The sequence below is a fragment of the Lysinibacillus sp. GbtcB16 genome, from assembly GCF_019091145.1.
Lineage (GTDB): Bacteria > Bacillota > Bacilli > Bacillales_A > Planococcaceae > Lysinibacillus > Lysinibacillus fusiformis.
This window is the reverse complement of record NZ_JAGXJV010000010.1, coordinates 1-57,671: the sequence shown is the minus strand read 5'-3', so window position 1 is coordinate 57,671 and position 57,671 is coordinate 1. Positions and strand designations below refer to the sequence as shown.

General features: G+C 37.4%; 69 protein-coding genes, 1 riboswitch and 1 other annotated feature (1 of these 71 running past the window's edge). Of the genes, 24 read left to right on the top strand and 45 right to left on the bottom strand.

Annotated features, from left to right (window positions below):
* Positions 1-42, bottom strand: a binding site (T-box leader); it reaches 217 nt to the left of the window's first position.
* A 99-nt stretch (positions 43-141) separates the two neighbouring features.
* From KVT27_RS20845 to rsgA, 3 genes are read right to left on the bottom strand one after another with little or no spacing between them, the layout of a single operon-like run.
* Positions 142-795, bottom strand: coding sequence for an HAD-IA family hydrolase (locus tag KVT27_RS20845; protein ID WP_036121295.1), 654 nt, complete (start codon positions 793-795; stop codon positions 142-144).
* A 15-nt stretch (positions 796-810) separates the two neighbouring features.
* Positions 811-1,236, bottom strand: coding sequence for a FosM family fosfomycin resistance protein (gene fosM / locus KVT27_RS20840; protein ID WP_217581872.1), 426 nt, complete (start codon positions 1,234-1,236; stop codon positions 811-813).
* A 19-nt stretch (positions 1,237-1,255) separates the two neighbouring features.
* Positions 1,256-2,326 (bottom strand): ribosome small subunit-dependent GTPase A, encoded by a 1,071-nt coding sequence (gene rsgA, locus KVT27_RS20835; RefSeq protein ID WP_217581871.1) that lies wholly within the window; start codon positions 2,324-2,326, stop codon positions 1,256-1,258.
* A 397-nt stretch (positions 2,327-2,723) separates the two neighbouring features.
* On the opposite strand from rsgA, the gene KVT27_RS20830 reads away from it, so the two are divergent.
* Positions 2,724-3,806: a type III polyketide synthase gene (locus KVT27_RS20830; RefSeq protein ID WP_036121303.1), complete on the top strand. Its 1,083-nt coding sequence runs from the start codon at positions 2,724-2,726 to the stop codon at positions 3,804-3,806.
* A 1-nt stretch (position 3,807) separates the two neighbouring features.
* Positions 3,808-4,350 carry an isoprenylcysteine carboxyl methyltransferase family protein gene (locus KVT27_RS20825; protein ID WP_036121306.1) on the top strand — a complete coding sequence of 181 codons (543 nt, stop codon included), beginning with the start codon at positions 3,808-3,810 and terminating at the stop codon, positions 4,348-4,350.
* Between the two features lie 18 nt (positions 4,351-4,368).
* Here KVT27_RS20825 and KVT27_RS20820 read toward each other — a convergent pair whose 3' ends face one another.
* Entirely contained in the window at positions 4,369-5,562 is a 1,194-nt protein-coding gene (locus tag KVT27_RS20820) for a GTP-binding protein (RefSeq protein ID WP_217581879.1), read from the bottom strand.
* 172 nt (positions 5,563-5,734) lie between these two features.
* Between KVT27_RS20820 and rpmG the strand changes: the two genes are divergently transcribed.
* Positions 5,735-5,884 carry a 50S ribosomal protein L33 gene (gene rpmG / locus KVT27_RS20815; RefSeq protein ID WP_008175287.1) on the top strand — a complete coding sequence of 50 codons (150 nt, stop codon included), beginning with the start codon at positions 5,735-5,737 and terminating at the stop codon, positions 5,882-5,884.
* A 113-nt stretch (positions 5,885-5,997) separates the two neighbouring features.
* Here rpmG and KVT27_RS20810 read toward each other — a convergent pair whose 3' ends face one another.
* The 4 genes from KVT27_RS20810 to KVT27_RS20795 form a co-directional block, all read right to left on the bottom strand.
* A complete protein-coding gene (locus KVT27_RS20810; protein WP_208705002.1) occupies positions 5,998-6,717 on the bottom strand; it encodes a hypothetical protein in 720 nt (239 codons plus the stop codon).
* An 11-nt stretch (positions 6,718-6,728) separates the two neighbouring features.
* Positions 6,729-7,013: a hypothetical protein gene (locus KVT27_RS20805; RefSeq protein ID WP_217581870.1), complete on the bottom strand. Its 285-nt coding sequence runs from the start codon at positions 7,011-7,013 to the stop codon at positions 6,729-6,731.
* Positions 7,000-7,578 carry a hypothetical protein gene (locus KVT27_RS20800; RefSeq protein ID WP_217581869.1) on the bottom strand — a complete coding sequence of 193 codons (579 nt, stop codon included), beginning with the start codon at positions 7,576-7,578 and terminating at the stop codon, positions 7,000-7,002. Before KVT27_RS20800 ends, KVT27_RS20805 begins: the two co-directional genes overlap by 14 nt.
* Before the next feature lie 86 nt (positions 7,579-7,664).
* Positions 7,665-8,315, bottom strand: a complete 651-nt coding sequence (locus KVT27_RS20795; RefSeq protein ID WP_025113655.1) for a BMQ_0737 family morphogenetic spore coat protein — start codon at positions 8,313-8,315, stop codon at positions 7,665-7,667.
* 235 nt (positions 8,316-8,550) lie between these two features.
* Between KVT27_RS20795 and KVT27_RS20790 the strand changes: the two genes are divergently transcribed.
* Positions 8,551-9,699: a hypothetical protein gene (locus KVT27_RS20790; RefSeq protein ID WP_217581868.1), complete on the top strand. Its 1,149-nt coding sequence runs from the start codon at positions 8,551-8,553 to the stop codon at positions 9,697-9,699.
* A gap of 172 nt (positions 9,700-9,871) precedes the next feature.
* Positions 9,872-10,495, top strand: coding sequence for an exosporium glycoprotein BclB-related protein (locus KVT27_RS20785; RefSeq protein WP_036121323.1), 624 nt, complete (start codon positions 9,872-9,874; stop codon positions 10,493-10,495).
* A gap of 89 nt (positions 10,496-10,584) precedes the next feature.
* On the opposite strand, the gene KVT27_RS20780 is transcribed toward KVT27_RS20785, so the two are convergent.
* From KVT27_RS20780 to KVT27_RS20720, 13 genes are all read right to left on the bottom strand, one after another.
* Positions 10,585-11,118 (bottom strand): YfiT family bacillithiol transferase, encoded by a 534-nt coding sequence (locus tag KVT27_RS20780; RefSeq protein WP_217581878.1) that lies wholly within the window; start codon positions 11,116-11,118, stop codon positions 10,585-10,587.
* Between the two features lie 57 nt (positions 11,119-11,175).
* Positions 11,176-11,631, bottom strand: a complete 456-nt coding sequence (locus tag KVT27_RS20775; RefSeq protein WP_309140242.1) for a hypothetical protein — start codon at positions 11,629-11,631, stop codon at positions 11,176-11,178.
* Between the two features lie 101 nt (positions 11,632-11,732).
* Positions 11,733-12,374 (bottom strand): hypothetical protein, encoded by a 642-nt coding sequence (locus KVT27_RS20770; RefSeq protein ID WP_217581867.1) that lies wholly within the window; start codon positions 12,372-12,374, stop codon positions 11,733-11,735.
* A gap of 279 nt (positions 12,375-12,653) precedes the next feature.
* Positions 12,654-12,848: a hypothetical protein gene (locus KVT27_RS26775; protein WP_254636216.1), complete on the bottom strand. Its 195-nt coding sequence runs from the start codon at positions 12,846-12,848 to the stop codon at positions 12,654-12,656.
* A 95-nt stretch (positions 12,849-12,943) separates the two neighbouring features.
* Complete coding sequence (locus KVT27_RS20760) at positions 12,944-14,512, bottom strand: BCCT family transporter (RefSeq protein ID WP_036121325.1); 1,569 nt, start codon at positions 14,510-14,512, stop codon at positions 12,944-12,946.
* A 128-nt stretch (positions 14,513-14,640) separates the two neighbouring features.
* Positions 14,641-15,411 (bottom strand): alpha/beta hydrolase, encoded by a 771-nt coding sequence (locus KVT27_RS20755; protein ID WP_036121327.1) that lies wholly within the window; start codon positions 15,409-15,411, stop codon positions 14,641-14,643.
* Entirely contained in the window at positions 15,408-16,208 is an 801-nt protein-coding gene (locus KVT27_RS20750) for an ABC transporter ATP-binding protein (RefSeq protein WP_036148004.1), read from the bottom strand. Before KVT27_RS20750 ends, KVT27_RS20755 begins: the two co-directional genes overlap by 4 nt.
* An 11-nt stretch (positions 16,209-16,219) precedes the next feature.
* Positions 16,220-17,215: a FecCD family ABC transporter permease gene (locus KVT27_RS20745; RefSeq protein ID WP_008175314.1), complete on the bottom strand. Its 996-nt coding sequence runs from the start codon at positions 17,213-17,215 to the stop codon at positions 16,220-16,222.
* 28 nt (positions 17,216-17,243) lie between these two features.
* Positions 17,244-18,251: a FecCD family ABC transporter permease gene (locus tag KVT27_RS20740; protein ID WP_036121330.1), complete on the bottom strand. Its 1,008-nt coding sequence runs from the start codon at positions 18,249-18,251 to the stop codon at positions 17,244-17,246.
* A 104-nt stretch (positions 18,252-18,355) separates the two neighbouring features.
* On the bottom strand, positions 18,356-19,336 hold the full coding sequence (locus KVT27_RS20735; protein ID WP_036121332.1) for an ABC transporter substrate-binding protein: 981 nt from the start codon (positions 19,334-19,336) through the stop codon (positions 18,356-18,358).
* A 204-nt stretch (positions 19,337-19,540) separates the two neighbouring features.
* A complete protein-coding gene (locus KVT27_RS20730) occupies positions 19,541-20,371 on the bottom strand; it encodes a helix-turn-helix domain-containing protein (RefSeq protein WP_036121334.1) in 831 nt (276 codons plus the stop codon).
* Between the two features lie 10 nt (positions 20,372-20,381).
* A complete protein-coding gene (locus KVT27_RS20725) occupies positions 20,382-20,846 on the bottom strand; it encodes a DinB family protein (RefSeq protein ID WP_217581866.1) in 465 nt (154 codons plus the stop codon).
* Between the two features lie 16 nt (positions 20,847-20,862).
* Positions 20,863-21,432 (bottom strand): nucleotidyltransferase family protein, encoded by a 570-nt coding sequence (locus KVT27_RS20720; RefSeq protein ID WP_217581865.1) that lies wholly within the window; start codon positions 21,430-21,432, stop codon positions 20,863-20,865.
* Between the two features lie 109 nt (positions 21,433-21,541).
* Between KVT27_RS20720 and KVT27_RS20715 the strand changes: the two genes are divergently transcribed.
* On the top strand, positions 21,542-22,336 hold the full coding sequence (locus tag KVT27_RS20715; RefSeq protein ID WP_217581864.1) for a sulfite exporter TauE/SafE family protein: 795 nt from the start codon (positions 21,542-21,544) through the stop codon (positions 22,334-22,336).
* On the opposite strand, the gene KVT27_RS20710 is transcribed toward KVT27_RS20715, so the two are convergent.
* Positions 22,329-22,697: a YybH family protein gene (locus KVT27_RS20710; protein ID WP_036121346.1), complete on the bottom strand. Its 369-nt coding sequence runs from the start codon at positions 22,695-22,697 to the stop codon at positions 22,329-22,331. The genes KVT27_RS20715 and KVT27_RS20710 overlap by 8 nt on opposite strands.
* Before the next feature lie 137 nt (positions 22,698-22,834).
* Between KVT27_RS20710 and KVT27_RS20705 the strand changes: the two genes are divergently transcribed.
* The gene (locus KVT27_RS20705; protein ID WP_217581863.1) at positions 22,835-23,320 is read left to right on the top strand and encodes an SRPBCC family protein; all 486 of its coding nucleotides are present in this window, start codon (positions 22,835-22,837) and stop codon (positions 23,318-23,320) included.
* A gap of 97 nt (positions 23,321-23,417) precedes the next feature.
* On the opposite strand, the gene KVT27_RS20700 is transcribed toward KVT27_RS20705, so the two are convergent.
* The 5 genes from KVT27_RS20700 to KVT27_RS20680 form a co-directional block, all read right to left on the bottom strand.
* Entirely contained in the window at positions 23,418-24,179 is a 762-nt protein-coding gene (locus tag KVT27_RS20700; protein WP_217581862.1) for a hypothetical protein, read from the bottom strand.
* A 72-nt stretch (positions 24,180-24,251) separates the two neighbouring features.
* The gene (gene abc-f / locus KVT27_RS20695) at positions 24,252-25,880 is read right to left on the bottom strand and encodes a ribosomal protection-like ABC-F family protein (protein WP_217581861.1); all 1,629 of its coding nucleotides are present in this window, start codon (positions 25,878-25,880) and stop codon (positions 24,252-24,254) included.
* 363 nt (positions 25,881-26,243) lie between these two features.
* The gene (locus KVT27_RS20690) at positions 26,244-26,606 is read right to left on the bottom strand and encodes a hypothetical protein (protein ID WP_036121356.1); all 363 of its coding nucleotides are present in this window, start codon (positions 26,604-26,606) and stop codon (positions 26,244-26,246) included.
* Between the two features lie 203 nt (positions 26,607-26,809).
* On the bottom strand, positions 26,810-27,322 hold the full coding sequence (locus KVT27_RS20685) for a DNA-deoxyinosine glycosylase (RefSeq protein WP_036121358.1): 513 nt from the start codon (positions 27,320-27,322) through the stop codon (positions 26,810-26,812).
* A gap of 20 nt (positions 27,323-27,342) precedes the next feature.
* A complete protein-coding gene (locus KVT27_RS20680; RefSeq protein ID WP_217581860.1) occupies positions 27,343-28,137 on the bottom strand; it encodes a DUF2268 domain-containing putative Zn-dependent protease in 795 nt (264 codons plus the stop codon).
* Between the two features lie 105 nt (positions 28,138-28,242).
* On the opposite strand from KVT27_RS20680, the gene KVT27_RS20675 reads away from it, so the two are divergent.
* Complete coding sequence (locus KVT27_RS20675; protein WP_036121362.1) at positions 28,243-28,494, top strand: hypothetical protein; 252 nt, start codon at positions 28,243-28,245, stop codon at positions 28,492-28,494.
* 58 nt (positions 28,495-28,552) lie between these two features.
* Here the strand turns inward: KVT27_RS20675 and KVT27_RS20670 are convergent, their stop codons facing one another.
* Positions 28,553-29,290 carry a polysaccharide deacetylase family protein gene (locus KVT27_RS20670; RefSeq protein WP_036121364.1) on the bottom strand — a complete coding sequence of 246 codons (738 nt, stop codon included), beginning with the start codon at positions 29,288-29,290 and terminating at the stop codon, positions 28,553-28,555.
* A 257-nt stretch (positions 29,291-29,547) separates the two neighbouring features.
* Here KVT27_RS20670 and KVT27_RS27140 point away from each other — a divergent pair, with 257 nt between their 5' ends.
* The 4 genes from KVT27_RS27140 (at position 29,548) to KVT27_RS20655 (ending at position 31,569) form a co-directional block, all read left to right on the top strand.
* Positions 29,548-29,670: a hypothetical protein gene (locus tag KVT27_RS27140; protein WP_255350090.1), complete on the top strand. Its 123-nt coding sequence runs from the start codon at positions 29,548-29,550 to the stop codon at positions 29,668-29,670.
* Positions 29,671-29,821: 151 nt separating this feature from the next.
* Positions 29,822-30,124 carry a YunC family protein gene (locus KVT27_RS20665; protein ID WP_008175342.1) on the top strand — a complete coding sequence of 101 codons (303 nt, stop codon included), beginning with the start codon at positions 29,822-29,824 and terminating at the stop codon, positions 30,122-30,124.
* Between the two features lie 124 nt (positions 30,125-30,248).
* The gene (locus KVT27_RS20660) at positions 30,249-30,872 is read left to right on the top strand and encodes a DUF2238 domain-containing protein (protein WP_036121366.1); all 624 of its coding nucleotides are present in this window, start codon (positions 30,249-30,251) and stop codon (positions 30,870-30,872) included.
* A gap of 52 nt (positions 30,873-30,924) precedes the next feature.
* Positions 30,925-31,569: an SIMPL domain-containing protein gene (locus KVT27_RS20655; protein WP_217581859.1), complete on the top strand. Its 645-nt coding sequence runs from the start codon at positions 30,925-30,927 to the stop codon at positions 31,567-31,569.
* A 94-nt stretch (positions 31,570-31,663) separates the two neighbouring features.
* On the opposite strand, the gene KVT27_RS20650 is transcribed toward KVT27_RS20655, so the two are convergent.
* Positions 31,664-32,587 (bottom strand): DMT family transporter, encoded by a 924-nt coding sequence (locus KVT27_RS20650; RefSeq protein WP_217581858.1) that lies wholly within the window; start codon positions 32,585-32,587, stop codon positions 31,664-31,666.
* Positions 32,588-32,705: 118 nt separating this feature from the next.
* Here KVT27_RS20650 and KVT27_RS20645 point away from each other — a divergent pair, with 118 nt between their 5' ends.
* Together KVT27_RS20645 and KVT27_RS20640 are read left to right on the top strand one after the other, a co-directional pair.
* Positions 32,706-34,046: an aminotransferase-like domain-containing protein gene (locus KVT27_RS20645; protein WP_217581857.1), complete on the top strand. Its 1,341-nt coding sequence runs from the start codon at positions 32,706-32,708 to the stop codon at positions 34,044-34,046.
* A 71-nt stretch (positions 34,047-34,117) separates the two neighbouring features.
* Entirely contained in the window at positions 34,118-34,360 is a 243-nt protein-coding gene (locus KVT27_RS20640; RefSeq protein WP_036148022.1) for a hypothetical protein, read from the top strand.
* A 49-nt stretch (positions 34,361-34,409) separates the two neighbouring features.
* Here the strand turns inward: KVT27_RS20640 and KVT27_RS20635 are convergent, their stop codons facing one another.
* From KVT27_RS20635 to KVT27_RS20585, 11 genes are all read right to left on the bottom strand, one after another.
* Positions 34,410-34,568 (bottom strand): DUF1540 domain-containing protein, encoded by a 159-nt coding sequence (locus KVT27_RS20635; RefSeq protein WP_004231699.1) that lies wholly within the window; start codon positions 34,566-34,568, stop codon positions 34,410-34,412.
* Positions 34,569-34,671: 103 nt separating this feature from the next.
* Entirely contained in the window at positions 34,672-35,556 is an 885-nt protein-coding gene (locus tag KVT27_RS20630; RefSeq protein ID WP_217581856.1) for a helix-turn-helix domain-containing protein, read from the bottom strand.
* Positions 35,557-35,624: 68 nt separating this feature from the next.
* A complete protein-coding gene (locus KVT27_RS20625; RefSeq protein WP_217581855.1) occupies positions 35,625-36,884 on the bottom strand; it encodes an erythromycin esterase family protein in 1,260 nt (419 codons plus the stop codon).
* A gap of 18 nt (positions 36,885-36,902) precedes the next feature.
* Positions 36,903-37,640, bottom strand: a complete 738-nt coding sequence (locus KVT27_RS20620) for an ABC transporter permease (RefSeq protein WP_217581854.1) — start codon at positions 37,638-37,640, stop codon at positions 36,903-36,905.
* Entirely contained in the window at positions 37,641-38,351 is a 711-nt protein-coding gene (locus KVT27_RS20615; protein ID WP_036121395.1) for an ABC transporter permease, read from the bottom strand. It abuts the gene before it with no gap.
* On the bottom strand, positions 38,348-39,259 hold the full coding sequence (locus tag KVT27_RS20610) for an ABC transporter ATP-binding protein (protein WP_150906659.1): 912 nt from the start codon (positions 39,257-39,259) through the stop codon (positions 38,348-38,350). The genes KVT27_RS20615 and KVT27_RS20610 overlap by 4 nt, the downstream gene beginning before the upstream one ends.
* Positions 39,260-39,366: 107 nt before the next feature.
* Positions 39,367-40,749, bottom strand: a complete 1,383-nt coding sequence (locus KVT27_RS20605; protein ID WP_217581853.1) for a sensor histidine kinase — start codon at positions 40,747-40,749, stop codon at positions 39,367-39,369.
* Positions 40,746-41,414 (bottom strand): response regulator transcription factor, encoded by a 669-nt coding sequence (locus KVT27_RS20600; RefSeq protein WP_036121404.1) that lies wholly within the window; start codon positions 41,412-41,414, stop codon positions 40,746-40,748. Before KVT27_RS20600 ends, KVT27_RS20605 begins: the two co-directional genes overlap by 4 nt.
* A 250-nt stretch (positions 41,415-41,664) precedes the next feature.
* Complete coding sequence (locus KVT27_RS20595; RefSeq protein WP_338040006.1) at positions 41,665-41,907, bottom strand: ankyrin repeat domain-containing protein; 243 nt, start codon at positions 41,905-41,907, stop codon at positions 41,665-41,667.
* A 14-nt stretch (positions 41,908-41,921) separates the two neighbouring features.
* A complete protein-coding gene (locus KVT27_RS20590; protein WP_036121407.1) occupies positions 41,922-42,137 on the bottom strand; it encodes a hypothetical protein in 216 nt (71 codons plus the stop codon).
* Positions 42,138-42,159: 22 nt separating this feature from the next.
* Positions 42,160-43,356 carry an MFS transporter gene (locus KVT27_RS20585; protein ID WP_217581876.1) on the bottom strand — a complete coding sequence of 399 codons (1,197 nt, stop codon included), beginning with the start codon at positions 43,354-43,356 and terminating at the stop codon, positions 42,160-42,162.
* A gap of 156 nt (positions 43,357-43,512) precedes the next feature.
* Here KVT27_RS20585 and KVT27_RS20580 point away from each other — a divergent pair, with 156 nt between their 5' ends.
* Complete coding sequence (locus KVT27_RS20580; RefSeq protein WP_036121412.1) at positions 43,513-44,391, top strand: LysR family transcriptional regulator; 879 nt, start codon at positions 43,513-43,515, stop codon at positions 44,389-44,391.
* Positions 44,392-44,585: 194 nt separating this feature from the next.
* On the opposite strand, the gene KVT27_RS20575 is transcribed toward KVT27_RS20580, so the two are convergent.
* Positions 44,586-45,026, bottom strand: a complete 441-nt coding sequence (locus tag KVT27_RS20575) for a VOC family protein (protein WP_036121414.1) — start codon at positions 45,024-45,026, stop codon at positions 44,586-44,588.
* Positions 45,027-45,336: 310 nt separating this feature from the next.
* Between KVT27_RS20575 and KVT27_RS20570 the strand changes: the two genes are divergently transcribed.
* A complete protein-coding gene (locus KVT27_RS20570; RefSeq protein WP_036121415.1) occupies positions 45,337-46,182 on the top strand; it encodes an aldo/keto reductase in 846 nt (281 codons plus the stop codon).
* A 53-nt stretch (positions 46,183-46,235) separates the two neighbouring features.
* On the opposite strand, the gene KVT27_RS20565 is transcribed toward KVT27_RS20570, so the two are convergent.
* Positions 46,236-46,619 (bottom strand): winged helix-turn-helix transcriptional regulator, encoded by a 384-nt coding sequence (locus KVT27_RS20565; RefSeq protein ID WP_036121416.1) that lies wholly within the window; start codon positions 46,617-46,619, stop codon positions 46,236-46,238.
* Positions 46,620-46,728: 109 nt separating this feature from the next.
* Between KVT27_RS20565 and KVT27_RS20560 the strand changes: the two genes are divergently transcribed.
* The 5 genes from KVT27_RS20560 to KVT27_RS20540 all read left to right on the top strand — a co-directional run bounded on the left by KVT27_RS20560 (position 46,729) and on the right by KVT27_RS20540 (position 52,256).
* Positions 46,729-47,913 (top strand): MFS transporter, encoded by a 1,185-nt coding sequence (locus KVT27_RS20560; protein WP_217581852.1) that lies wholly within the window; start codon positions 46,729-46,731, stop codon positions 47,911-47,913.
* A 159-nt stretch (positions 47,914-48,072) separates the two neighbouring features.
* Entirely contained in the window at positions 48,073-49,023 is a 951-nt protein-coding gene (locus tag KVT27_RS20555; RefSeq protein ID WP_217581851.1) for an ABC transporter substrate-binding protein, read from the top strand.
* 78 nt (positions 49,024-49,101) lie between these two features.
* Complete coding sequence (locus KVT27_RS20550; RefSeq protein WP_150906653.1) at positions 49,102-50,673, top strand: helix-turn-helix domain-containing protein; 1,572 nt, start codon at positions 49,102-49,104, stop codon at positions 50,671-50,673.
* 150 nt (positions 50,674-50,823) lie between these two features.
* Positions 50,824-51,225 (top strand): YuzC family spore coat inner layer protein, encoded by a 402-nt coding sequence (locus KVT27_RS20545; RefSeq protein ID WP_036121424.1) that lies wholly within the window; start codon positions 50,824-50,826, stop codon positions 51,223-51,225.
* 98 nt (positions 51,226-51,323) lie between these two features.
* Positions 51,324-51,430: riboswitch (SAM riboswitch) on the top strand.
* Between the two features lie 88 nt (positions 51,431-51,518).
* Complete coding sequence (locus KVT27_RS20540; protein ID WP_036148032.1) at positions 51,519-52,256, top strand: cyclase family protein; 738 nt, start codon at positions 51,519-51,521, stop codon at positions 52,254-52,256.
* 28 nt (positions 52,257-52,284) lie between these two features.
* Here KVT27_RS20540 and KVT27_RS20535 read toward each other — a convergent pair whose 3' ends face one another.
* Positions 52,285-52,881 carry a DedA family protein gene (locus tag KVT27_RS20535; RefSeq protein WP_036121427.1) on the bottom strand — a complete coding sequence of 199 codons (597 nt, stop codon included), beginning with the start codon at positions 52,879-52,881 and terminating at the stop codon, positions 52,285-52,287.
* A gap of 23 nt (positions 52,882-52,904) precedes the next feature.
* A complete protein-coding gene (locus KVT27_RS20530) occupies positions 52,905-53,720 on the bottom strand; it encodes a Cof-type HAD-IIB family hydrolase (RefSeq protein WP_217581850.1) in 816 nt (271 codons plus the stop codon).
* A 324-nt stretch (positions 53,721-54,044) separates the two neighbouring features.
* Here KVT27_RS20530 and KVT27_RS20525 point away from each other — a divergent pair, with 324 nt between their 5' ends.
* From KVT27_RS20525 to KVT27_RS20515, 3 genes are all read left to right on the top strand, one after another.
* Entirely contained in the window at positions 54,045-54,728 is a 684-nt protein-coding gene (locus tag KVT27_RS20525) for a DUF2225 domain-containing protein (protein WP_036121430.1), read from the top strand.
* 21 nt (positions 54,729-54,749) lie between these two features.
* Positions 54,750-55,103 (top strand): hypothetical protein, encoded by a 354-nt coding sequence (locus tag KVT27_RS20520; protein WP_036121431.1) that lies wholly within the window; start codon positions 54,750-54,752, stop codon positions 55,101-55,103.
* 144 nt (positions 55,104-55,247) lie between these two features.
* A complete protein-coding gene (locus KVT27_RS20515) occupies positions 55,248-56,657 on the top strand; it encodes an erythromycin esterase family protein (protein WP_217581849.1) in 1,410 nt (469 codons plus the stop codon).
* Between the two features lie 44 nt (positions 56,658-56,701).
* Here the strand turns inward: KVT27_RS20515 and KVT27_RS20510 are convergent, their stop codons facing one another.
* On the bottom strand, positions 56,702-57,595 hold the full coding sequence (locus tag KVT27_RS20510; RefSeq protein ID WP_309140241.1) for a DUF4272 domain-containing protein: 894 nt from the start codon (positions 57,593-57,595) through the stop codon (positions 56,702-56,704).
* Positions 57,596-57,671: the final 76 nt, after the last annotated feature.

The following is a 57,671-nucleotide window of genomic DNA, read 5'->3' as shown; positions in this document are numbered from 1 at the left end:
AAAATGCTATTCCTATTTACTTTTCCTTTTCAATGCTTTATCTATAGGATTGGCACTATTCTACGCTTTATTACGATGAAATGCAATAATTGTCGTTAAATTGCTCCCATTTTTTCAAAAACGCACCTGTTAGGGGATTTATCATGATGAGCCTATTTCTATGTTTAATAACTCCGTTAAATCATCTATCACAATATGTGCCTGTTGCAATTCATGGTCCTGAGCAAAGTCAAATCGAACACCTATTGAAAGTAACTCATTATCGCGGGCAGCTTGAATATCGGATGAACGATCTCCAACTACCGCACCGTCCTGAATTCCATTGTCTTGCATTACTTTTTTTACTAAGTCTGATTTATGCCCGCTTGCAATGGATTGAATGCTGTAAGTCCCCTTTATAAATTGCTCTAATTGATAGGTTTCAACAATTGCCTGTAAATAGTCAACCTGTCCATTACTCGCTATGTATAACGGATAGCTCTTTGACAATGTGGCAAGAGTTTGCTCAGCATGTGGATAAAGCGCACCTTTACGACTACGGATTTGCTCCGTCAGCTTTATATGAAAGAGCACATTGCTCTCCTCACGTATGTCTACGGAATGCATTGGACATAAGGTCTCCCATACAACCGGTAGAGGAACGCCCATAATTTCACGGTATTTTTCAATGGGTGTTTCTCCCTGCCATAAGCCCTTTGTACGCAACACATCAAATGTAGCATCCAGCGCAGGTTCTAAAATAAGATTTGTTTGAAATAAAGTGCCATCCATATCAAAAATAAATGCTTTCGTCATAAAATCACTCCTTGATCAATGGTTAAAAAACTCCATATGTAACTTTTCTTTCATATAATAATCTAAACGATCTTGTAAAGTCCCCGTATGAAATTCAAACTTATGTCCATCAGGATCGGTAAAATAAATTGATTTTTTATCTCTTTCATCTCTTTGTCGGCCGTCTAAAATATGAACCTTCAATTGTACTAATTTATCATACATTTTATCGAACTCATCCTCCGAGATCGTGAAAGCGATATGTGTATAGGAATATTGAATATCATTACGCGGTATATCTTTTTCAGCATTGAGGGCAAGCCACAGCCCATTTACATCAAAATAGGCTGTGCTGTTTCCCTTTACAAGTAACTTAGCATCGAAAACATTTTCATAAAATGCAATAGATTGCTCTAGATTAGACACTGAAAATAGTAGATGATTTATGCTTTGTATGGTCATATGTGTATATGTGCTCCTCTTATTTTTTTCCCTTTTTAACGCCTTTAGAAATTTGCTTCCACTTACGTTGCTCCTCGAGCTTTGCTTGCACATTTGTTTTACGTTCCATATAAGCCAATTCCCTTTGTAGCTTAAAATAGCTGTGTAAACGATTTTGATCAAGTTCACCATCAGCAATAGCTTGCTGTACTGCACAATACGGCTCTTTTTGATGGGTACAATCACGATAACGGCAAGCTTTTGCTAATTCCTCAACATCTTGAAAGCTAGATGATAAACTATCACCTTGATTCCATAATTGTAGCTCACGCATTCCCGGTGTATCGATTAAACAGCCACCAGAAGGTAACATTACTAACTCTCTGTGAGTTGTTGTATGACGTCCCTTAGCATCGTCTTCACGAATGTCTGATACCTTCATCAACATCTCCCCACATAAAGCATTCGTTAATGTAGATTTTCCTGCACCGGAGGAGCCCAATAACGCTCCAGTGACCCCTTCTGTAAATAGGTCCTGAATTTCCGTTAAGCCTTCTCCCGAAATGGCACTCGTTACGAAAATATCTACTCCAAAAGCTACTGACTCAGCTTCTTTCACTAAGCTAGGTGCATCATCACATAAATCTGCCTTTGTTAGAACAATAATAGGCTTTGCACCTGAATCCCAGGCAGCTACTAAATATCGTTCCAAACGGCGAATATTAAAGTCAGCATTCAGGCTCATGACAAGTAACACAATATCCACATTCGATGCGACAATCTGTTCCTGGATTTCCAAACCAGCAACTTTTCTCGAAAAGACTGATTTTCGTTGGAATAATTGATGAATAATGGCTCGTTCTTCACCAGGCATTTTCTCTACCAGCACCCAATCGCCCACTGCAGGATAGTCTTCACGAGCTAAAGAAGTATAGGCATAATGACCAGCGATTGTTGCAAGCCATTCCCCTTCCTGAGCTAACACTCGATAGGAATGCTTATGCTCTAAAGTAACCCTCGCAGGCACACAATTTTTAAACTTAGACTGTTTCTTCATTTCTAACATTTGCTCTTCAAAATATTTTGTAAAACCTAATGTTGTTAAATTCAAATTAATTTCCTCCTAAAGGTACGTTTCCATGAAGCTTCTGTGCAGACTTCCGCCAGAAGCGATTATCTTGATTCAGCAAATTTGAACCACGATAAAAAAACCTTGTATCTGCGCAATTCGGCAGTTACAAGGTTTCACACGCACGTTTAAAGGATATACAAATACCTCGAGCTATGCACGACGTCGCTTTGTATATTTTAGGCGTGTGAAATGAAACAAACCGAATTGCAGTTCGCTAAAAATAGATTTATTCAACATGTCACATCACCTACTTTCCATTTAGTTGTTACCAATATATATAAAATTTGGGTAATTGTCAAATAAAATATTATTAGCATGTATCTCCTTCCTCAACGCATAGAATGTACAAGACCAATAAATGCGAGGAGATGTTGAATTGCCTAAAATCATTTCTATTAGCACACATCAACCACCTTACACATTACAGCAATCAAATGCGGAGGAGCTAACAAAGGAACTTTTCTATGAAAAAATCCCAAAACTAGAGCGCTATTTAAAGGTTTTCGATAATGGTGGAATTGAAACGCGTCATTTTTGTGTTCCACCTGAGTGGCATCGTACAAATCACTCCTTTGAGGAGCGTAATGATCTATATATTGAACTAGCCACACAATACAGCGTGAACGTTATTCAGGCATGCTTACAAAATGAAGCCTTTTTATATTCACCTATTTCTCCTGAAGAAATCGACGCCATCATATTTGTAAGCAGTACGGGGATTTCAACACCTAGCATTGATGCACGTGTGATGAACAAGCTTTCTTTTTCCGATCAATTGAAACGTATTCCGCTATGGGGATTAGGCTGTGCAGGAGGAGCAGCAGGTGTTAGCAGAGCCTATGATTTTTGTAAAGCACACCCTCATGCAAAAGTGCTCGTTGTTTGTGTAGAACTATGTAGCCTCACTTTTCAGCCAAATGATTTTTCTAAAAGTAATTTAATCGGTGCTTCACTTTTTGCTGACGGTGCCGCCTGTATTCTCGTATGTGGTGATGAAATCATGATTGATACAAAAAAAACATCACCAGCAATTCTGGCAACAGGCTCTAAATGGATGCCAGATTCAGAAAATGTAATGGGATGGGACGTTAAAAATAATGGTCTTCATGTCATTTTCCAAAAAAGCATTCCGGCTATTATTACTAGTTGGCTTGGACCATATATTGAACAATTTTTACAGGAACAAGGAATTTATAGTGAACAGCTTACTCATTTCATTGCACATCCTGGAGGAAAAAAAGTATTAAAAGCCTATGAGGACACGCTTTATCTTTCTTCTCAAAAAACCGACATTTCTCGGGAAATATTACGTCAGCATGGTAATATGTCATCGCCAACCGTGTTATATGTGTTAGAACAATTTATGTTACATGAAGGACAAGTGGAGGATACAGGTTTACTCGTCGCTCTTGGCCCTGGTTTTTGTGCAGAAGCTGTATTACTAAACTGGAGGGAGTAGCATGATCTTCTATCTAATTGTAACGCTTGTCATTCTACAAAGATTGACAGAGGTTGTCATTGCTAAACGAAATGAGAAATGGATGATTGCTCAGGGAGCCTATGAGGTTGGTAACTCTCACTACCCTTATATGGTCACTATGCATATTAGTTTCTTCTTGTTTCTAATTGTTGAAGTAGTAACAAATCACAATGGTATATCGCCCTTATTCCCATTATTTTTTATTTTATTTGTAGCCGTTCAGGCATTGCGTATATGGTGTATCCGTTCTTTAGGCCCATTTTGGAATACAAAAATTCTCATTCTACCTCATGCACAAGTCGTGCGTAAAGGTCCCTATGAAATTATGCGCCATCCTAATTATGCTGTCGTTTGTTTAGAAATTCTCCTTCTACCTCTTATGTTTCAGGCATATTTCACGGCGTTTTGTTTTACACTATTAAATATTACAATGCTTTCTGTACGAATTCCGATAGAAGAAAAGGCATTACGAGATGCTACTAATTATAATCGTGTGTTTGAAAAGAAGATTTCGGAATCATAGCCGAAATCTTCTTTCTTTTTATGAATGCCATTCCCAGTTAAACGGATCTTGTAGTCGTTCCCAAGGGTTACGAAACTCTTCATCTGTTAATAAACAGCTGTCCAACTGTTTAATAATACGCTCTCTATCTAAGTCTATACCTATAATAACAAGTTGTGTCATGCGATCTCCAAACTCGCTATCCCAATCTTCCAACACCTCCGGACTTTGTTGGAAAACATCTTCCTGCTGAGCTTTTGGTAATGCCGCTACCCAATAAGAAACAGGTTCAATTTTTGCAGATGAACCAGCCTGTGATAGCAATAATGCGATGTCTTGATGCTTTGCACTCCAAACAATCCCCTTTGCTCGCACAATTGATGGTGGCATTTGGTCACACCACTCGACAAAACGCATTGGATGGAATGGCCTTCTATTTGTATAGGTGAATGAAGATATGCCGTACTCCTCCGTCTCCGGCATATGGTTTTCATGACCAAGCTCTAATTCTTTTAACCAGCCAGCTGATTCTGAGACACGTTCGAAGTCAAAACGACCTGTATTTAAAATTTCAGCAGGATCAATTTCACCATTAACCGTTCGGATTATTTTTGCTTCTGGCTGTAGTGCGCGTAGTATGCGCTCTAACCGTTCTACTTCTTCTATTGAAACTAAGTCACATTTATTTAATACAAGGACATCACAAAATTCTATTTGATCAATAAGAAGGTCTGCAACATCCCGTCCATCTAACTCACCAATTGCTTCCTTACGCTCTAATAAACTCTCTCCTGATTGAAAATCATGCCAAAAGCGATGCGCATCTACGACTGTTACCATCGTATCCAATTGACAAAATCTCGTTAAATCTATGCCCAGTTCTTCATCTAAATAGCTAAATGTTTGTGCAACTGGAATCGGCTCACTAATACCTGTCGATTCAATCAATATATAATCAATATTGCCAAGTTTCGCAAGACGTTCGACCTCCTGTAATAAATCTTCTCGCAATGTACAACAAATACAGCCATTGGATAACTCCACAAATTTCTCTTCTGTTCGTGAGATCCCGCTGCCATTTGCAATAAGCTCAGCATCAATATTAATTTCACTCATATCATTCACAATAACAGCAACACGTAAATCCTTTTCGTTTTGCAATACATGATTCATTATCGTGGTCTTACCAGACCCTAAATATCCACTTAATACAGTCACAGGTATTTTCATTATTTTCACTCCAACTCCTTAAATCGTAATCATTACTATTTACAATTTGTAATTAAAACATATATATTTTGAAAATGCAAAGCTTTTTATCACTTTAAAAAATAAACTTGACAATTTACACCCTAAAATATATCGTTTAAATCGTAATGATTACCATTTAAAAGGAGGCATATTTATGCGCGTACAAATAACACTAGCCTGCACGGAAACTGGTGATAAAAACTATATCACGACGAAAAATAAACGTACTAATCCAGAGAGGTTGGAGCTTAAAAAGTATTCCCCTCGCTTAAAACGGGTTACTTTACATCGTGAAACAAAGTAATTTAGGCAGTAGTTAATTCATTTGAATGTTTCTTGGACCAAGCATCCTTGCCCTAAAAAAACTGTTTCAAAAGAGGAAGGCTTACCTCTTTTGAAACAGTGTTTGTATACCATCTATTTTCTATTTATTTCGAATGCGAGCTCGTTCAATTTTTGATCGAGTTCATCAAGCATTCGTAATCGAAAATCAATCTGCTCGTCTATATTTATAGACTCATTCATTTTTACTCTACTAGCATCAGATTGATTTTTATAGCCTTTTATCTCATTAGTGAGTTTTTCAATTTCTAGATTTTTCGTTTCTAATTCTTTTACTAATTGTTCATAAAGACTGTCCGCCTCTACTTTGTTTCTATATGATTGTTCTATCGTCTCTACGATATGTTCCATTTTTCCACCTGTAACAATGGTAAAGTCTTTTAACCTTTTATCTAACTCCTCCATCATTGACTTATAGTTTGTTTCTTCAATAGATACATCAATGTTGTCCTTTAATAACTTATTTTCTGCTCGCAGCTTTCTTAGTTCCTTTAATAAGGACTCTATCGAAGCAATTTGTTTTTTTCTTTGGAGCTCTCGCTTTTGTATCTCTTCATCATATGCTTCCAATTCCTTATCAAAATCTCTCTTCAACTTTAATAGTTCCATCGAAAGATCCTTTCTGAGCCTTGTTAATTGTATATTCTCCCGTTCAAGACGAAGCACTAATGCATAATAATCACTATCCCTAAGCCTTTTCACTTCATTTTTATATTTGGCTAATTCGGCTCTTAAAAAAATAATCATTTGTTGGAGCTGTAGAGGATCATTGTTTTTGACAATATCGTTGTCCATCCTTGCACCTCCTAGCCTGAAAAACTTTTTAGAATTTCAATAACTTCTTCAAACTGCGCTTTACTGTCTTCTAACACCTCATCCAGTTGTTTTAACCACTTTGTTTGTAATTCTGGATGATCATGTTGTTCAAAATTTTTACTTTTTTCCCCAGAGACAAGATAGGCAATTAATTGTTGTAATGTGTTTTTTTCAAGAAAGGCAAAACTATTATCTTGTACATTACGGCGGTTAAGTTGGTCTTTCAGCAATTGTTGAATTACGCTACTAAGCTCTTGTTTTTCATGATCCACCATTATTTACCTCCTGGGTTGGACTAACGCCATTGAGATTAATTGGGTTTAACACAACCACACCATCCGTTAGCTGATCACAATATGTAAAACCCATAATAGTGCCAGAATACGATAAATTATGGGACCATTTAATTTGAAAATTGGTAAATGAAATCGTTTCATTTGGTTCGATGGTGGACTTCCCTACTGGTCTCAGCCAGTATTCCTCTTTGCTCGATTTGTCGTTAAAACGCTCCCAATTACTTTGCCCCTGCGTCTTTAAAGTCGGTGTGAAATTTTCGTGGACATACCTTCCTGAGAAATAAAACGGAGAATCCTTCGGTAATTTAATGCATAAATATGGATTGGTCACGGGTGTATGCCCAATATTGCGAATATGGTAGGATCCTAAACAGAGACTTTCTTGCTCAGAGTCATAGGATATATTGAACGAGGATGTAAAATAACTGATAAGACTAATTTTATTTTGAACCGCTAGCTCTTCTACCAATTTTTTAATTTCCTGAACATACGTGTTTGTCTGTTCTTTCACCGCTTGTATCTTGTCTTCTATCCGTGTTATCACTAAATGCCCCCTTATTCTTGTTCATAAAAAAAAAGAGAGGATAACCCTCTCTTCATGATATGACTTTCCTCTATTTGTTAGCACTACTAACCAACAGTTGGGAAAATAACTGGGCATTGTTGTGGACGAACCGCAGTTGGACATGTGAATGGCAGATCTGCTCTTGGCTCGCAGAAAGTTGCTAAGAATTCCACAGTAACTGGGAATGTAGATTGAATGCTTTGGCAAACAGCAACAGTAATTGTTAACGCAGAGAATGTGATTGTACCTGCTGCAGTACCTGTTCCAACAGTAAGTGATCCAGTTGTGCAAACAAAGCAATCTAAATCTGTATATAGAATTTCTACATCTGTACCCTTAGGTGCACATAATGTTACTTGCTCACAGCGTGAAACAGGAATTTCAGTGCTTGTGAACATTGTTCCATTTGGTAATGTAACTATGATCGTAAGAATGAAATTCTTTTGAATATTTAAATGTTGTAAACAAACAGTTGATCCATCGATAGAGAATTGGCGATTCTCACGGTTTAGGATCACAATTGGATTTGTAGCTGCTGGAATTACTCGACATGTAACGATAGCACCCGTTAAGTCAGTAGCTGCTGTTACGCCTGGGAATGTAATTGCTCCAGTTGGTGAAATATCAAATGACATTTCCTTTACAATCCAGTCATATACCTTATCAACATTTATACAAATCAGTTCCTGCGCCTGGGATGGCATATGTTCTTGCATCCTTTTGACACCTCCATAAGTTTTTTATCTTTCGTTTGTAGCATATGTTTTTCAGCTATAAGTGCATGGGCTAATAAATAGTTACATTGGATATTTATAAAAATCAGCGGCAATCATTTTTACAGACAGTTCTTTCTTTATAATAAGAACTAAAATGTTGAATGAACCGGTATATTTGTAACAGAACGTCAATATTTTTAATAAACTAATAATGGACTGAAAGGGGTGAACTACAATGGAAGAGTCAAAATTGTATACCACTCAAGAAATTGAAAATTTAAGGCAAAAAATTGAAACCTATAGAGAATCGTTATCTTCATTAAAAATGGGTTCGTCAATTGAAGATTTCCTTTATATGAAGCAGGAGTTTGATGGACTGAAAACACAGATGGCTCATTTAGAGGGGATTACAGAGACATTGGATACTAAACAAAATTCATATATAAAAGGGTATGATGATCAAATCAAGCTTCTATCCATACAAATTGAGTCTCTGAATCAAACCATGGAAGAAATGAATCAAGAAATTTTAGCAGTTTTAAACAAATTAGTAACTGTTGAAGGAAATGATACTACAACCATTTCTCCCACCATTAAAGTACCTTCTCAAACTTCCGCTACTCATTTACCTAGACAACCTAGAATGACACAGACAGCAGACAAAACTACGATAACAGCACAACCATCCTATAGACTGCTACAAAATTTGGCAGGTAAAGCCACAAACCATCAACAAAATGGCAATAATAATAGCACTCCCTCTTCTCATAATGATCGACAGGCAACTAAACATGAAGAGCGGCATTTTAATCAGCAGTATTTCCAATCTATTAATACGCATCCAAGCCATATATACAATGGTTTATTCCGAAACACGACAGTTGAATCCACCTTCCATTTTAAAAATGCCACGGATGCAAAGGAAGTTCCAGTAAGTGTTTATGATCCATCGGCTGTACAACTCACTTTAAGTGAAGAAGACATCGAGAAAGATCATTCACCAACAACTATTGTTAATGAATCGAGTGCTGGAACCGAAAAATCAGATGATCCTATAGAGGTTGTGCAAACGGAAAATGAACGTAACAATCATGAGATTTCTGAAGTAACTAAAGAATCGTTGGAACCGGTTCATTCAGGGATACTTAGCGAGCCTCCTAGCCAAGTCATTTCAGAAGCAGTAGCAGAACCTACTGACACACATCATACTCCTTCATTGGAAACCGAAGAGTATGTTGAAGTGTATAATTCTGAAGCCGTCTATGAGGTTCATTCGTCCCTTGAAGAAGAAAATAATCAACCTGTTTCTGTAAACACACCGATAGAGGAAGAGAATAAGAAGGGAAAAAACTCTTTTTTCGATTTCTTTAAAAGATGGAGTTAAAATTTATCACTCTATAATAAGACATCCACAATGTATTTCCTTACATAGTGGATGTCTTTATATTTCAAATAAAGCTGGCTTTAAGAAGTCATTGAATTTATAAGTGAAATAGATATTTGCCCTTAACCCCTAATCTGAAATGAATAGAATAATGAAGAAAGGGGGTGTAAAAATGTGTTTGAATAATTCAATGTGTGGTTGCTCTGGTAATGGTCATGGTAATGGGCAGTGTACAGCACTTGGGCCATTTATCGGTATTGATGCGGCGTGTATTACTCCACCAGCCGCTACAGGTTCCATTATCCCATTTTCTTCTGGAACAATTCCTGTTGTATTAGTATCTCTTGCTTCTGGGTTAGTTAGTACTGTGAGCCTTGTTGGATTTGGTACATCTGTTCCAGGTGTAGCTCTTGCTGGCGTTAATATTGATTTAACAAGTTCTCTTGCCACAGAAGCTTTTACTGTTCCACGTCCAGGAACAATTACATCTATTGCTGCAACAATTTCAGCAACAGCCGCTTTAACACTAACAGGAACAGCTACTGTTAGAGCACAAATTTACCGTGCAGTTCAAGGAAGCAATGTTTTCAGCCCTACTGCAGCATTTGTTGATTTAGCTCCAGCTTTACCATTAGCAGCATTATTAGCTGGTGCGATTGCAAGCGGTAGTGCAAACGTTTCAGTACCAGTAAGTACTGGTGATCGTTTATTAATGGTGTTCTCCATGACTACTTCAGGAGCTACTGTTCTGGTTACTCTTGCTGGTAACGCAAGTGCAGGAATTACTATTGTATAAGTGAATTATGCTAACAATTACTGTTAAAATTTTTTCAAAAATCAAAAAACTTAAAATTAATTTATAGTAGGCGATTTTAATTAAATCGCCTACTTTTTAATTATAAAATTTAAGGCTAAAGCATTCTGAATATGCGTCAAATGATGTTTGCCATGCCAAGCATATATACCAATTGCCTGTTCCAATGTTGACAGCCCTGAATCAGGATGATTAAATGCTCGTTGTAATTGTTCATCTGTTAAGCTTGTTAATAAGTAAACCCAACGTCCATGTAAGCTTTCGATTAATTGAAGAGAGGTCGCTATTGGCATTTCTGAATCTGGTAGCATTGCCCATTCAGCCTCATTGTATGGCTTAATAGTTGGTTCATCCTCTGTTAAAGCTAGCTTAAAGCGGATATAACTGTTCATATGACTATCAGCAATATGATGGATTAGCTGTGTTACAGTCCAGCCATTTTCACGATAGGATTTTGCCAATTCCTGCTCACTGGCTCCACTTAAGGCTTCTTCAAGCTGCTGTGGTAATAAACGAATATCTTTCAACCATTCTTTTACATGCTGTGATGTCACTTCTGTTGGACATTGAAACTCCCCAATTGGATATCGTAATTCGAAATCGATCAACTTGCTCTCCTCCGTTTCTATCCTCTTACTTTTCCAAAGTGTTTTAGGTCACTCTTATTTCTGAATATCATCAATCAACGTATCAAAGTATTTACCATTTGTATACAAGAAAATGGCCCATTCTCCTGGACTAGGAATTTTTACGCTTAAAGGGCTATGAGCATCCGCTCCATTTGTGGGCCCGCCAAGGCCTATACTCCATCTATCCACTAAAATTGGCTGAATAGTTTTAGTATCTCTATGGTAGCCTACTACTGGTAGCTCTGTATTTCCATATCCATTAATCCCCCAAAGATGCCACATCCATTTTTGTGTGCTTAAACTTGGCATGTTAGCACCAATAACACCCGATTTATTGGCAATCCCTATAATGGCACGAGCACCAAATTCCACTGCTTTATCGTTCCAATTAATAGAGGCAAAATCCTTTTCTTGCAAAAAATCTGGGGCAATCTCTGGCATTGTAATCTTTTCTTCATTTGTATAGCCTACTGCCACTAACAGCAACACACATAAAAGGACAATCTTCTAACAACATCCCCCTTCCCCTATAAAAATCATTCTACCACCCAATTATCACAGATAATTCTGCTAATTTAAATGCTACGTAGCTAAAGATTTCCAATTACAGTGCCTATTGCTTTTAAAGGATGCATAATAGATATAGCTGTTTTTTCTTCAAATTGCTGTGCTGCACTCACCATTGAGAGCTGTGCCACTGAGAGTTTCCTTTGTTCATTCACTTCATGATGCAGAGTGTGTATGATCACAGCATTATAGTCCTTGTTTTTCCCTTGCATAATTAAATCAAATGTATGCTCGATAACTTTCACTGTAATGTCTATTGTTTTGCCTTGCCTGTTAGCATATTGATGGAGCCTGGTCATCGTTCCCTCGACAGTTGCAGGATTTGTAAATAGGATGATTTGAGGCTGTCTCTCATTACATATTAATTCAAAATAAAGTTCATCCATTTTTATGATAGGTATGGATAAGGCACGTAAATCACAATCGTCTAACAAAACGATATAATTTGTACATGTTATTAAAATTGCATCTAGATCACAGCTAGCCATCCATTGAATTTGCTCTACAATCTTGTTTGTTAACTCTGTAACTCCCTTTGACACTTGGTGAATAAGCCCGGGATCTACAAAATGAACCACCTCTATTTCTTTATTTTTTTGGAAAACCTGTTCTATGTACTCTATATTGGAATGATGAGCATGCAAGCAGCCTAGCTTCTTTCTCAAATAAACTCCCCCTCATTTGTAAGTCTTTTTTCCATTGTGACTATAGCCAACGAAACGCCATTACGATTTTCGCCCATTTCTTTTTTTGTTACGACATAGCCTAAAGAGCGATATAATTCTATATTTCGCGGGACATTCAATCGTACTTTACACTAACTATTTGTTTTTCCATTCGATAATGCAAATTGTTCTAGCTTAGCGAGCAATAGCCCTTGCCCTTGTTTTTCAGGAATTACCGATAATCTAAAAAATAAATACCCTGTGTGCTAAGCTTAAATCTTACCATAGCAACTGGCTGCCTCCCCATATAGCCGATAAAGCCTGTTTACCAGCCTGTATACCCAGTTCAATCGATTCTACTGTTTCACTCAATGCACTAGATGGTGGGGTTGCTGTTGCATACTCTTGAAATACCTGAATCATCACCTTATGTATAATGGGCACATCTTTTATTTCTGCTAATACTAGCTCCACAGTGAACCTACGTTAATGATTTTTAATACATTTTAATGTATATAAACACAAAAAGAAACTGTATTACTCATGAAAGAATAATACAGCTTATGACCTCATTTTTTTTCTTTAGCTTTTGCTTCTTTCTCAAGATGCTTTTTGGCTATCTTCAATCGTTGAATGTCTTTTTTCTTCAGCGGAATAATCTCATCCTTCATCATTTTAATATAAGAAATCATTAACAACAGTAATATTACCGTAAATGGTAAAGCGGCAATTAACGACGCCGTTTGTAATGCATCTAGCCCACCCGTATACAATAAAACACCTGAAATAGAGGCCATCAATATACCCCAAACTAACTTCGACAGTACTGTAGGGTTTAAGGATCCCCTTGTCGTCATACTGGCCATAATGAAAGTAGCAGAATCGGCTGACGTAATTAAGAAGATAATTATAAGCAAAATCCCAATAAAAGAGGCTATCGTTGAAAGTGGCAAATGCTCTAACATTTGAAACAACGCCACTGTTACATCGTTATGAACGGTTTGTGCAATTTGAGCTTCTTGATGCAAATCGAACCACAAGGCAGTACCTCCAAAAACAGCAATCCAAAAACAAGCAATAAGAGGAGGAATGATTAATACGCCAACAATAAATTCTCGAATGGTCCTACCTTTTGATACACGAGCAATAAAAGAACCAACAAAGGGTGACCAAGCTATCGCCCACGCCCAATAAAAGATAGTCCAATCCTTTACCCATGTCCCTCCGACATACGGTTGCATCCTTAAACTATATTGAATAAAGTTTGAAATATAATCGCCTATCGCTAGTGTAAAGGTTTCCATTATAAATACTGTCGGACCTGTAATAAAAACAAATAGCAGTAACACAATCGCTAGCATCATATTGACATTACTTAAGATTTTCATTCCCTTTTGAAGGCCTGTAGTGGCAGATAACATATAGCCAATAAACATGATAAGAATAATGACTACCTGTAAGAGAAATGTATTAGGTAAACCAAAGACAAAGCTTAAGCCTCCATTTGTTTGGAGCACGCCCAAGCCAATAGAAGTAGCTACCCCCATCACTGTGGCAATAACCGCTAAAATATCAATCGTGCCCTTCACGACTCGATTTTTCCCCGTTACAGGCTCTAAGGCGGTTGAGATGAGCATATTTCTTTTTTTGTTAAATTGCACATATGCCATAACTAGTCCCAATATGGCATACACAGACCATTGGCTGATTCCCCAATGAAAGAATGAATAGCCCATTGCCAGTCGGGCTGAATCTGTCGTAAGAGGCTTTGTATCACTAAAAGGTGGTGAAAAATAATGACTCATTGGTTCAGCTACTCCCCAAAAGACTAGTCCCACGCCTAGTCCTGCAGAAAAGAGCATAGATATCCATGTGAGAAAGCTAAATTCTGGGCGACCCTCTTCTGCTCCTAATCGAATAGTGCCATATTTACTAATCGCCAAGCCAAATAGAAAAACCACGATTATAAAGACCGCCATTAAGTAAAACCAACCAAAAAAATCCGTCGTCATATGAAAGACGCTGTTCGCTACATTCTTAAACTGTTCCGGTATTATTGCCCCAATAATGACCAAAAGTAAAATGGCTCCACTAGAAATAATAAATACTGGGTTGATTAAATTTTTATTTTTTTGCATATAGCGCCTCCATTAATCCCAGACGTTTTACCAAATTTCCTTTATTATGAGTTTCATTCAAGTATTTTATAAATCAAAACTTCCTGAAAATAAAAAAACGCATTACCCGTAGATAATGCGGCTATTATTTATTCATTTTTAAAAGCAAAACGTATGGCTCTACTCATAACAGTGGGCACAATAGATGCATGATTTTCGTTTAAAGCTTCATAAAAATCAACCTTCATTATTTTTTCAAGCATTGTTGCCATTTGTCGTGCATCATCTACCATAAAGGTTTCCAGTTCACCAGCACTAATAAACAATGTTTCCTTCATAGCCTGATGCTCATTTAAAAATACTGAGGCACATGGGACTAATTCATGCTCATTCCACCAGATGGAGGGACTGATAGCCAGGTAATGTTGAAAGCTTGTTTGATGGTGAAATAATTGCCAAAGTGTAAAATAACCCGCTAATGAATGACCAAATATCGATTGCTGTGCTTTATTTACTGGATAGTTGGCTTCAATCGTTGGCTTTAGTTCTTCTTCTAGGAATCGACTAAAGTTTACTGCCCCACCAAGCTTTTCATGCCCTTTACCTTTAAATCTTGCGGGATAAATATACGTCTCTGCTGGTGCCGTAAAATCATAAAATCGTCGTTCACGCATATCTTCACCATGCCCGATACCAACAACAATGGATGGTAAAATACCCGTTTTTGGCGCATTACGACTTTGCAATCGAACTGCTTCCTTAACAAGAGAAAAATAAGAAGAACCATCCAATACATAGATGACAGGAAAGCCTTCTGTTGGCGCTTCCTCATTGGGTACATAGACGTTAATCTCATACGTATAGTCTGCCCATTTTGAAGTCATTTGCTGTGTTGAGTAATCTATTTCTGTTCGATTCATTTGTTTTCCTCCTTCAATATGTCATAGCCATAACATACAGGTGTATTCGTTGCCGGATCTTCCATAATACGTGCATCAATGTTAAAGACTTGGCGCATCACTTCTGCACTCAAAATTTCCTGTGGTGTTCCAGTTTGCATGATAACACCCTTTCGCATGGCGATAAGATGATCTGAATACCTAGCAGCATGATTAATATCATGAAGAACCATGACGATTGTACATTGATGCTGTTCATTTAAATTTTTCACGATATCCAGTACTTCCAACTGGTGGGCCATATCTAAATAAGTAGTGGGCTCATCAAGTAACAATATATTTGTTTCCTGTGCCAATGCCATAGCAAGCCATACACGCTGACGCTGTCCCCCAGAAAGCTGTGCCAGCTCTCGATTTCGATATTCCATCGTATTGGTGACCGTTAACGCCCACTCAATCATTTCTTCATCCTTATTTGTTAAACGATTGACATTGTTGCGATGTGGATATCGGCCATAAGCAATTAGCTCCTCAACTTTTAATTGCCCTGGTGCGATGGGTGTCTGTGATAATATTGCTAGCTTCTGTGCAATATCCTTTGTCGATAAATTTTGCATATTTTGCTCCTGCAAGTATACCGTGCCCTGTTGTTTTTTTAAAATTCGTCCTATCGTTTTGAGAAGCGTTGATTTACCACAGCCGTTCGGTCCGATAATTGTTGTGACCTTGCCCTCTTCAATCGTTAAATTTAACCCTTCAAATACTCGAACCTGCTCATAACCCGAAGCCAAATTTTCCATTCTAAATGCAGTTTGCATACCGTTTCCTCCTATGCCTTAGATTTTACAAGTAAATACAAGAAATATGGAATTCCTATAATCGACACTACTATTCCAACAGCCAGCTCTGATGGTGCGAATACCGTTTTGCCGATAAAATCAGCTAGGATTAACAAGCCTGCACCTATCAATGCACTTACTGGCATGACATAACGGTGCTGAATACCAACAAGCTGCTTAGCGATATGTGGCGCCATTAAGCCAATAAAACCAATACTTCCTGATACAGATACGCAGGCACTAACTAGTCCCACACTGGCTAATAACAGCTTCATTTTCTCTTTTTCAACAGCAATCCCTAAACTTGTGATGCTATCCTCTTCCAGCTGAAAATAATCAAGTAAATACGATTTTCTATGCACATAAATTCCTAATATTAAAAGCCAAGGTAACATAGTAAGAGCAAAAATCCAATTCGCATTGTAAATGGAGCCTGCCATCCAAATGGCTGCGGATTCAAAATCCTGCGCACTCATTTTTAAGGATAAAAACAATGATAAAGCGCCAAATCCACTGTTAATGGCAATCCCAGTTAATATTAATCGCTGCATATCGAGATGACCATTTTTCAAAGCAAATGTAAAAATCAATATAGCCGCAATTGTTCCACCAATAAAACCGAACAATGGCATCATTAAAATAGATAGCCAGCTGTTCATATCTGCGCTCACTAATTTTAACTGAAAGAAAAACATAAAAATTACGACCGCGGCACCAGCTCCTGCATTAATCCCTAATATGCCTGGATCTGCAAGCCCATTGCGCGTAATACCTTGTAAAACAACTCCAGCCATTCCTAAACCAATACCAACGAGTCCGGCTATGACAATCCGTGGTAAGCGGAATTCAAAAATAACAAGATCAAATTTTGGATTAGAGTCAATACGCAATAATGTTTTTATGACATCCATCACAGACATGTCAAAAACGCCATTTGTAATATGTAGATAACTTGCAACTAAAATTAAAAGTAAAAGCATCGACATAGTCAAAAAGAATACACTTGAGGTATGTTTACGCACGTTTTTCACCTCCGTGCTTACGAACTAAATATAAGAAGAATGGTACGCCAACTAATGCTGTTAATACTCCAATTGGCGTTTCGAACGGATAATTGACAAAACGGCTAAGGACATCACAAAGCGCCAAGAAAAAGGCACCAATAACCGCTGCACAAGGGATGATATAGCGATAATCCACCCCAACAAGGAAACGAGTAATATGCGGAATAACTAACCCTACAAAGGCTATTTTTCCAACGAGAGCGACTGCTGTCCCTGTCAGGCATACGACAGCTAACATACTAATAATCCGTACTGCTCTCGTTTTTTGACCTAGTCCCATTGCAATATCCTCACCTAGCGAGGTAATCGTAATGGCCCTCGCACATAATAAGGCCAAAAATAATCCAGTTAATCCAAATGGAATTGAAAGCATCAGCATATCCATATCTACCATATGTACTTTAGTGTTATACCAAGCACTGACTGTTTGTGATACTTGGAAATACATCGCGATTGCTGTAGCTATACTGCTTAAAAATGTCCCAATAACGGTTCCAATAATAGCCAACCTTACTGGTGATAAGCCATTTCGAATTAATGAGCCAAAGCCAAAAACAATGCCCGCACCCAGTGCAGAACCTAGCATTGACAATAAAATCATCTGATAATTGGGCAGTCCTGGGAAAAAGACAATAGCTAATGTGATAACAAATGCAGAGCCATCGTTGACACCCATCAATGACGGAGATGCTAAATAGTTTCGTGTAATTCCCTGCATAACTGCACCCGCAACTGCCAAAAATGCTCCAACTAACAATACTGCGGCTATTCTAGGAATACGTCCTGTTCGTATAATTTGGTGATCAACATTGGAAGGATCAAATGCTGATATTGCCTGCCACACAGTGATTACACTAATATCCTTTGTTCCATACATAACAGAAACAAGTGCCACAAGGGCAATAAGGAAAGGAGATACCGCTAATATTGAAAATGACACTATGTTTGTTTTTTTCAACTTTCACACCTTTTTCTATACCATTTTCTTATCCAAACTTCTACTGAACAAAAGGCCGGTAATAGCCCGGTGATATCACCAAATCTACTACCAGCCTGTGTATACTATTTAAGTAATTTTTCAGCTGCTGCATCTAAGAATTTAACCTTAGACCAAGCCGTACCACCTTGTGCTAATGGGTCAATTGTATTGACATAAATTTCATTATTTTGTGATGCCTTTAAACTAGTGAAAATTGGATTTTTTTGTAGCTCCTCTAAAGCCTTTGGAGTATCCTTATTTTCTGATTCCTCAAATTGAAGGAAAATAGCATCTGGATTTACTTGAGCTAGTGTTTCCAGCGATAATTCAGCTTGCGCTTTAGCTGTCGTAACTACCTCTGGAACTGGTGCACCTAAATCCTCATATAAAACAGGATTTAAATAAACACCAGCCGGATAAATGTACATAACGCCACCACGAACACGAATGATTAACACTTGTTTATCAGCTAATTGCTCTTTTGATTTCACCTGTGCATCAGCAACTTTTGCCTCATAGTCAGAGATGATTTTTTTAGCATCATCTTCTTTACCAGCTAGCTGTGCAAGCACTGTCAAATTTTCTTTCCAGTTTGTTGAAATATGTGAGTAAGGAATCATTGTTTGAATTTTTTTCAACTTTTCAGCCGTTTCTTCAGGGAATTTTGAAGTACCCACAATGACATCTGGATCCAAATTAAGAATGGCTTCTGCATTCGGCTCCATTTTATTTCCTACAAGTGTAGCACCTTCAAAATCTGATGCTAGATATGCTGGCACTTTACCACCCACTTCAAGTACACCTACTGGCTTAATTCCTAGCATTGCAGCGTCTTCCATAGATTCAAGACTCGCAGCGACAATATTTTTCACTTCTGCTGGAAGCTCATATTTCTCACCTAAGTAAGTTATTGTCTGTGTCTTAGTTTGCTCTGTCTGTGATTCTGTTGCACTTGTTTCAGCCGTATTATTTGTTGATGTAGACTCCTCCGCCTTATCTGTTCCACATGCAGCTAATGATAGTGCTAAAAGTGCTGGCGCACACATTTTAAAATATTTATTCATAGATATTCTCTCCTAACGAGCTCATATTGATAATGATAATCGTTTTCATATGTATGTCAATATATAATTGATACTCATTATCATTTACGGATACTATCCTAACAAAGTGAAAATAGATTGTGAATGGACGATTTCGAAAATGACATGGACTTTTGCCGATTTAATCAATAAAAAAACTGTTTCTTTTTTATAAGAAACAGTCATTTATACGTATTTGGCTTCCTCTATTTTTAATTTTCGATAGGCTGAAGGCGATAAACCTGTACACTTTTTAAATACTCTACTAAAATAAAAACAGTCTATATAGCCAACACATTCTGCAATTTCAGCTACAGGGATTCCACCATACTCTAGTAAGTCCTTTGCTCGTCTTATCCGGTATTCCGTTATATATGTGCTTGGATTCATGCCTGTATGTTGCTCAAATAAATAGGCAAATCGACGTCGTTCAATTTCAAATTCACTAGAAATATTTGATACCGAAAGCTGCTCCGCGTAGTGCTCATGTATATACTGTAAAGCCTGCTCCATCATTTCATTAGCATTATCCAGAACCTTCACTTTTGCCGCTATAAGAATGTGTTCCAGCAAATTCATGAATAATGTCTTAGACTTAAATACCGCCATACTCCCTGGAAAGGAATAGCTTTCTACCAATTGCTGAACTTGGGTAATAATTTGCGTATTATGGCCTGTTTTAATAAGAAAGTGTTGTTGAGCTAGTGGATAAAGTGCCGCCTCATCCATAGGTAGATTATAATGAACTACAGCATATTCCCAAACCTTCTGGCTCGTTACGTTCACTTCAATTGGCATTTGAGAACCGGCATGCACTATTACTCCTGGTTCCATTACATAAGGCGTTCCATTCAAGCTAAAAATAGCACTGCCTGCAAGCGGCACAATAATTCCACACTTTTCTGGTGCAGTAGTTCTCCCTAAATCAACTTCTCCCGGCTCCATTCTTTTCGTAAAGACATCGGTAAATTTTACAGATGCTTGTGCAAAGTAATCTATTAAATACTTGATATCCATGTGCTAGCTCCTATAAATGTAAAACGCTCTGAATTTGTGAAAAATGATGTAAATCATGGTCAATTAACCCGCCAAAATAATCCGCAACCGTTATGTTAGACTGCCCAATACTGAACGACTGGTGCCATTGCTCATCTGTCAATTGTTGAATAGTCTGTAGCAATTGACGCCTTGTCAAAACAAATTCAGTAATCGTTTTTTCTAAATGCTGTTCACGACTTTTTTCAGCTGCCTTCGTGTTCATATGCTCGATATCTGGCCCTTTTGGTAAAGATGTATTTATAAATAAATAAGGTATTCGATGTTCTAATACAAATGTATCCCATGGGGTAAGATGTCCTATCACCTCTGCAACCGACCATTTTCCAGATTTAATTGGCATACGCCATTGCCCCTCAGATAAATTCCTCATATTCTTTACCCAAATAAGAGATTGTTCATAGTGTTTAATAATCGACTTTTTGTCTCGCAGCATTGGATTTGCCCTCCGATTACTGTAGATTGATTTCTAATTTCGGCCATCTTAAATGCCACTGTTTAGAAGTAATTCTTTGGCGATATATCGCATATCTTTCTTTATTTTCAAGGAAAAACGGGGTTGGTTCTATTATGCCAGCACCTAAATGGTGAATACCATATGGTGCAGCTACTTGTAGCCGACCTTTCGTTAATTTAATACCGATAGCAGTTGGGATTTCAGGAAAATGAGAGATTCCATCTAAGGAAGAGTGATATGGATTACTCCTATTTATGACGTGCATCCTTGCCTGATTTTTGACCGACCAAGGCTCGTCCTTACAAATCTTCCACAGCTCCTGCTCATAATGCTTCTCTTTTTCCTCTGTTAAATTGGATGAATCATAATAGATCACATCAATATCAGCTACTGGTGTTCGATCTTCTTTCTCATAAATATAATCCCATACTTTTGAACGAATGAATCCTGCACATATCCAACAATCAGGGAGCTGTACTTTTTCAACAGCTTCTAAAACATTCATCATCCAATCGTCTGCTGCTATTAGACTTATTAATTCTTTCTCACTTTGTAGCAATCTCATCTTAGCCCTCCAAAAGATAAAATAAATTTATAAATACTCAAAAATAATATATTAGATTTATACATTAAAACCATTTACCCTAAAGCTATTCAAGTGAGGAGAGTAGCTTATGAAAAAAATTTTACTGGTATCGTTCTTTGTACTCCTTAGTTTGGTGGGGCTTTACTATGCAAAAATTTCTTTGACCCTCATATGTATTGGTATTATAGCTGCCTTTATCGGTACACTTGCGGGAGGTGGAGGACTGATCACACTTCCTGCAATGATGCTGGTCGGCATTCCCATTCAGACTAGTATTGCGACAAATAAATTTTCAACTGGTATATCGGCTTTATCTAGCATTTTTTATTTACTGTACCATAAGGAGCTACACTTGAAAGCTATTTTAAAATACATCACTATTGCAGGTATTGGAGGGGTTGGTGGTGCACTTCTGGCTGTGTCACTATCTGAAAAAGCTATGAATTTTACAGCCTGTATCCTACTGATTTTTGCATTAGTCGTCACTTTAAAAAATAAGGCTTGGACTAACACTGTGAATCATACAGAGCATACAACGTCTTCCCTTTGGCAGCCCTTTTTTATCGCTATGTATGATGGTGGCTTTGGCCCTGGTTCTTCAACTTTTAGTATTTTATATTATTTGCGTTGCCAGCACACTTACATAAAAGCTGTACAACTCACTCGTGCACTGCTTTTTGGGAGTTGTACAGGAGCTTTTATTGTTTTTTATCAAACTGGTTTTATTCAATGGCACTATGCCATTGCCATGGCATTAGGCTCTATCCTAGGCTCTCAATTAGGCCTCCTAGTGCTGCCACATATTCCAATAAAAATAGCCAAACTACTCCTACCTGTCATTATTTCATTGTTGATTATTCAGATGCTATGGAAAATCATTTAATATTGCCACTCAAATGTTCATGAATTAACTTCCATTCACCATTCATCAACGTGAAAATATTTGTCGCTCTACCGCTACCTGATACAAATCTTCCATTATGATAGCCTTCATAGTGATATGTATAAAGACAGGTAGCTGTCTTTTCATCAACGGTTAGCCATGCTATATCAGTCGCTGAATAGACCTCTTTTTGAATTACATTCCATGCGTGATTGAAGTAAGCACCAATTTCCTCTGTAGTCGTACATGTTTTATCCGAAAACCAATATACAGCCTGTGGATGCAAAATAACCTTTACTTCATTAAAATCATGCGTATTTGTTGCTTGGATATAACGTTCTAATGCTTGTTTATGTGTCATATTCTCGCCTCCTTTTTAACAATATTATCCCATATCTACCTTCTTATAAAAAATGTATTTATGTGATGTTCTCCTTTGAACAGTTCATAAAGAACACCTATAATAAGGACAAAATCACATAAAAAACGGAGGATACTATGCTAGCTTCTATTGAAAAACAATCCAATCACCATGTTGCTACATTTAAACGCCCGCTCCCTCATGCGATAGAGGTTGTTTGGGCAGCAATTACTAATAATGACAAGCTGCAAAAGTGGATGAGTAATTTAGAAATCATCGATCTTCGTAACAATGGTAAGATGCATTTTAATATGAATGATGGAACAGATGCCTATGAAACAATAGGCATTACTGATTATGCAGAGAATGAAACTCTCGAATTTGATTGGGGTACGGATACTGTACGATTCGAACTTTCTTCTACTGACCAGGGCACATTACTACTATTAGTGGAGACACTTCAAGCTTTAACGGAGCATACGCCAAAGGATTTAGCAGGATGGCATATATGTCTGGACTTGCTGGCTGATCTGCTAGATGGTCAGGAACGGCTAACCTTCCCAATGGAGAGTTGGCAACAGCGATTCCACGATTACAAGGACCTTGTAGATTCCGTAAAGTAAACGACTAAAAAAATCCTAGAGTACAATTGACGTGCACCTCCAATTGTTAGATGCGTCTAATAATCGGGGTCACTTCACAATGACTCTAGGGTTTTTATTATTGGTAAAACGCTGTAGCTATTTCTATGGCCTTTAGAGGGTCCTTTATGGAATCGAGTGTATACACAAGCTTTTCATCCTGCCAAACGATTAAATTGCCTGTCTGATAAACGTCCAATTGAGCCATGCCATACTGCTTTGGAATAGGGAGCATATGACTTTCTAAATATTCTACTACCTGCTTTGCAAGTTTGACACCTGCATCTGGATTTTCTGTTCGGGTATGTGTAGCAATTGCCCAACGTCCTTCATTCCATCCAGTCCATAAGGAACCGGCTCCTGCATCTTGGTAACCTTTAATATTGTAACCAAGATCCACTTTTCGCCCACCATTTTGATTAAAATTATCAAACGCTATTTGAGTGCTAGCACCTTCTGCATTATTGTATTGCTTAACGAGCAATCGCCCTATGACGGTTGCTGATTTCTTTAATCGAATATCATTAATAGGTATATTCTCTTTACTTTCATAAAAGACAATTTCCACCTGATTCCCTTCAGTCCTTGTAGTAGCTGATAAAAAAGCACCCTCTGGAATAGGTAAAGTTGTTGGCATTTTTATGGTGAAATCAGCATGTATTTGATCCTTGATTTGTTGCAGGACCTCTGTTTGTTCCATTGCTGTTCCATTATTATGATGATTAGCTTGTTCTACAGGTATTTGGGTCTCACTTTCATATGCTTGTTGATTTTCTTCACGATTTGCACAGGCACCTATAAAGCAAATACTCAAAAAAAGGAGAAATAGCATTCTTTTCATTCGTGTGAACCTCCATCTATTAATTTCCTTCTCTCGGTATTTTTCCCTAGTAAAAACCAACTTAAACGTTTGCTATTTTAGCTCGTTAATTCGCTTCGTCAGCTCATTAAATTTTTCATCGAGCTTGGCGTAATCCTTATCCTTAGCTGTGAGAAAGCTTAGTTTCCCTAATATTTCTTGCCGCTCCGTTTCTAGTTTTAAACGAAGTGTCATTACATCCTCGTCCTGCTTAACCTCTTTTCTCCATTTTTTCTCTATCTGTTGACCATGAACCTCCCAAACACTATTCGTTACCTTATCCAGAAAGTAGCGATCGTGTGAGACGACAAGTAATGTTCCATTGTATTGGGCAAGCGTTTGCTCTAACTGCTCACGAGAAGGCAGGTCAAGATGATTCGTTGGCTCATCTAAAATAAGAACGTTCTTGTCTGCTACTATATATGCCATCAGTTTACATTTTACCCGCTCACCCATGCTCATCTCCCCAATCGAAGATGTCCAATGTGTAGAAGTAAAGCCTAGATTTTTCATGAGATTACGAACTTTCCCTCGCTCTTCAAACGTTTCTTGATAAAAATACTGCTCTGGTGTCTGATCAAGCGGTAGGTCAAAGACTTCCTGTGTTAAATAACCAATGTTAGCAGCCGGAGATACCCATACTTCGCCTTCAGCCTTTAATTGACCTAAAATGACTTTTAAAAAACTTGTTTTTCCACTACCATTTGTGCCCGTGACGGCAATTTTATCTCCAAATTGCGCAGTGACGTTCACATCCTTAAACAACAATCTGTCGTCGAATCGTAAGGAAACATTTTTGGTCTCTAAAAAACGTTTACCGACACGTTGATTGGTTCCTAAAGAAAAGCGTATTTCTGATTCAGGCTTCACAGCTTCGACCTTTGCCTTCTCAAGCTCAGCTTCTAATCGCTTTTTCTTAGATTTCACCTGGGAATCAAGACGCTTTGCTTTCACACGGTGATATTCCTTAAAACCTTCTAGCTTGGTAGACTGAGCATGGCCCTTTTGAGACCATGCTGTTAGTTCCTGCATCTGTGCCTCAATACGCTCAATATTTTTTTGCTGCTTGTCGTATGCACGTTGTTGTGTTAATCTTCGATGCTCTCTTTCAGCCATATAGTTTGAATAATTGCCGTTATGTTCAATAAGCTTCTTTTCCTCAATCGACCAGATTTTCGTCGCTACGCTATCTAAAAAGTAACGATCATGTGAGACAACAATAATCGTTCCCTTATAGTTTTGTACTTGTTTAATCAAAAATGTGGTACTCTGTTCGTCTAAATGATTGGTTGGTTCATCCAGCATTAGAATTTGAGCACCCTGCGAAAAACCTTCTGCCAGGCGCATTTTCAATTTTTCTCCACCACTTAATGCTTCAAATGGCAGATTGGGCACCTTCCATTTAGATAGCAAATTTGCCTCTCTAGCCGTTATTTCCATCCTAGTAAAATGAGCTAGTTCCTGCTCTACAATTGCCGTTTTTACTGTTTCTAGCCCTTTTATTTCTCCTGTAGTAGGCACCAGCATCCCTCGTATGAATTGAAGCAATGTGGATTTTCCAGCACCATTTCTACCAATAATGCCGATTACCTCACCTTGCTTTACGGTAGCGGTCACATGCTCAAATAGGAATGTATCCTTTATTTCAAAACTAATATTCTGTAATTTTAAAAGCTCCTTCATACTATCCATCCTCTCCAGTTGGAGGATTAAAAAAATCCCTCCAAGTATTTTGGAAGGATTAGTCACCGCTACATATACACAAATTAACTGTTGAAACAGCTATATTTGTTACTCCATTACTTATTTTAGACATCGTAAAATAAGCTTCTGGAATAGCGTTATATTGGCCTATTAAGACCAATACAAGCGTTAATTATGGAAAATGGGCAGACTAATCCTATTTTTATTGTTGGTGAAATTTAAATTAAATTTCATCTGTAAAAAATAAGATTAGTTATTCATTAGCCACCCATCGTCCCTTCATCTTTTATTACCGTCATTGTAACACCATTTTTTTGAAAATGAAACTTTCTTTGCGCGACATTATCTGAAACATTCAAATGAACGAATTTGATTTCTCGTTATCGTACGGAAATACCAGCCATACCGACTACTCCAACGAAAGCCAGCAATGAATTCTCTTCCTATAACAGTTGGGAAAAACCAAAAGCTCCTACCAGTATTCAACCAAATAAAGGTGTTTCTAAATAGGCAGGATCGAATACCACTTGATCCTTCTCGCCGTGCAGGCACTGGTGGCGAAAAGCCTGGTGGTGCACTCATTGGCATTTGTCCTGCCGGAGGTGGACCAAAATTAGGTGGACCAAATGGCGGTGTTTCAAAATTATCATCGCCACCCCAGCCAGGTCTTCTAAAATTATCTTCTCTAAATGGATTATTGTACACACAAGCCCTCCTTTTACATAATTCAATATATGTAATCGGGCATTTAACCGTTGAGCCATTGCCTACCTAGGTGAAGATAATAGCAGCGTATTTTCCCTCATGCTATAACCTCTGGCAGCACATCTTAGTAAAGTCTAGGTATGCTTCTCATCGTAAGAGTATGGCTCTGATTATGTACAAAACAATGGTGGAATGACCGCAAACTATTGAGATAAATATGACTGCATAATTCCCCAATCCTCTACTTTTTCGTCAAAGGATTTAATATTTTTCCCTGGTATTGGACTCGTTGACGGCATTTTTTTATAAGCTCGTCCAGCTAAAAGCTCTAATCCAATATGCTTGTTAAAAACATCGAATGCCTTCGCCCCATTAAAGAGTACTAACTCGATGTTCGGGTAGCTTTGAAAAAGAGTTTGAAAATCATTTGGCTTTTCATTACGAATCGCCGCATCTAGGCTCCCTTTTCTCTCACAGGCTTCAATTGTGTCCCAAAGTCCGATTGCATGCTTTCTTAATAAAGCCATTCTCTCACCATAATCGTCAGGAACTTCAATATGCAATAGCTCACCAATGATGGGCCAAAAGTGATTGCGTGGATTACCGTAGTACTGCTGTTTTTCTAATGACTGTTTTCCTGGCATGGAGCCAACAATTAGCACCTTTGTGGATGAATCTACAACGGGTAATAATACATTTTTTACTTCACTAGACACAACAATCACTCTCCTTTTCTCTATTGTAGCGGAAAATCAGATCCGGCAAGTATATCTTGGCTTGGTACTAATAAAGGAAGCTGGGATGAATGATTCCTCACATACGACCGAACAATTTCATAGCCTATACAATAGCCTATCCACGGTGGAAGCTCTCCACCATATAAAAATGGCCGATGCTTTTCCAATCCCAGAAGCTGTAGGTTTGGCAAAAACTGAGATTTCCATAGTTTTATAACCTTCTCGATCGTATAGTCAGTTAACCACGGTGCTAGCCATTGATCTCCGTAAAGTTCTTTCACTGCACATTCTGCTAACCCCTCTAATATAAGAGAATCCAATAAAGTCATTTTGGCTAAAGACTTTTTAAGATAGTGTAAACGGCAAACATGGTTATATTCATGGGCGAGTAATGCTTGAAGCTCCTGTTTTTCTACTTCTCCCACAAATAAAAAAAGCGAATGAGGATACGCCACACCATTTTTGTTAGTGATAGTTTGTTGTCGGGTAATTGGAAATATATATATAGGTATAGTTGGACCATCCCACTTCTTCTGTAAGTACATAAACTCCTGCTCCACACAGCCCCACACATTCATCTGTTTCAGTCTCTCTAAATGAGTCTCTTCCTCTGGTAAAAAAAGACCCTGCTGCTGTAATTCGAAGTGTATTTCCTCTGGATATCCCTCTTTAAATAGTTTAACCAAACGATCACATAGAATCGAACACTGCAGGCTATATAGCTCATCACTGCTCTTAGATTTTCTGGCTAATTCATACTCCTCAAGCCACTTATCTGTAGACTCAACTGCCACGTCATCACCTCTTGATAGTATATGTGATGAATAGACAATCGGCTAAAGATAAATGCATTAATTAGCATATATTAGCTTGTAATGAAGTAGAAAGGAGGGATATTTGTGAATCCAACTGATGCTTACAATATTTGTTGTAAATATCACGGTAAACGAGTTCGAATTTCGGATACATCTGGTAGAGTACATGTTGGGGAAATCACGAGGGTAGACAGAAGACAGGTATGGATTCTACCTGATAGAAGATATGGTGGTTACGGTCTAGGCTTTTGGGGATATGGTGGAGGAGGATTTGGCGTTGGCATTGCACTAGGAACTGTTCTAGGTATTGCACTAGCTCCAATTATTTTCTTCTAGGTTATATGGATGTGAAAAACGAGCCATTTCAAACATTGTTGAGATGGCTCATTTTTCATTATTGAACTTGCTCTTGCTGCTGTTTACTTTCAATCAACTCGGATATTGTTACAAATGTGTAGCCCTGCTTTTTTAATGCTGGTATTATCTCCTCTAATGCTTGAATGGTTTGTGTACGATTTCCACCACCATCATGAAATAATATGACATCGCCAGGCTTTGTGCCCTTCATAACCTTTTGTACAATCTTCTTTACACCGGGCTCTTTCCAATCTTGAGTATCCTGATGCCAAGACCACATCACGACCTTGTAGCCATCCTTAACAGCGGCATTTATCATAGCATCTGTGTAATTTCCACCAACAGGACGGAATAAAACAGGGGAAAAACCAGTAATACCATAAATCGTGTCATTCGTCTGTCGAAGCTCTTCTTGCAATTTATTGATGGAAACTTTAAACGGATGTGTATACGTATGATTCGCTAATTCATGCCCTTCTGTATAAGAACGTAAAACAAGCTCTGGATATTTTTCAGCATTTTTTCCAATAATAAAAAAGGTCGCTTTGGCATCATATTTGGCTAATAAATCAAGCACCGCCGCTGTGTATTTGGGATGTGGGCCATCGTCAAAGGTAAGTGCCACTATTTTATCCTCCGTGTTAATATCCCACACAACTTTTCCAGTCTCCTCATAATACGGACGTCCTTTATTAGCATGAGCTTTGAACCCTACAAAAAATCCCGAGATGATTAAAACGAAAACCGTTAAAACCCATACATATTTACGTGTCATAGCATCACCTCCCAAGTCCACATTCACAGAACTCCGTCAACTTACTATTTGCGAATTACCGTTAATTATACTTGTGAGAGACGTCTGTTTTCCTGTTTTAATTATTTCAAAAAAACTTATAATATTGAACGAATTGTGAAACATCACTCATATTCCTTTATTTTTTTCTTTATTCATGTAAAATGAAATCATTATTGATATATAACAATATATAAATTTAATAAATGTTATGTAACAGATAAAAGGAGATACTATAAATGTGGATAATTACCGTATTTGAAGAAAACACGTATCGGATGTTTGAATATACTTCTAAAAGTGAAGCAACCATTGCATTGAGTAAATGTAAACAAACCGCTTTATTGTCTTATACAAAGTAAATGCTAAAAGGAATCTATTCGCCTAGAGTAGATTCCTTTTTATTATTTTGATATTAGACTTTTTTCTTTATTACCAAGAGTTTTTTTATTAGAAATGTCGAACACCTTGATAGTTATCGCCATATGTATATAGAGAAAAGGAGTGATTTCAATGGTGACAATTGAACCTATCATGATTAAGGGACATTTTTTCACTGCAGTAGTTGTTCAATTACCTAAAACAACACTACTGACTATTTCTAATAATACTGGCTACATTATGTGCGGCGCATTAGATGTAGGTCTGTTAAATAGTCGCTTAGTTGATCGAAAAATTATTGCTGGTCGGGCAGTTGGTGTGAAAACGATTGATGAGTTATTAACGGCTCCGTTAGAATCCGTGACTTATGAAGCCGAACAACTTGGCATTACAGAAGGAATGAGTGGCGTCGAGGCACTTTTAAAAATGATTTAATATATAAAAAAGCGTCAGTTTTAGAACGAATGACTAGACGCTTTTCCTTTTTTTGAACCCCTACACTGGTTGAATAAGCAAACTCTCTCTTCCCCATACTGTGGGACAAAGGGAGCGTGTTGTCATGAATAATAATAAGCATTTTAAAATACATGTAACTTTCCTTGCGATTGCTTTAATCGTTTTTATCTGGTCTGTTATTAAACCATCTTCCTACTTAGATTGGCTCGCTGAAGTTAGCCCAGGAATTATTGCGATAATTATTGTAGTTTGTATTTATCCTAAATTCCGATTCACAACCATTTCTTACTTGATCATTACCCTATTATCAATTCTAACTTTCATAGGTGGACATTATACGTATTCAGAGGTGCCACTATTTAATTGGATAAAAGAAGAATTTGATTTGCATCGTAATAATTACGATCGCTTCGGTCATTTTTTAAAAGGCTTAATGACCATTGTTATAAGAGAAATTTTAATTCGAAAAACCCCCCTTACAAAAGGGGCTTGGCTAACAGGTATCTCCATTAGTATTTTGCTTGCGATTGCTGCATTGTATGAAATCATTGAATGGTTAAGCACAAGAATCTCGAAGGGCAGTAAAGGGGCCAAAGACTTTTTAGGGATGCAGGGAGATCGTTGGGACGCTCAATGGGACATGTCTTTAGCCTTGCTAGGTTCCATTATTACCTTGCTTTTATTGACAAAGCTCCATGATAAATATTTAAAGAGATTAAACAAATAAAATCTTTTTTGCATAGTATAAGGAATAAAAATCTTATGAAAGGTGGTATTGTATGTACTATGCACAGCTCCCTCATCAGGCATCCATTCCCCCACGTGTTATAACTGTAACGGGCACTGGGCAGGTAAAGGCGAAGCCAAGCGCCATGCAACTACAAATAGAAGTTCAAACACAAGGCCAAAATGTACAAGAGCCACAGCAGAAGAATGCGGCTACTATGAAGCAAGTCATTCAATCCATTACAGCCCTTGGAATTCCAAGCGAACAAATTCAAACAGCTGCCTATACAATTACCCCACTTTATCATTTTGAAGACGGCCAACAAATTTTCACTGGTTATGAAGTAACGAATGCCATTACCGTCAATGTATCAGATCCTGAACGTGTTGGCTTTATCATTGATACAGCTGTAGAAAACGGGGCAAATCGTATCAGCAACATTCAATTCAAAGTTGACCGTGCAGATGCTTACTATCAGCAAGCATTGAGTTTGGCTTTGCATAATGCTCAAGCAAAGGCAAAAACCATTGCAGAAACTATGCATTTACCTTTGCAGCTCCTCCCCACTGAAATTGTCGAAGAACAAGTTAATACGCCTATTCTTTATCGCTCAATGGCCGTTTCCTCCGATATGACACCTATAGCACAAGGGCAAATCGACATAAATGCCTCTGTCCGCGTGAACTTTCAATATTGATTGATGACCTTAAGCCTTCAGCGAAACAACAGCGGAAGGCTTTCCTACTGTGAATTCCATACCCATTCCATTACAACTTTTCAATAATAAAAGGCTATATTTCTTTATTTATTTCTACCCTCTTCATGCCGAAATAATTTGTTCCTATAACACCCATAACAATCATTACTCCCCCGATTAAATGGTACGTCTGGAAGGATTCGTGTAAAAATAAAACACCTGCAAATATAGTAATAAGCGTAGCCAAATTACTAAAAACACTCATTTTAGAGGCCTCTAATATAGATAGAGCATAATTTGATAAATAAGACGTGCCGAGCGAAGATAACAGGCCTAAATATAAAATGGCGATAATAAAATCAACATGTAGAAATGGCTTAAAAAATTCATGGATATTGCCTTTCATCATATGATCTCCAATAGCTATCCCATTAAAAATGACAAATCCACATAATGTCATGACATATGTTAATGTCAGTAAAGAATATTGCTTTGTAAGCCTTCTTGCAAAGACATTATAAATCGATGCCGCAATTGCTGAAAGTAAAACAAACCCACTGCCAATAACATTCCCAGTAGTAGCATTTGCCCCGTTCATCATTAGCATATACATCACACCAAGTACAGAAAACGCAATGGATACAAGCTGTCCACTTGTAGCTTTTTCCTTTAACAATAAACCTGCTAGTGCTAATGTAAAAATAGGAATCGTTGCTTGAATAATTCCCGCTTCTGAAGAGGAAATTCTAGCAAGTCCAAGCACTTGAAACGTGAAAAAAACTATGGGATACAAAATGGCTAAAGGTAAAATTTTTAATAAATCATGTTTTTTTATTGTTAGCTTATTTTTCGTAAATACTAGTACAATAACAATGCTGATGAAAGCAACTGAAAAACGATGAGCTAATGTATCCATAGGGCTTGACACTGTTAATGTAACTTTCACAAATAGGAATGAAAGCCCAATGATCAATGCATACGAAATCGCTGCTATATAGGCTTTTCTTTTTTTGGACATACGACAATGCTCCTTCTCCATCAAATCCGGCCGGTATGGTTATCGTATAAAAAAGTGCACCATTTGACGATATGAAAAAAACACATCTGTACCGATACAGATGCGTTGGAGGTTATATATGCTTAAATATGAATGGATTTATTCACAGCTTATGACTCAAATACAGGCAGGCACTCTTCCATCAGGGGCAAAGCTACCTTCAATCCGCCAGTTATCACAGCAATACTCCTGCAGTAAAAGTACTATTTTAACTTCTTTGAAAAAGCTTGAGGAGCAGCATCTTATCTATGCATTACCGAAAAGCGGTTACTATGTTGTTGACCATCAAGTGCCCTTTCAGCCACAGGTTCAAGACCATATAGATTTTGCTACCTCCTCACCTAGCTGGCATGCTTTCCCGTACCAAGATTTTCAACATTGCATCAACAAGGCAATCGATACATACCAAGCAGACCTATTTAGATACGGGACACCGAAAGGCTTACCATCTCTCATAAAAGAAGCCAAAAAACTATTAACAAATTATCAAGTGTTCACAAAAGAGGAAAATATATTTATCACTTCTGGTGTCCAACAATCCCTGTCTTTGCTAAGTATTATGCCATTCCCAAATGGTCGTTCAACCATTTTAGTGGAGCAGCCTAGTTATCATTTGTATATGGATTACTTGAAAACCTATGGAATCCCCGCTATCGGCATTAAAAGAACAACAGATGGCATTGATCTAGATGAATTAGAGCGCATTTTTAGTCATCACGACATTAAGTTTTTTTACACGATGCCTCGCTTGCACAATCCTTTAGGGACTTCATACAGCAAGCAGGAAAAAGATATGATCCGTAAACTTGCCTATCAATACCATGTATACATTGTTGAAGATGATTATTTAGCGGATTTCGAGCAAAATTCGAAAATAGATCCCATTGTTACAGATGATACACAGCAGCATGTCATCTATTTAAAAAGTTTTTCTAAAATCATGTTTCCTGGCTTACGTATTGGGCTAGCCGTTTTACCAGACATCTTCATCCAGACATTTCAACAATATAAAAATACCACTGATATTGATAGCTCGATGATTTCCCAGGCAGCTTTAGAGCTATACCTAAAAAGTGGCATGTTTGAACGTTATCAAAAGAAGGTCAGCGAGTCTTATGCCATACGAGCTAACATACTTCAACAATCGGTAACAACCCATTTGGCAAAGTATAGGGCTTCTAAGGAAATCTGTATGCATAGCCACATTATTTTACCAAGACAGGTTAATACCGATAAACTGATCCAGCATTTGAAACAAAGACATATACTTTTAGATTCGATTCACCGCAATTATTTAGAGGAATTTTATCATGAACGAATATTGAAATTAAATGTATCTAATGTGGAAGAGTCAAAAATTGATCTGGGTATAAAGGAAATTTCCTTATCTCTTAGCGATCCTAACAATTACTTTTATTAAAAGTCATTCATGAAACCTTCTTGTTCTTCATATATTTAGACATCATAAATTGGTTCAATAAGGAGGATTCAATGCACTCTGAGAAATTGCGACTAAGGAAAATTCAGCGTCTTGCATATGAAATTATGGATGAGATGCACAAAGAAAAAGACCGCAACGAAATGCATAAATTAATCCCGATCATTGATAACTTGTCGCGGGCAATTGGAGATTTAACAGATTCGGTGGGTAAGTACTCATTGGATTATGTAGAGGAAAAAGTAAAAACTGCACATGAACTTTTATTTAATAAAGAAAAGGTCGATGCTTATTAATAAAGACAGGGAAAAAGGGTAACCATATAAGTGGCTACCCTTTTTTTCATTAATGCGTTTCAGGTTCGAATGTTTTACAGTCAGTTTCCTCACTGTTGGAAGCATGTTGTCCCTTCTGGCTGACAACATAAATTTTTTCTGCTGTGCATTTGTTTCCAGAATCCCAAAATGTGCAGTTATTGACTTCACAAAGAATTTCTTGTGCCATCGTTTCACACCTCCTCTATGTTAGCTTTAACAAATTAGAGGTAAACAATACGTTGTTCAACAAAGTCAATTCTCGGTCCACACGCGAGTGTAGCGTATCCAAATCACTCCATGCTAAAGTCTAAATTTGCTGGTTGTTTTGGTAATCGTTCCTGCGTAAGCATATTGGTTGTGGGTACATTATCGTAGACTTCTTCAAAACGGAAGCCATCTGCCCACACTTTCCCTGAGCCAATTAACAACACACCAAAATAAATGGAATCTCCTTCCTCAGGTACATCTAGAACAATAGAATAATGATTCCATTCAGTAGTTCCTGTCACAGAGCGCTGATCCATATTATCAAATTGAATGGTATCACCCGTAGCGTTGTCTATGCGCATCCACGCTCCACATTTTGTAGCTTCAGCCGTTTTTAAGTAACATGACATTCTGAGCCGCTTACCTTTATAGTCGGCTGCCTGAAAACCCTGCATCATCGTAGCAAATTGCCCATTATTGACTGCTGCATGGGTGGAAAATAATACACCAGAGCGCTTTCCTGAATGAAATACCTTATCATCCGTATGAAATTGATATAATTCTGGATTTCCGCCACTTAGCACCCAGCCCTTAACCTGTTCATTTAATTCCATCAACTTTTCCTCCTCCAACATAGCTAGTGATTGCATCAATCTTCGGTACTTTCCTGGTGGCAAAGCATACACCTCTTTAAAAGCTCTTGTAAAAGCCTCTTGAGATTGAAACTGAAATTTAAAGGCAATCGTTATTATCGATGCATTGGAGTATATTAAACAACTGGCAGCCATAGCTAATCGGCGCATCCGAATATATGCACCTATCGTCAGCCCTGTTTCTTGTTTAAAGATTCGACTTAAATGGAACTTCGAATAGCCGGTAATATTCGGCATACACTCAAGTACTATTTCTTCCATCAATTGCTCCTCGATATAAGTAATAATTCTTTGTGTTGCCTGACTATACTCCATATTGCTCACCTCACTTTTATCATAATGGCAAAGAAAAGAGATTTTTTGATGGAGATTGCTATATTTGACTAATCCGTTACTTTTGTTGGTGTTGCTTCCTGTACAATTATCAGACCGTCATATGCATCTGCAGGTGTCATTTTAATGGTATAAAGCATTTTTGTAAGCTTATACCAAGGACGAAAATCATCGCCTATATTGCCCATTCTTTGCTCCTTTGTAAGAATATTGGATAGCTCTTCTGATTGACTAGCCTTTTCAAAATCCACATACAAGATGTTGTCATTGATATCACTAAAAGCATCCACTAGAGCGTTATGATGTTCAATCGTATACTCCTTACGTTCTCCAGACCCATTTGGTGCTTGGAATGTATTTTTCACAAAATCCGTACCAATAGCAAAGTACTGATTTTTATAATGCTCATTTAAATATTGTCCCATCGACTTATAACCAGCCATTGTAGCAGACGTTTTATCTATATGGCCATTATGTCCAGACATCAATACTTTATCATGGCCCTTCGTCGCTTCGAAATCAACAATCCATTGTAAATTTTGAGCTAAGTATTTATCACGTAAATTCATGTAATTACCATCGTTTAAAAACAATTGCGTACGTTGCTTTAAAATTTGTGCATATTGCGCCGCAAAAGAGAAGGCATCCTTTGATGACTTTTTCTCATAGACTTCTTTGTTTGATTGTAAATCTTTGATGATGGCATCGATTGTTTTATCAAGCTCTACTAACTGGCTATTCGATAAATCTCTCATTGTTTTATTGGACACATGTTCTAACTGAGCCGAATATTGCTTAGCCGTTTCAGCATCGACATCCGCATAATAATCAAGTAAACCCTTTTTGCTATCATCATAGCGTTGCATATCATTACCATAAAAATAAATTTTATCTTCCTCCTTGGCTGTTAAGTTATAATCATGCATCCATTGCACAAAGTCCACCATTTGTTCAGTTTGATAAATGCCGTAATCTAGTGCTTTAATAGCATCTTGCGCCGTGCCAACACTATTGACAATAAATTGATTTATTTCTTGGGCACCCCCGAAATCCCCCTCTAAAACAAAGACGCGAACATTTTCATTCTTCATCATTGCTTCAAATAGATCCTTTTTTAAGGCTTGGAATTCCACATTTCCATGTGTTGCCTCTCCAAAGCCAATAATTTTTACATCATCAGGTATAGTAATATCTTTTATTTCACTACTATATTGTGAGGCATCTTTGACAGCCGCCCCCTGTCCACAGCCAGCTAAAACTGCTAGTAGTATACATGTAGTTAATATTCTCAAACTTCGTTTCATTTTCATGTCAATTCTCCCTTAAGGTTAAATGGCTTTTCGTTGGAAGTAGTAATACCCACCAAGGAAAAATAGGATGAAGCCACCACCGACAACTGTTAACAATTGCTCCCATGGTACAAAAAACACATCGTCTGTGCTGCCACCAATATACATCATCGAAAAGGGCTGTGCCCAAGGATAGTAAGGTCCAATACGTTCAGAGTTAATAGCAAAAATAGAGGGTAATGTAAATACCACATTGACTGCAAAAGGAGCGGCAAAACTTTTAAACATAATCGACATCCATAATTGAAGGGCTACTAAAGGCAATGTCGCTACCCATCCTCCCACAATACTTTTCCACACAATCTCCATTGGGAAAGGATCCGTATAGCCCTTGATCATCCCAACAGTAAAAACTGAACATAAATACAATAACTGCATCGCCATAACAAGCAGTACAATTAACACATATTTAGCGACAAATATTTCCCCCCTCGTTACAGGTAATGCTAATAGCTGCTTCCAGCCTCCAGATTGATGTTCATACCTACAGATGAGACTAGCAAAGACCCCCGTAATTAGTGGTAAAAATAATAAAGCATATGTTAAATTCATGGAGAACAAAGCAATATACCATTCATTGATTGCTACTCCTGACATATTATCTTCTAAATTGGCCGATAATCCGATAAATAGCCCAATAATGGGTCCTGCTAAAATGATCGGTACCATCTTTGATTTACGTAGCTTATACCATTCAGCTCGCAGTATAGCCGTCATTTACTTCACGTCCCTTCTTGCAAAATCAATCATACCAACCATATAGAGGAAGATACCTACTCCTACTCCTAACATGACATTGATGGTCGGCTCATCCCATTGATTCATCAATGACGGCCATTTCCATATCATCCAATCTGGTAAAACATAGGAAGAATAGGCAAAAATCACTCCGAAAATACCTACAGTAATAGGTATACCTTGATTATGGCAAACACTTGCAATCCACAGTTGGAGAGCTAGAATTGGCAATGCTGCTAGAGCTGGAAAGTAACTATACTTGGCGAGCTCTAAGTAAGGTATCGGTTCACTTAAGCTTAAAAATAGTCCGTAACTCAGTGTGAAAAGCATCAACAGTGTTGAAGACAAAAATAACAGAATCGCCAATACTGTAAATTTAGATAAATACACGGATAGTTTAGAAACAGGTAAGGCGATGAGCTGTTTCCACGCATTTGTCTCGTTTTCAATACTTGCCATGAATGACGTTAGGATAGCAATACCTAGTACAATGGCTAGCGGTGTAAAGGAATGAATATTTTGTAAAAAATAACCCCAATCATCATCGCTCTGCTGTAAAAGGTAGTCTTTCCTCACACCGTAATTGACCATTTGCAGAGCAACTACACCAACGGGACCTAAAATTGTTAAAAACCATAAACCTTTGCGTTTAATTTTTAAAAAATCAGCAGTTAATAATTTACCTATCATAGCACTAGCTCTCCCGCCGTCATTTGCAGGAAAATATCCTCCAATGAGCGTTTCTCTTCCTCTACTCGAAATACTGAAATACCCTCCTGAACAAGTACCTGAACAATATGGGCTACTTTTTCGTCAGAGCATTCCTCTAAGAAAATGGCACCATCCTGATAGTCTGCCTTAATGCCATTTGCTAATAGAGAACGCCATCCTTTTTCGCTATTGCTAACTTTAAAAATAACCTTTGGTTGTGCAAATTTACGCATTTCCTCAATGGAATCTTGAAAAATCAATGTTCCCTTAGAAACAATGCCTACCTGTGTAGCCATTTGATCGATTTCTGATAATAAATGGCTGGAAATAATAATGGTCATGCCGTATTCCTTCGGTAGTCTTTTAATTAAATTGCGAATTTCAATAATACCTGAAGGATCAAGACCATTCGTTGGCTCATCTAAAATGAGTAACTCTGGGTTGTGCAATAAAGCAGCAGCAATCCCAAGACGTTGTTTCATTCCTAGTGAAAAGCCCTTTACTTTCTTGTTGGCAACTTCCTTCAAACGGACAATTTGCAGAACTTCATCGATTCTAGATTTAGGCACGCCTAGTATTTTTCGTAGGGCCTCCAAGTTCTCATAGGCTGTCAAATGGGGATAGTAAGATGGATTTTCAACTAATGAGCCCACGTTCGCTAAAATTTGAATACGGTCCTTCGCAATGTCCTTTTGAAAAATTTTTATTGTCCCTGAGGATGGTTTCATTAGACCAAGAAGCATGCGAATCGTTGTTGTTTTCCCCGCTCCATTAGGTCCTAAAAATCCGTAAATTTCACCTTTGCGTATTTGCAAATTTATATTTGATACAGCTTGTTCTTTTCCAAAGTATTTTGATAAGTTTTGTGTTTGTACGATAAATTCCAATATCCTCACCTCATTAACTATCATAAGAATAGAAGTTTAAAAACAGGTAAGGGCTAAGTTTAAATTTTGTTTAAAAAGCATTTTTTCCATAAAAAATCTGCGAGCTTTTACTGATCAAGCTTCGCAGATGGATTTGCATGTTTTATTATAATTTTTGTACCCGATGGTTCTGAACAAATATCCCACTCTAAATGCAAGCCCTTTACCATAACATCTACAATGGATAGGCCAATCCCTGCACCCTTTGCATTCGATTCATTTTTCATACCATTTCCCTGATCCTCAATAATAAATGCCGTATAACTACCTGTTGACTCTGTTTTCACACCTATATATTTCCCGCTATTGGCGTGTCGCAGTACATTTTGGAAAAGATTATCTAATATACGCCCTAACCAAATGGGGTCTACACACCATTCTTGATGTTCGAATGCTTGTAGCTCAATATCTATGGTAAATCCCTCACGCTCAAAAACTGGGTACCATGTCGTCAGGTGCTCTCGAACAAAACGAATAGCATTGATTTCTTTCGGTTCAAATTTATATTTACTTGCCATGAGCAATGTGTAGGACATTAGATTTTCAATTAAAGCATCAATATTCACGATAGATGTTTCCATCGCCCGTAACGCCTGCTTACCTTCCTCTGACAATGTTTCTTTGCTAATGGAGTAAGATTGAGCTCTTACCTTTGTTAAAGGTGTCCGCAAATCATGTGAAAGATTCGCAATTAGCTCTCGTCTTAGTTGCTCTTCTTTTTGCTGACGTTGTTTGCTTTCTCTTAGCTCACAAACCATTCTGTTGAAACTATGCTCCAGTTGCCCAATTTCGTCCTTTTTTTTCACATGGATTTCAATAGGTAAACCATCTACATCCCGTATTTCCATGGCATCTTGAAGATGTAAAAGTCTCTTTCGGATTCCTTTGAAAAATAACAAGGAGACGACAATGAAAAAAAGAATAATCGCAATCACACCAAAAAATAAGAGGTTGCCGTAGTTTTCATAAATATTGATAAGTGGTGGATTAAATACGTTTCTTGGAACTTCTAACACAATAAAACCATTGGATACATCATCACCTAAGAAAGCAATAACAGTAAATGGATCTCCTCCATATCGCTGTTTTATAAATTTAGTAGTAAATGCAGGTGTCCACTTTGCTGGAAGCTCCTCCTGCACATTTACCGTAGTCAATAATGTCCCGTCTTCACTTACCCAGAACATAGAAGCCGTAGGTAATTGCTCTTGCCACTTTTGAAAAAGCTGGGTAATGGCATCATTTGATACATTGTTTATATTTTTAGACTGAGCATGCCATTGCTCCTCAATTTCACTTTCCAAAAGGATCTCACTAGAAAACTCTCCTACCCCTGTCTTCCTAATTCCTAATACAAACATAGCTGTCCCCATATAAGAAATTTGAACAATGGATAAGGCTAATATAATGATCAACATATATTTAGCTAGTAGTGATCGGAAGAATTTCATAGTTTCACCCTATACCCAATCCCTCGAATCGTTTCGATAATCATTGGCTTTGCAGGATTTATCTCTATCTTTTCTCTTAAATATCGAATATGTACCATCAATGTTTTATCACCTTCGATATAGCTTTCACCCCAAACGCCCTCATAAAGTTGCTCTTTCGTTAAAATTTGATTGAGGTGGCGAATAAAATACTGTAAAAGATAAAACTGTTTACCCGTCAAGAGAATTTCTTCTTCAGTCAATGTATTAATAATTCTCATATCTTTTGTATACATTTTAAGATGCTGTAGTTCCAGCACATCATCATTTTTTTGGTATCTTCTCAGTAATACTTCAAGCCTTGCTACTAGTTCATCTGGATGGAAAGGCTTTGTTAAATAATCATCTGCGAAATTCAAGCCTTCTATTTTATCTTCGACTGCCGTTCTCGCCGATAGCATTAGAATCGGGAGTTCTTTATTTTCCCTTTTAATTCTTTTACCGATGGAAAATCCGTCTAACCCAGGTAACATCACATCCAGTATGGCAATATCCTTTGAGGCAATATGTTGCTCAATACCATCCCCAGACTCTAGCCATGTTACCTCATAGCCCCTTTCAGTTAAATCTTTACTAACCCAATGTCCTATTTCCTTTTCATCCTCTATGTATAATATACGAATCAATGTTTCACCCTCCTTATGCCTATATTGAAAGATATACTAAAATACCATATTTTGCATTATACATTTATCTTAAAATGAAGTACAAGATAAATTCCATACATGGTTATTATATGGTAATCTTCTACTTATTTTCTTCCTATTTTTTATGAGGGCATGAAAAAACGCAACTTTTTATTGCTTGAAAAAGTTGCGTTTTCTGTTTACAGAATGTTGTATAGCTTGAATCGAACATTCCACTCCGTAGACCTATCTATTGTTTTGCCCCTGCTTGAATAAGAATGTTGCTAATTTCCTGAAATCCTCGAGATTGTGCATGCTGAAGGGGGGAGATTCCCTTTGCATCTGCCAAATGAACATCCGCTCCATGTTCAATCAATACATGAATAGCTTCCTGATATTTGGGGCCACCATCCCCATAGATGATTGCTTCTAACAATGCCGTCCAGCCTGGTTTATTCATATGGTTTACATCGACATTTGTATACTTAAGAATTTCTCGAACATTCTCTACATAACCATGCTCTGCTGCGGGAAAATATTTAATTCAATATCTTCATCAGCTATTAATTTGTAGACGGCCTCTCGATCTCCCTGTTCGGCCGCTTGTAGTAGCTGATTTCCCACTAGTCCAACTTCTTTTTGAATATCCTTATGGTCGTTTGATGTACACGCTTGGAGGAGGAACACGATTCCTAAACATACTATGAACCATTTTTTTATCATGTCAGTGTTTAGCTCCTTTTGGCTATTGCATCGTACTTTTATGTTGTAATGGATCTCTCCGCAGCTTTCCTATTCGTTTCATCGAGATAGCGCTTCTTACGATGAGGACCAATGCTCCAAATAAATACGGGAGATTCAAATGAAGATCAAATAATATTCCAGCAAGTACGGGTCCAAAAATTTGCCCGAGACACATATAAGCATTGTTTAAGCCTGCCACAAAGCCCTGTTCATTCCCTGCCTCTTTCGATAAAAGAGTATTAATGGTCGGCCGTAAAATATTATTAAATGAGAAGTATAGCATCGTTATTACCATGATGTAGTAAAAATTAGCGGACAGCAGTAAAAGGACGAGCGCCGTAGCCGAAAATAGAAGCATACTACTAATAATATGCTTTTCTTCAAACTTTTTAGTAAGCCAGCTTGTTAATAATAATTGATTCACTGTTCCAACGAAGGAACAAACCATAAATAAAATAGAAATTTGTCTTGTTGTAAAACCATACTTCTGTGTGACTACTAACGGATAAGCAGTTTCAAAGTGAGCCAGTCCAAACGTCAGTGAAAATACCATAAATAGTAAAATAAAATAGGGAGATTTAATAGATTGTGCAAGCTGTTGAAATATATTTTCCTTTTTTAAATTTGATTCAACATATCGTGTAGTCCTTTGTGATTCAGGTAATAAAAATAAACAGCTAATGGCTGCTAAAACACCAACAATAGCTGACGTAAAGAACGGAGCTCTTGTACCTAACTCTGCTAACAGCCCTCCTAAGCCTGGTCCAACAATAAATCCTGAAGACATGGATGCCCCTAAAAATGACATCGCCCTCGATCGCTTTTCTTCAGTGGTAATATCTACGATGTAAGCCATTATAGAAGGAACCAATGCTGCTGATCCCATCCCCCCAATAAAACGTGAAATAAGAAAAATGGTGAAATTACTTGCTAGAGCTCCAACTAAATTGGATAACGCAAACAAAATTAGACCACCAATGATCATTGGCTTTCGGCCATACTTATCAGAAAACCTCCCAGCTATAGGTGAAAATAAAAATTGTGTTAATCCGAAAGCAGATACTAAATATCCTGCTGCTTTACCACTTGCACCGAACTCAATCAGCAACTGTGGAAGAATCGGTATGACAAGACCTGCACCAAGCATAGCGAGAAACATATAAACTAATAGAAGTGGAAATACGGTTTTAGTTGGCATAGTAGTTGTCCCTTTCACACATATGTGCGAAAAAATGGAGACGTATCTCCTTTTTTCTTTTATACAAATATGCTAACATGGCACTAACTATATGAAAAATATTTAAAAAATATGTTTTACTTAGGTTTTTCGAATAATAAGGAGGTGCACTTTTAATTGGATATTCGACAACTACGATATTTTATTGCGATTGTAGAGGAAAAAAAGATTTCTGCTGCGGCCGAAAGGCTACATATTTCTCAGCCTCCATTAAGCCAGCATTTAAAAGCGATGGAGGAAGAACTAGGCTCAAAACTAGTGGAGAGAAGTGGAAAATATTTTGAAGTCACTGAGGCTGGAAAAACCTTATATAAATACGCACTTCAGGTTGCTCAATTAATGGAGGAAGCTGATGCGGAAGTTAAAGATGTAGGGTTAGGCATTCATGGACGATTAACACTAGGCATTAATACGTTTTCGGTAGTTGAGCTCCCTCCATTATTACATCAATTTCAACAACACTATCCCAAGGTAACTTATAAGATCCAGCAAAATGAATCCTCTTATCTCTGTAAGCTTGTAAGAGACCGTATAGTAGAATTGGCTATCATTCGATTACCTTTAGAATTAGATGATTTCTCTGTTCTTCATATGTATACAGAGCCATTTTACTTTATTCAATCCGACAAAAATGATCGGCTAGAACATGAGGTGACACTGGCAGAAATTCAAAACTGGCCACTCCTTTTACCAAGTACTGAAGGGTTAGGCGTTCACTATTCAATATTAGAAGCCTTTTCCCGCTTCCAATTACAATCCCATATCGTGGGTGAATGTTCAGATACCGCACTTTTAATGAATTTAATTGCTACGGGATTTAGCTCCTCTATCGTACCTGAAACTATTCTAAAGCAATATGGAGATTTACCACTTCATGCATACAAAATACCGTCAGAAGAATTATCCACCTCTGTAGGACTCGTATGGTTGAAAAATCATTACTTATCAAAAGCCGCTCAAAACTTTGTTGATTTAATGAGAAGAAATTATTGTTAAATACATCACTATGTCGCTCAACAACAAGCTATTTTCAAACTGTAGACAAACTATTAAAAATATTGAGCTTGTCTACAGTCTTCTCTACAATGAAACATAGTGAAACTGTTACTTTTCTCGGGAGTCGTCGCCCTATAGGAATCCCCCACTTATTCCAAAATAGACGATCTTATTATGTGAGCTACATATGACCATTATTGAATAATTAGCATATCGTTCTCATCGAACTGCCACATATCGCCGTAAGCAACTTCCCAATAGAAGCCATTCGGATCTTGGAAGTAGCCACTATAACCACCCCAAAATACAGTTTCAGGCTCTTTAACAATTTTTGCCCCAGCCTTTTTGGCTAATGCAAAAATACTGTCCACCTCTTCTTTTGATTTACCATTATAAGCAAGAGTAATTCCACCAAAGCCATGGCCAATTTCAGGTGGGTTTGCTTCATTAATATCTTTAGCCAATCTTTTAATTGGAAATAGTGATATTTTTGTCCCTCCATTATTAAAGAACATAACATCAGGATTTGTTTCCTCTCCGTAAACTACAACCTCAAAACCTAAACCATCTCGATAAAAAGCGAGAGACTCCACCATATCTTTAACACCTAATGTAATCAAATTTAAACGATTCATCTTCCTACCCCTTTTACAGTAATACTACTTTAATTCTGCTTAAAAAGAAAAAACCCTTTTATTATGAGATTCCCTCTCTGTCCCGTTGCTTTTTGTATAGCAATCATCGTTAGACATTAGTTTAGCTACTAGAAACGTCCTCCGTTTGTAAATATGACAAATGAAAAAAATTATTCCCCCCAAACCTTTGTCAACTCACAAAAGTTACCTTAACGTTTCTATGAAACAAAAATGTACGTACTTTTTTTTACCCTTATAGGACATCATAATGAAGGAGCAATAAGCAATCAAAACAATTGGAGGAATCACAATGATTAATCATTTACAAGATACAATCACATTAAATAACGGTTTACAAATGCCTGGTATAGGATTAGGTGTTTTCCAAGTAGCAAATGACGCTACTGCTGAAATGGTTAAAAACGCTATAGAGGTTGGCTATCGTAGCATCGATACTGCTGCTATTTATGGCAATGAAGCTGGTGTAGGGGAAGGCATTAAACAGGCGCTAGTATCGACTGGCTTACATCGCGAAGATCTGTTTATAACATCAAAAGTGTGGAATGACGGATTAAGCTACGATGAAACGATTGTTGCCTATGAAGAGAGTCTACAAAAATTAGGCTTAGATTATTTAGATCTTTACCTGATTCATTGGCCAGGTAAAGATAAGTTTGCTGAATCTTGGAAAGCTCTTGAAGACCTATATGAACAAGGGAAGATCAAAGCAATTGGCGTATGTAACTTCACTGTGGCACACTTGGAAAACTTATTATCGTTTGCTCGTATTAAACCTGTTGTAAATCAAGTGGAATTCCACCCACGCTTACAGCAAGTGGAGCTTCGTTCATTCTGTAAAGAGCACCAAATTCAACTTGAAGCATGGGCTCCTTTAATGCAAGGTGGGCTTCTTGAAGATGAAACGATTTCAAAAATAGCAACAAAATACGGAAAATCAAACTCTCAAGTTATTCTGCGCTGGGATGTACAAAATGGCGTGATTACTATCCCTAAATCTGTGCGTAGAGAACGCATGATGCAAAACGCCGATATCTTTGACTTTACTTTAACAGACGCAGAAATGGCTATCATCAATGCGATGAATCTTGAACAACGAGTTGGACCTAATCCTGATGAATATGACTTTGCTTTATAAGCATTAAAAAGGAAAAGAGACTGTCTTTTGTATGACAGTCTCTTTCCCCCTCATTACGATGTTTGCTGCATAGCTATATCATCATCACGTTGTTTTAACAGTACATCTTCGCCTTTATCCTGTAATACTTCAACATGCTTCTCGCCCCAAGTGCAAAGCATGTTTAAAATAGGTTCCATTCCTTGTCCATAAGGCGTTAAGGAATATTCAACTTTCGGTGGCACTTGATTGAAGACCTTTCGAAGGATTAATCCAGCTTGCTCTAACTCTCTTAATTGACTAGTGAGCATTTTTTGCGAGATTCCTGGAATCAATCGTCGAAACTCATTTGTACGAATTTTACCATGGTGATTTAAATGACAAAGAATGACTGGTTTCCATTTACCACCAATGACTTCAAGTGTAGCTTCTACACCAATATTATAAATTTTTTGCATTGTAAACCCCCGTAATATTCAAAAGTAACCAAAAGTACTCTACATATCTTATAGGTATGTATGAATATTACTACACATGATAAAAAAAATCAAAGGAGATATAAGTAGTATGTCACAATCAAAAAAGCCAAATGCTAAATTAACTTTACTAGCACTTGCAATCAGTGCTTTCGGAATAGGGTCCACTGAATTTATCAGCGTTGGGCTTTTACCATTAATTACAAATGACTTCGGTATTTCTTTAAGCACAGCTGGCTTAACTGTTTCAATATACGCATTAGGCGTTACTGTTGGAGCTCCATTATTAACAGCCTTAACATCTCGCCTTAGTCGAAAAACTGTTTTATTGCTTGTCATGACAATCTTTATAATTGGGAACTTAACCGCAGCTATGGCACCAAATTTCTCAATTTTATTAATAGGACGTATTATTTCAGCATTAGCACACGGTGTGTTTATGTCCATCGCTTCTGTCATAGCGGCTGATGTAGTTGAACCAAATAAACGCGCAAGTGCTATTGCCTTTATGTTTACTGGACTAACATTGGCTACTGTGACTGGTGTCCCACTGGGTACATTTATTGGACAAGTAACAGACTGGCGTATGTCGTTCATCTTTATTGTTATTATAGGAATAATTGGTTTAATTAGTAATGCTTTGTTAGTACCAAGCCAATTATCAAAAGGTAACCCAATCTCAATTCGTGATATCGGTAAAGTATTAGGTAATATTCGAATGTTATTAATCCTTTTCATTACAGCAATTGGATACGGTGGCGCATTTGTTGTTTACACGTATGTTTCACCTATATTAGAGCAATATATGGGTTATTCGCCACACGCGGTCGTTATTATATTAGTTGTCTATGGTATTTGCGTGGCTATTGGTAATACACTAGGAGGCCATTTTGCAAATCAAAATCCACTTCGTTCCATCTTTATTATTTTTGTAGGACTTGCATTAGCTTTACTTGGCATTGGCTATACTCTTGAATCGCCAATTATCGGGTTAATCATGGTACTAATAATGGGCCTATTTATGTTCATGAATGTCCCAGGCTTGCAACTATATGCAGTTATACTGTCTGAAAAATATATACCATCAGCTATTTCAATGGCCTCTGCATTGAATATTTCTGCTTTCAATATTGGTATATTTTTAGGTTCCTATATTGGAGGCTTTATTATTCGTCATCAATCATTAGCACACACGCCTGTTTATGGATTCTTTATGGTTATGCTTGCAGCGATCGTTACACTCTTATGGCTACTTTTTGATAAAAAGAAACAATAGTGCTCTAAACTTCATTTTGTATAAAAAAGATGTAGAAAATATGTATTGTTTGTTTTTATGTTGTATCCTATAATTTATTTGAATCAAACGAGAATGATTATCATTCTAAATTAAGATAACATTCAATCTGTTTTAGTAAATTTATAGGAGTGAATTGCCATGCGTATCAGTCGATATTTTACATTTGTACTTTTCCTTGTACTGATGTTCGTTTTAAGTGCCTGTGGTTCAAATGAAGCACAAACAAATTCCGAAAATGAGAATCCACCAAAAGAAGATACACGAGTTGTAGAAGATGAGTTTGGCGAAGTAACAATTCCAACAAATCCACAGCGAGTAGCAGCCATCTATATGGAAGATTATTTAACTGCCCTAGATGTCAAACCCGTTGTGCAATGGTATCACCCATCCTGGGGGAAACAAGATTATTTAGGCTTAGACGTACCTGAGTTTGACGTTACAGGTAGTATGGAAACATTACTTCAAGCTAAGCCGGATTTAATCATTGTAGATGGTGCCGCAGATAAGGCAAAGTATGAAGAATATTCTAAGATTGCGCCTACTTATCGCTTAAAAGAAGAAATACTACAAGATCCACGGGAGATTGTAAAAACGATAGCTGATGTTTTAAATATTCCTGAGAAAGCAAATGAAATCGTTGATAAATATGAGGAACGTGTTACTAATTTAAAAGCTACGTTAGATGAATCAGTTGGTGACGAAACTGTTGGCGTTGTTCGTCTAAATGTTGCCGATAAAACATTGGCATTATTCGGAATGAAGAATCGTTACACGGGATACATTTATACGGAAGCTGGTTTAACTCCACATCCATTAGCTCGTGATATGACAGAGTTCCACGAGGTCTTGTCTGAAGAAGCTATTCCAGAATTGGATGCTGATCATATTATACTCTTCCCTTCAAATGGCACTTGGGAAACCGAGGAAAATCAAGAGGCGATTAAATGGTTAGATAGTACACTTTGGAAAACAGTTCCTGCTGTAAAAAATGGACAAGTTTATATTGCTGATCGAACTTATTGGCAGTCTGGCGCCATTACTGCAAACCTACGAAAATATGATGATCTTGAAAAATGGTTCGTGAAATAATTTACAAAAGAAAGCTCTTTAGGGGGCTTTCTTTCTGTTGTTTTCCAAATTTAAACTTTACTTAGGAGTGCATGGACAATGGGTACTTTAACACAAATCTATCATTTACAAACTATTTCATATACTATTCTACCAGCGGATATGCAGCCATATAGCCATACATACTATTCGCTTTTCATCCTTATTAGTGGTAACGGAACACTTAAGACAAATCATGAAACTATCCACCTTATGAAAGAAAAATGTGTGATTATTCCACCTAATTGCCATGTCGAAATTCACACTGCAAATGAGCCCCTCTGCTTATACCAATTGACATTTAACACGATTTATCTTAGTAAATCCCATGCCCCTACTAGTCTCTTTACAAGTGTTAGAGAACTACGTCTCCTTCCCTTTTCTCAATGCAATAGACTATTAGAAGCTATTTATCGGTGTCGTCAAGCAAAGGATGAACACACTATTTTTGAGCAGCATGTTCGTTTCCAAGAATTAATGCTATTTATTTTTGAACAAAACCAACCAAAGCCTATACTACAAAATGATCGTCAATCTGTAGAGCAATCCATTCAATATTTGCACAAACACTTTGGTAGGGATTGGACTGTTGAACAATTAGCAGAACTTGCAAATGTTCCAAGATGGAGTTACTCTCGTATTTTTAAAGATATTACGGGGCAGATTCCTCTTCATTATTTAAATAGTATACGTATTGAAAAAGCCAAACAATTATTAATGACAACTAATGATCGTGTATTTGAAATTAGTCAGTCCATTGGTTTTAATAACGAATATTATTTCAACCGTCGTTTTAAAGAGCATGTAGGTATTTCCCCAGGACAATACAGACGAAGTCAAAGTAATAATGTACGTGTATTCGCACCGTTCTTAGAGGACTTTTTTGTAGCTTTAGGTATTACACCCATTGCCCAATTTAGTCATTCCAAGTGGGGGAAACAAGACTATTTAGGTTTGCAGGATGTGCCCGATATCGATGTACAGTACGGAGAAGTGGATCGTCTCTTTCACTATAAACCAACTTTAATTATGTTAGATGCCGGTATAGAACGTTGGGAAGCTTGTCTTCATTTAAATAAGCTAGCCCCAATCTGTCACCTAGACCACCCTGGGGAAGACTGGCAATCGACCCTCTTTAAAATTGCTGACTTAACAGGAAAAACAGCTATGATGCAAGATATTATCTTGGATTACGAGGATAAGGTACAGAAGGCTCGACAAATTCTCGGTAAATCCGTTTACGGGCAAAGTGTGGCATTTCTTCGTATTTCAGCGATTGGCATTACGCTGTATGCCGGCCCTGAATGCGGTTATACAGGGCCAATCCTATACCGTGACTTAGGCTTAACGCCTCACCCATTAGTATGGAAAATACCGCTAAATCAGCGTAAAGCTCATCTGACTTCCGATCAGCTGCTACAGCTAGACGCGGATCATTTATTCATCACCTTCGACAAGCAGCACTCCATTTATGAGCATGAAGAGCGTACTATTTTAAAATCTTCCATGTGGAAAAACCTAAGTGCAGTTAAGAGCAGCTGTGTTTATGAGGTCGATTTTTTAACTTGGATGAATTATGGAATCCTATCACATAGCAAAAAAATAGATGATGTTTTAAATGTTCTTGGCTAAAGAACAACAAGGAAGCTTGCTATGGCTTCCTCTTTTGTTTGTGTAGCATAGCATGTTGTACACTCCTGTACAGAAACATCTTTATCCAAACACCTAAAAAGATCATGATACATAAGATAAGATATCAGCTTTTGGATAGGAGGAATTGAATTGTATTATAATCCTTATCCGTATTTTGTTCACCCCTACCATTACCCAATACCGTCAACGGCCCATCACCTTGTAGCTAGACCCTTTTCTCAACATTTAGCAATGCCGACCAGTAATAGTCCCTTTCCCTCTATTGATACACAAAAATTAATATCTTCAGCTACGCGGATAAAGGCGATTATGCAACAAGCACAATTACTTACGGATAAAATTGATAGTTCTCAACAATTTGCCCATGATTTAAAAAATGCTGCACAACTTTCAAATAAAACAGAGGTCGAAAAATTGATTACATCCACAGGCATCACTACAAAATTCGAAACCAACTATACACCAGATAATTTTAGAATACAGCTTATGGATAGTGATTGCTGTAGAGTAACGTTAATTTTAAATTGGTAAATAAAAATTTTAACCATGTAATCCTATAAAAGTTGTTAACTATAAAAATATATGCTAAAGTATTTGTACTGTTATTTCTGAAAATTCTTATATTCTATTTCTTATCAAGAGAGACGGAGGGATCGGCCCGATGAAGTCTCAGCAACCAGCTCAATCAGTATGGTGCTAATTCCTTTTGGCAAAATCTAAGCCTGAAAGATGAGAAGACGAACTACCCACGTATGATTTAGGGAGTCCTCTTCTATAGAGGACTCTTTTTTATTTACCATTACTTTTAGAAAGCAGGAAATTAAATGTCTAATGAACTTTTACAAGCATTGCACTTACTAAAATCAAAACAATGGGTCGATTTGACACATACCTTTGGCCCACATTCACCTCATTTTTTCATGTTTGAAGATGCTAAATTTGAAACATTATTCTCGCATGATGACGGTTTTTTCGCACAGCAATTTACATTCCCCGGACAATATGGAACACATATTGACCCACCTATTCACTTTGTAAGAAATACTCGTTTTCTAGATGAACTAGAGCTAAAGGAGCTAGTTCTCCCGCTTATCGTTATTGATAAATCACAAGAGGCTACTAGTAATCATGACTTTACGCTCAGTGTCCAAGATATTCTAGAATTCGAGGCACAACATGGACAAATAGAAGAAGGTACTTTTGTGGCACTGCGAACAGATTGGAGTAAGCGTTGGCCCGATAAAGAAGCCTTCAATAATAAAGATGTGGATGGCCATAATCATCTTCCAGGCTGGGGCTTGGAGGCATTACAATTTTTATTCAAGGAACGTAAAGTAAGTGCAATTGGTCATGAAACTTTTGATACCGATTCTGCTACTGATTTTCGTCAAAGCGGCAAATTGGATGGAGAATATTTTGTCCTTGATCAAGACACCTATCAAATTGAGCTTATGACTAATTTGGACAAGCTTCCTCCAAAAGGGGCTATTATTTTTAATATTGTACCTAAGCCTGAAAAAGCATCTGGATTCCCTGTTCGATCATTTGCCATTTTGCCATAACAAAAAGTCGGTACACTCATACCGACTTTTACTTTTGTACGTTTCTTTTTTTCAATAGATAATAAACGATTAACATGACAAGGACAAACAGTAAGATGACATAAATACTATAATGGGATAAATAGTAACCGACGAATCGCCACTTCTCCCCTAATACTTTTCCTAATGTTATAAATGTGAACGTCCAAATAAATGCTCCTGTATAAGCAAAGAATGCGAATTTTTTATAGGGATAATTATTAATAGCCGCAATATAAGCTGTCAGATGGCGTACACCTGGAATAAAATAACCAACTATTAATAAAAAAGGACCTACTTTCGTAAACATTTTTTTAGTAAAATCAATTTTTTCCTCAGTTATATGAAACTTTGGCCCATATTTCTGCAAGAGCGGTAAGCCAAATCGGTGGCCGATATAGTAGCTTAAAGTAATACCTCCCATGGCACCAATCAGGGCGCTTACTAACGCTGGGATATGTTCAAGACTTTCTCGATAAACACTATAGCCTACATAAGTTAAAAATACTTCATCAGGAAGTGGCAACCCAACAATGCCTCCAATTAGGATCACAATGATGCCAAAATACCCGTAATGTTCAATTAGAGATTGCACATGTTGCGCCATTTTCCAACCACCTAACACCTTTTCTATACAGTCATAACAGTAAAATTGCTCAAGCAAATATGTCGTAAAATAATGTGAAGCTGACGTAAAGCAAAATCTATGCCACCTTCAATAGATTTCTTTGTAACAAAATCTGCAGCATTTTTTAGAGCTTGGCTCCCATTTCCCATGGCTACCCCGAGACCAACCTGCTCTAGCATATCTATATCATTCTCTCCATCTCCAAAAGCTATTGCATCCTTAAAATTAATTTCAAAATAATCTAGTACAGCCTTTACAGCTATCGACTTGGACACATCCTGCTGTAAGACATTCACAATATAAGGATGCCATCGTTGCCGTAATATATTCGAAAATTGACAAGCTAATCTTTTTTCAGCCTGCTCATCTGCATAAAGACACATAAGAAAAACCTCTTCTTCTATAATGCTGTCATTTCTAACGGGAAAATCACGTAAAGACAATGTCTCTTGCATCGCGCTTAACGCTAACGGATTTTGTATAGCATTCATCGTAAGTTGTTCTGTAAAAAATGTTAAGGAATGCTGTTGTTGCTGTGCAAAAGCTTGAACATTTTGAACAATGCCCTTTTCAATCGGAATTTTATGTATGACAACATCCTTGTGCTTCACATATGCCCCATTTGCCGTAATAAAGGTTTCAATTCCCAAACTTTTCAGCCCTTCACACATGGACAACGGCCTTCCTGTCGCAGCCACTAGATGAATCCCTTTATCCTGTAGTAGATGAATGGCCTGCCTTGTACTTTCTTCCACAGCGCCATTCTCATAATTGATCAGAGTACCGTCCACATCAAAAAATACTATTTTATATGTCATTTCCTCCATCCTCTCACATCAAACTTTTGAACTATACAATTCGAATTGTCTATGAAATAAATTGTATATAATTCGACAAAATTTGCTCGAACTATATAACTTACTTTAAGTACACCGATAAATACTATTACAAGCTTATTTCTAATGATATTTAACTAATAATGTAAGGATTATTTTTAATTTAATAATTCTAAAGGAGTATACCAAAGAACACAGAATTGTTAAAATGATAGATAATGAATTAAATACATTGAACGATTATCTATTGCGTATAAATAGAACAAAAGAAATAATATTCTAGAGCATGCAAAGGAGTTGATTCTTATGGCATTTAACATCTACTACTATGAAAGTAGCGTAGATTGTAAATTTTGCAAAAAGCATTTTACAACGTATAAAGTACGCCCAAATCGATATAAAATTATCGAGGAACAAACAGATTTCATGCCCGTCTATGATGGCCTAAACCCTTTGCTGTATGAAGTTGCTGTGTGCCCACATTGTGGGTTTGCTTTCCATAAATCCATGACGCGGACATACGGACCTTTCATGCAGCTCATAGATGAACTATACATTAAAGAGCTACAGAAACCTATGAATATCTGTCAGGAACGTACAATCGATGATGCCATTATAAGCTTTAAGCTGGCCTACCTAGTATCTCGCGCATCAATGGAAGAATCGCTTTTGATGGCAAATTTCGCATTAAAAATTGCCTGGTTATATCGCTTAAAAAACGACGAGGAATCTGAAAAACGCTACCTTTTTGCTGCTAGAGATTTTTACAGTAAATCATTTGCATCTAACCAGGAAGGTGGAGAGCGAATTCAATTTTTACATGCCGAGCTAAGCCTCCGACTTGGTGATATGACAGAAGCTAAAAAAGGATTTTCTAGATTAATTGCCGATAAGAATGTCTCGCCAAAATATCGAAAGCTAGCACGTAATCGTTGGGAAAATTATAAATATGATGAACAACCTATAACCGTTAAAGAAAGCATGAATTGAGTGACGAGGAGAGGACTAGTTATGTTGCTATTTCAAAAAAAGATAGATGTGAGAGAAGAGGATATTTTTTCAGAACTGCATCATTTTTTATTAAGAAAAAATAATCGTTATTTAACAAACGAAGAGGTTGTGACGTTGACAGGTGTCTCGTCTGAGCTACTGTATAAATGGGTCAAAGCCGGAAAGTTAAAAAATTCGATATTCCCAAATTTAGGCGCCCCTTGTGAAAGATGTGGACAAATTACTCAAGCGAAAATTTGCGTGAGCTGCTCCTCCTCTATTATTGGTACCTTAAATCAAGAGGAAAAGGATCGGGCATGGTTTAAACAAATTCAACGTAACCATGTTAGAGCTAGTACGTATCATTATAAATAGTTGTTGGGCATCTCCATTTAAATGGAGATGCTTTCTTTTTTAACAATCAATCCAAATTTAAACAAAATTTAAACAAACTCCTCCTATGGTTTAAACTTTGCCCCTTATACTTAGGATCAACATAAAGAAAAGGGCTGATTTTCAATGAAACATTATAGAAAACGGAAAGCTTTATTAAGTACAGCACTGACAAGTTTAATCGTATTCAGTGGCATAACTAGTGCTTCAGCGGCTGCCCCTGCGGTAAAAGAGCAGGAAAAATACGGAGTGGTTCAGCAGGCTAGGACTACTACTGAAACATTAGAGGATTGGAAAACATGGGTGAATGATCATGCTTATAGCTTGACTTCCATTCAGCCGGAAACAGCTAGTTCGAAGAAAATCCCTTCTAATAAATTTGAGGACCTAGCAATGCTAAAGCCATTATTACATGATAAACGTATTGTCTTTTTAGGTGAAAGTTCTCATGGGGTCGCACAGTTTAATCTCGCTAAAACTCGTTTAATACAATTTTTACATCAAGAAATGGGTTACAATGTTTTAGCCTTCGAAAGTGGTCTGGGCGATGTCATGAATGCCCAAGGAAAAATTGATAAACAAGCTGCACTACAAACGATGAAGGATGCTATTTTTGGAGTATGGTGGACAAAAGAAACATTGCCTCTTTTTGAATACGCAAAAACAACTCAAGCTACAGAGAAACCTCTTGTTCTAGCAGGCTTTGATATTCAACAGCAAGGGGCATTTACGAATGGGGATTGGTTGCAAAACCCTCAATTGGCTCAGCAATTCAGTGACGCGGAAAAGCAACTCGCAGAATGGAGCTCTAGCAAAGATTTAAAAGGCTACCAGAAAGAAAAAACAGCTATTATTAACGTTTATAAACAAGTAAAAGCACAAGTTCAGACGAAAGAAAAGGAGCTTCAAAAGGCTTATCCGAATGAACTTCAAATAGTAAAGCTGATGGAGCGCACTTTAGCAGACCGTATCCGTTTGGCAGACGAATATGTAGAGCTAACAATTCAATCCACTATTGAGATGGAGCAAAATAAATATGAATCGTTTTTAACAACAATGGAGTGGCGTGATCAGGCGATGATGGAGAACTTACTTTGGCTAGCTGAAGAAGTTTATCCAACAGAAAAGTTTATCGTTTGGGCGCATAATGACCATATTCGTAAGGCACAATCAGATGTAATGGGCTCCCCATATCCAGTTAAATTAATGGGTGACCGTTTACCAGACATCTACAAAAAATATAGCTATGTATTAGGCCTATATATGACTAGCGGAGAAACTGCCAATAATATGGGTGAGACGATGCCCGTTTTACCACCAATAAAAGGATCTATCGAAGATATTGTATCCTCAGCCAACCAACCTTACACATTCATTGATTTACGTAATCGTCAAAATGAACGTGGTAACTCATGGATGTTTGAACCTCGCCTATCCTATAGCTGGGGAGTAATACAAGAAAGCCTTGTTCCACGCGATCAATATGATGGTATTCTTTTAATTGATAAGGTGAATAAACCAACATATGTAAAATAACCTTTATAATATAGCAAACTAGTATCCTAGTTTGCTATTACTTTCTAAGTCTCCATTGATAGCGTTACCCACTCTTCGTTTTGATGACCGATCAACCAGAATAAGCCTCTACGTCTTTCCATAACAATACTTTCATTCATTCCAACAGGAGCCGGTCGTTCTTGTATACGATTATCTACGCACGCCCAGTGTAATCTGAATATCTTGTCGGCTTCATCCATTATTTCTTTCTGACTACGCATCATAATTTGAAGATAAAATTGCTCAAACGTTTCGCAGTTAGAAATAACTTGAATAGCGTACTCACAATCACATACTTCATCAGGGAAATCAAGCTCTTTAACAAATCCCAGTACCCAAATCAGTATCCAATAAGCTTCATATTGCCATGAAATATTAATGGCTTCTTGTGCATTTGGTTGTTGATCATATAAAAAGGCCCTTTCATTATCCGTTAGATTTGCCTCTACTTCATATTTATGCAACATATTGATGAAGAAATCTCTTGATTCTTCAACATTTTCTCCTTGTGCCACATCACAAGCAAATTGAATAACAAATAGTAAAGCTACAGCTCTCCTAGCAATATCCTCTTTGGCTTTAAGCTGACAAGCTCCAATTGGCGGAAGTTGCGGGAGTGAATCTGTGTATGGAATACCGTTTTCTTTTAAATATGCTATCGTTTTATTCTTTCTTTGATGACCTTCTTCCGATGTCGCCTCTTGTCCCCTCACTTTCTGTGTACAAGCATAAGGCCTAAAGTTAGATGGCCCTGATTGCCCATCAGGATAAACAATGACTGCACCTTCTTTGTCTAACAAGGTACCATTTGGTAAAAATCCAATTCCTCCAATGGTTAATAGCAGACTCAAACATAACTGCATTTGTTCATCCTTTATATCATTTTCACATTCAATAGCAATGACTGTATATAACACAGAAATTTGCGTTTATACAAATTCTTTTAAATGATTAGCTCCATATGGTATACTGATGTAATTGATCATCATTCGA

Bases quoted from the DNA above. Each gene is read 5' to 3' on its own strand.
- KVT27_RS20845 (WP_036121295.1), bottom strand. From the start codon at position 795: ATGACGAAAGCATTTATTTTTGATATGGATGGCACTTTATTTCAAACA.
- fosM (WP_217581872.1), bottom strand. From the start codon at position 1,236: ATGACCATACAAAGCATAAATCATCTACTATTTTCAGTGTCTAATCTA.
- KVT27_RS20825 (WP_036121306.1), top strand. From the start codon at position 3,808: ATGATCTTCTATCTAATTGTAACGCTTGTCATTCTACAAAGATTGACA.
- rpmG (WP_008175287.1), top strand. From the start codon at position 5,735: ATGCGCGTACAAATAACACTAGCCTGCACGGAAACTGGTGATAAAAAC.
- KVT27_RS20810 (WP_208705002.1), bottom strand. From the start codon at position 6,717: ATGGACAACGATATTGTCAAAAACAATGATCCTCTACAGCTCCAACAA.
- KVT27_RS20805 (WP_217581870.1), bottom strand. From the start codon at position 7,013: ATGGTGGATCATGAAAAACAAGAGCTTAGTAGCGTAATTCAACAATTG.
- KVT27_RS20795 (WP_025113655.1), bottom strand. From the start codon at position 8,315: ATGCAAGAACATATGCCATCCCAGGCGCAGGAACTGATTTGTATAAAT.
- KVT27_RS20790 (WP_217581868.1), top strand. From the start codon at position 8,551: ATGGAAGAGTCAAAATTGTATACCACTCAAGAAATTGAAAATTTAAGG.
- KVT27_RS20785 (WP_036121323.1), top strand. From the start codon at position 9,872: ATGTGTTTGAATAATTCAATGTGTGGTTGCTCTGGTAATGGTCATGGT.
- KVT27_RS20760 (WP_036121325.1), bottom strand. From the start codon at position 14,512: ATGCAAAAAAATAAAAATTTAATCAACCCAGTATTTATTATTTCTAGT.
- KVT27_RS20755 (WP_036121327.1), bottom strand. From the start codon at position 15,411: ATGAATCGAACAGAAATAGATTACTCAACACAGCAAATGACTTCAAAA.
- KVT27_RS20750 (WP_036148004.1), bottom strand. From the start codon at position 16,208: ATGCAAACTGCATTTAGAATGGAAAATTTGGCTTCGGGTTATGAGCAG.
- KVT27_RS20745 (WP_008175314.1), bottom strand. From the start codon at position 17,215: ATGTCGATGCTTTTACTTTTAATTTTAGTTGCAAGTTATCTACATATT.
- KVT27_RS20735 (WP_036121332.1), bottom strand. From the start codon at position 19,336: ATGAATAAATATTTTAAAATGTGTGCGCCAGCACTTTTAGCACTATCA.
- KVT27_RS20730 (WP_036121334.1), bottom strand. From the start codon at position 20,371: ATGGATATCAAGTATTTAATAGATTACTTTGCACAAGCATCTGTAAAA.
- KVT27_RS20725 (WP_217581866.1), bottom strand. From the start codon at position 20,846: ATGCTGCGAGACAAAAAGTCGATTATTAAACACTATGAACAATCTCTT.
- KVT27_RS20720 (WP_217581865.1), bottom strand. From the start codon at position 21,432: ATGAGATTGCTACAAAGTGAGAAAGAATTAATAAGTCTAATAGCAGCA.
- KVT27_RS20715 (WP_217581864.1), top strand. From the start codon at position 21,542: ATGAAAAAAATTTTACTGGTATCGTTCTTTGTACTCCTTAGTTTGGTG.
- KVT27_RS20710 (WP_036121346.1), bottom strand. From the start codon at position 22,697: ATGACACATAAACAAGCATTAGAACGTTATATCCAAGCAACAAATACG.
- KVT27_RS20705 (WP_217581863.1), top strand. From the start codon at position 22,835: ATGCTAGCTTCTATTGAAAAACAATCCAATCACCATGTTGCTACATTT.
- KVT27_RS20700 (WP_217581862.1), bottom strand. From the start codon at position 24,179: ATGAAAAGAATGCTATTTCTCCTTTTTTTGAGTATTTGCTTTATAGGT.
- abc-f (WP_217581861.1), bottom strand. From the start codon at position 25,880: ATGAAGGAGCTTTTAAAATTACAGAATATTAGTTTTGAAATAAAGGAT.
- KVT27_RS20670 (WP_036121364.1), bottom strand. From the start codon at position 29,290: ATGACACGTAAATATGTATGGGTTTTAACGGTTTTCGTTTTAATCATC.
- KVT27_RS27140 (WP_255350090.1), top strand. From the start codon at position 29,548: ATGTGGATAATTACCGTATTTGAAGAAAACACGTATCGGATGTTTGAA.
- KVT27_RS20665 (WP_008175342.1), top strand. From the start codon at position 29,822: ATGGTGACAATTGAACCTATCATGATTAAGGGACATTTTTTCACTGCA.
- KVT27_RS20660 (WP_036121366.1), top strand. From the start codon at position 30,249: ATGAATAATAATAAGCATTTTAAAATACATGTAACTTTCCTTGCGATT.
- KVT27_RS20655 (WP_217581859.1), top strand. From the start codon at position 30,925: ATGTACTATGCACAGCTCCCTCATCAGGCATCCATTCCCCCACGTGTT.
- KVT27_RS20650 (WP_217581858.1), bottom strand. From the start codon at position 32,587: ATGTCCAAAAAAAGAAAAGCCTATATAGCAGCGATTTCGTATGCATTG.
- KVT27_RS20645 (WP_217581857.1), top strand. From the start codon at position 32,706: ATGCTTAAATATGAATGGATTTATTCACAGCTTATGACTCAAATACAG.
- KVT27_RS20640 (WP_036148022.1), top strand. From the start codon at position 34,118: ATGCACTCTGAGAAATTGCGACTAAGGAAAATTCAGCGTCTTGCATAT.
- KVT27_RS20635 (WP_004231699.1), bottom strand. From the start codon at position 34,568: ATGGCACAAGAAATTCTTTGTGAAGTCAATAACTGCACATTTTGGGAT.
- KVT27_RS20630 (WP_217581856.1), bottom strand. From the start codon at position 35,556: ATGGAGTATAGTCAGGCAACACAAAGAATTATTACTTATATCGAGGAG.
- KVT27_RS20625 (WP_217581855.1), bottom strand. From the start codon at position 36,884: ATGAAAATGAAACGAAGTTTGAGAATATTAACTACATGTATACTACTA.
- KVT27_RS20620 (WP_217581854.1), bottom strand. From the start codon at position 37,640: ATGACGGCTATACTGCGAGCTGAATGGTATAAGCTACGTAAATCAAAG.
- KVT27_RS20615 (WP_036121395.1), bottom strand. From the start codon at position 38,351: ATGATAGGTAAATTATTAACTGCTGATTTTTTAAAAATTAAACGCAAA.
- KVT27_RS20605 (WP_217581853.1), bottom strand. From the start codon at position 40,749: ATGAAATTCTTCCGATCACTACTAGCTAAATATATGTTGATCATTATA.
- KVT27_RS20590 (WP_036121407.1), bottom strand. From the start codon at position 42,137: ATGATAAAAAAATGGTTCATAGTATGTTTAGGAATCGTGTTCCTCCTC.
- KVT27_RS20585 (WP_217581876.1), bottom strand. From the start codon at position 43,356: ATGCCAACTAAAACCGTATTTCCACTTCTATTAGTTTATATGTTTCTC.
- KVT27_RS20575 (WP_036121414.1), bottom strand. From the start codon at position 45,026: ATGAATCGTTTAAATTTGATTACATTAGGTGTTAAAGATATGGTGGAG.
- KVT27_RS20570 (WP_036121415.1), top strand. From the start codon at position 45,337: ATGATTAATCATTTACAAGATACAATCACATTAAATAACGGTTTACAA.
- KVT27_RS20565 (WP_036121416.1), bottom strand. From the start codon at position 46,619: ATGCAAAAAATTTATAATATTGGTGTAGAAGCTACACTTGAAGTCATT.
- KVT27_RS20560 (WP_217581852.1), top strand. From the start codon at position 46,729: ATGTCACAATCAAAAAAGCCAAATGCTAAATTAACTTTACTAGCACTT.
- KVT27_RS20555 (WP_217581851.1), top strand. From the start codon at position 48,073: ATGCGTATCAGTCGATATTTTACATTTGTACTTTTCCTTGTACTGATG.
- KVT27_RS20550 (WP_150906653.1), top strand. From the start codon at position 49,102: ATGGGTACTTTAACACAAATCTATCATTTACAAACTATTTCATATACT.
- KVT27_RS20540 (WP_036148032.1), top strand. From the start codon at position 51,519: ATGTCTAATGAACTTTTACAAGCATTGCACTTACTAAAATCAAAACAA.
- KVT27_RS20535 (WP_036121427.1), bottom strand. From the start codon at position 52,881: ATGGCGCAACATGTGCAATCTCTAATTGAACATTACGGGTATTTTGGC.
- KVT27_RS20530 (WP_217581850.1), bottom strand. From the start codon at position 53,720: ATGACATATAAAATAGTATTTTTTGATGTGGACGGTACTCTGATCAAT.
- KVT27_RS20525 (WP_036121430.1), top strand. From the start codon at position 54,045: ATGGCATTTAACATCTACTACTATGAAAGTAGCGTAGATTGTAAATTT.
- KVT27_RS20520 (WP_036121431.1), top strand. From the start codon at position 54,750: ATGTTGCTATTTCAAAAAAAGATAGATGTGAGAGAAGAGGATATTTTT.
- KVT27_RS20515 (WP_217581849.1), top strand. From the start codon at position 55,248: ATGAAACATTATAGAAAACGGAAAGCTTTATTAAGTACAGCACTGACA.